General features: G+C 62.9%; 44 protein-coding genes and 1 tRNA gene (1 of these 45 only partly in view). 30 read left to right on the plus strand and 15 right to left on the minus strand.

What is annotated here, in order from left to right:
* Together CLV78_RS09025 and murJ are read left to right on the plus strand one after the other, a co-directional pair.
* Positions 1-1,168, plus strand: the end of a protein-coding gene (locus tag CLV78_RS09025; protein WP_106204437.1) for a [protein-PII] uridylyltransferase. 1,649 nt of this gene lie to the left of the window's left edge; 1,168 of the gene's 2,817 nt are visible here — the last part of the coding sequence; its start codon lies off the left edge, out of view; it ends in the stop codon at positions 1,166-1,168.
* Positions 1,165-2,718 carry a murein biosynthesis integral membrane protein MurJ gene (murJ, locus tag CLV78_RS09030; protein WP_106204438.1) on the plus strand — a complete coding sequence of 518 codons (1,554 nt, stop codon included), beginning with the start codon at positions 1,165-1,167 and terminating at the stop codon, positions 2,716-2,718. Before CLV78_RS09025 ends, murJ begins: the two co-directional genes overlap by 4 nt.
* 94 nt (positions 2,719-2,812) lie before the next feature.
* On the opposite strand, the gene CLV78_RS09035 is transcribed toward murJ, so the two are convergent.
* Entirely contained in the window at positions 2,813-3,502 is a 690-nt protein-coding gene (locus CLV78_RS09035; RefSeq protein ID WP_106204439.1) for a rhomboid family intramembrane serine protease, read from the minus strand.
* Positions 3,503-3,575: 73 nt separating this feature from the next.
* On the opposite strand from CLV78_RS09035, the gene trpS reads away from it, so the two are divergent.
* The 13 genes from trpS to CLV78_RS09100 all read left to right on the plus strand — a co-directional run bounded on the left by trpS (position 3,576) and on the right by CLV78_RS09100 (position 16,028).
* Positions 3,576-4,598 carry a tryptophan--tRNA ligase gene (gene trpS, locus CLV78_RS09040; RefSeq protein ID WP_106204440.1) on the plus strand — a complete coding sequence of 341 codons (1,023 nt, stop codon included), beginning with the start codon at positions 3,576-3,578 and terminating at the stop codon, positions 4,596-4,598.
* A gap of 510 nt (positions 4,599-5,108) precedes the next feature.
* A complete protein-coding gene (locus CLV78_RS09045; protein WP_106204441.1) occupies positions 5,109-5,972 on the plus strand; it encodes a branched-chain amino acid aminotransferase in 864 nt (287 codons plus the stop codon).
* A 3-nt stretch (positions 5,973-5,975) separates the two neighbouring features.
* Entirely contained in the window at positions 5,976-6,971 is a 996-nt protein-coding gene (locus CLV78_RS09050) for a hypothetical protein (protein ID WP_106204442.1), read from the plus strand.
* A 41-nt stretch (positions 6,972-7,012) separates the two neighbouring features.
* Positions 7,013-7,468 carry a universal stress protein gene (locus CLV78_RS09055; RefSeq protein WP_106204443.1) on the plus strand — a complete coding sequence of 152 codons (456 nt, stop codon included), beginning with the start codon at positions 7,013-7,015 and terminating at the stop codon, positions 7,466-7,468.
* Between the two features lie 81 nt (positions 7,469-7,549).
* Positions 7,550-8,113: a NifU family protein gene (locus CLV78_RS09060; RefSeq protein WP_106204444.1), complete on the plus strand. Its 564-nt coding sequence runs from the start codon at positions 7,550-7,552 to the stop codon at positions 8,111-8,113.
* A gap of 26 nt (positions 8,114-8,139) precedes the next feature.
* Positions 8,140-8,826, plus strand: coding sequence for a tRNA (adenosine(37)-N6)-threonylcarbamoyltransferase complex dimerization subunit type 1 TsaB (tsaB, locus tag CLV78_RS09065; protein ID WP_245924884.1), 687 nt, complete (start codon positions 8,140-8,142; stop codon positions 8,824-8,826).
* Positions 8,823-9,236 carry a GNAT family N-acetyltransferase gene (locus tag CLV78_RS09070; protein WP_106204445.1) on the plus strand — a complete coding sequence of 138 codons (414 nt, stop codon included), beginning with the start codon at positions 8,823-8,825 and terminating at the stop codon, positions 9,234-9,236. The genes tsaB and CLV78_RS09070 overlap by 4 nt, the downstream gene beginning before the upstream one ends.
* Positions 9,237-9,398: 162 nt before the next feature.
* A complete protein-coding gene (locus tag CLV78_RS09075) occupies positions 9,399-10,403 on the plus strand; it encodes a BMP family lipoprotein (RefSeq protein WP_106204446.1) in 1,005 nt (334 codons plus the stop codon).
* A 77-nt stretch (positions 10,404-10,480) separates the two neighbouring features.
* On the plus strand, positions 10,481-12,061 hold the full coding sequence (locus tag CLV78_RS09080; RefSeq protein WP_106204528.1) for an ABC transporter ATP-binding protein: 1,581 nt from the start codon (positions 10,481-10,483) through the stop codon (positions 12,059-12,061).
* Positions 12,061-13,164, plus strand: a complete 1,104-nt coding sequence (locus CLV78_RS09085; RefSeq protein ID WP_106204447.1) for an ABC transporter permease — start codon at positions 12,061-12,063, stop codon at positions 13,162-13,164. The genes CLV78_RS09080 and CLV78_RS09085 overlap by 1 nt, the downstream gene beginning before the upstream one ends.
* Before the next feature lie 3 nt (positions 13,165-13,167).
* On the plus strand, positions 13,168-14,178 hold the full coding sequence (locus tag CLV78_RS09090; protein ID WP_106204448.1) for an ABC transporter permease: 1,011 nt from the start codon (positions 13,168-13,170) through the stop codon (positions 14,176-14,178).
* 135 nt (positions 14,179-14,313) lie between these two features.
* Positions 14,314-15,240 (plus strand): sulfite exporter TauE/SafE family protein, encoded by a 927-nt coding sequence (locus CLV78_RS09095; protein ID WP_106204449.1) that lies wholly within the window; start codon positions 14,314-14,316, stop codon positions 15,238-15,240.
* The gene (locus tag CLV78_RS09100) at positions 15,237-16,028 is read left to right on the plus strand and encodes a TIGR02186 family protein (RefSeq protein WP_106204450.1); all 792 of its coding nucleotides are present in this window, start codon (positions 15,237-15,239) and stop codon (positions 16,026-16,028) included. Before CLV78_RS09095 ends, CLV78_RS09100 begins: the two co-directional genes overlap by 4 nt.
* A 61-nt stretch (positions 16,029-16,089) precedes the next feature.
* On the opposite strand, the gene CLV78_RS09105 is transcribed toward CLV78_RS09100, so the two are convergent.
* Positions 16,090-16,590, minus strand: a complete 501-nt coding sequence (locus CLV78_RS09105) for an Lrp/AsnC family transcriptional regulator (RefSeq protein WP_106204451.1) — start codon at positions 16,588-16,590, stop codon at positions 16,090-16,092.
* Between the two features lie 207 nt (positions 16,591-16,797).
* Between CLV78_RS09105 and trxB the strand changes: the two genes are divergently transcribed.
* Positions 16,798-17,739, plus strand: coding sequence for a thioredoxin-disulfide reductase (gene trxB / locus CLV78_RS09110; protein ID WP_106204452.1), 942 nt, complete (start codon positions 16,798-16,800; stop codon positions 17,737-17,739).
* A 200-nt stretch (positions 17,740-17,939) separates the two neighbouring features.
* Positions 17,940-20,018: a bifunctional sulfate adenylyltransferase/adenylylsulfate kinase gene (locus CLV78_RS09115; protein WP_106204453.1), complete on the plus strand. Its 2,079-nt coding sequence runs from the start codon at positions 17,940-17,942 to the stop codon at positions 20,016-20,018.
* Between the two features lie 260 nt (positions 20,019-20,278).
* Here CLV78_RS09115 and CLV78_RS09120 read toward each other — a convergent pair whose 3' ends face one another.
* From CLV78_RS09120 to CLV78_RS09130, 3 genes are all read right to left on the minus strand, one after another.
* Complete coding sequence (locus CLV78_RS09120; protein ID WP_106204454.1) at positions 20,279-21,313, minus strand: fatty acid desaturase; 1,035 nt, start codon at positions 21,311-21,313, stop codon at positions 20,279-20,281.
* A gap of 412 nt (positions 21,314-21,725) precedes the next feature.
* Entirely contained in the window at positions 21,726-21,962 is a 237-nt protein-coding gene (locus tag CLV78_RS09125; protein ID WP_106204455.1) for a DUF1150 family protein, read from the minus strand.
* A 10-nt stretch (positions 21,963-21,972) separates the two neighbouring features.
* Positions 21,973-22,386: an Hsp20 family protein gene (locus CLV78_RS09130; RefSeq protein WP_106204456.1), complete on the minus strand. Its 414-nt coding sequence runs from the start codon at positions 22,384-22,386 to the stop codon at positions 21,973-21,975.
* Positions 22,387-22,555: 169 nt separating this feature from the next.
* Here CLV78_RS09130 and CLV78_RS09135 point away from each other — a divergent pair, with 169 nt between their 5' ends.
* The 3 genes from CLV78_RS09135 (at position 22,556) to CLV78_RS09145 (ending at position 24,410) form a co-directional block, all read left to right on the plus strand.
* Complete coding sequence (locus tag CLV78_RS09135; protein ID WP_106204457.1) at positions 22,556-22,774, plus strand: YdcH family protein; 219 nt, start codon at positions 22,556-22,558, stop codon at positions 22,772-22,774.
* 81 nt (positions 22,775-22,855) lie between these two features.
* The gene (purE, locus tag CLV78_RS09140) at positions 22,856-23,344 is read left to right on the plus strand and encodes a 5-(carboxyamino)imidazole ribonucleotide mutase (RefSeq protein WP_106204458.1); all 489 of its coding nucleotides are present in this window, start codon (positions 22,856-22,858) and stop codon (positions 23,342-23,344) included.
* Entirely contained in the window at positions 23,337-24,410 is a 1,074-nt protein-coding gene (locus tag CLV78_RS09145) for a 5-(carboxyamino)imidazole ribonucleotide synthase (protein ID WP_106204459.1), read from the plus strand. Before purE ends, CLV78_RS09145 begins: the two co-directional genes overlap by 8 nt.
* Before the next feature lie 32 nt (positions 24,411-24,442).
* Here the strand turns inward: CLV78_RS09145 and CLV78_RS09150 are convergent, their stop codons facing one another.
* The gene (locus CLV78_RS09150; protein ID WP_106204460.1) at positions 24,443-24,700 is read right to left on the minus strand and encodes a DUF167 domain-containing protein; all 258 of its coding nucleotides are present in this window, start codon (positions 24,698-24,700) and stop codon (positions 24,443-24,445) included.
* A 62-nt stretch (positions 24,701-24,762) separates the two neighbouring features.
* Here CLV78_RS09150 and CLV78_RS09155 point away from each other — a divergent pair, with 62 nt between their 5' ends.
* The 3 genes from CLV78_RS09155 to CLV78_RS09165 are packed head-to-tail and all read left to right on the plus strand — an operon-like array spanning position 24,763 to position 27,196.
* The gene (locus tag CLV78_RS09155) at positions 24,763-25,869 is read left to right on the plus strand and encodes a class II histone deacetylase (RefSeq protein ID WP_106204461.1); all 1,107 of its coding nucleotides are present in this window, start codon (positions 24,763-24,765) and stop codon (positions 25,867-25,869) included.
* A gap of 29 nt (positions 25,870-25,898) precedes the next feature.
* Entirely contained in the window at positions 25,899-26,477 is a 579-nt protein-coding gene (locus CLV78_RS09160; protein ID WP_106204462.1) for a nitroreductase family protein, read from the plus strand.
* The gene (locus CLV78_RS09165) at positions 26,474-27,196 is read left to right on the plus strand and encodes an EI24 domain-containing protein (protein WP_106204529.1); all 723 of its coding nucleotides are present in this window, start codon (positions 26,474-26,476) and stop codon (positions 27,194-27,196) included. Before CLV78_RS09160 ends, CLV78_RS09165 begins: the two co-directional genes overlap by 4 nt.
* 74 nt (positions 27,197-27,270) lie before the next feature.
* Here the strand turns inward: CLV78_RS09165 and CLV78_RS09170 are convergent, their stop codons facing one another.
* Genes CLV78_RS09170 through mce form a run of 3 tightly spaced genes read right to left on the minus strand, consistent with a single transcriptional unit; the run spans position 27,271 to position 28,227 of the window.
* Positions 27,271-27,510, minus strand: a complete 240-nt coding sequence (locus CLV78_RS09170) for a putative hemolysin (RefSeq protein WP_106204463.1) — start codon at positions 27,508-27,510, stop codon at positions 27,271-27,273.
* Positions 27,511-27,513: 3 nt separating this feature from the next.
* On the minus strand, positions 27,514-27,819 hold the full coding sequence (locus CLV78_RS09175; RefSeq protein WP_106204464.1) for a DUF1467 family protein: 306 nt from the start codon (positions 27,817-27,819) through the stop codon (positions 27,514-27,516).
* The gene (gene mce, locus CLV78_RS09180) at positions 27,820-28,227 is read right to left on the minus strand and encodes a methylmalonyl-CoA epimerase (protein WP_106204465.1); all 408 of its coding nucleotides are present in this window, start codon (positions 28,225-28,227) and stop codon (positions 27,820-27,822) included. It lies immediately after the preceding gene.
* 145 nt (positions 28,228-28,372) lie between these two features.
* On the opposite strand from mce, the gene CLV78_RS09185 reads away from it, so the two are divergent.
* Complete coding sequence (locus tag CLV78_RS09185; protein ID WP_106204466.1) at positions 28,373-29,092, plus strand: response regulator; 720 nt, start codon at positions 28,373-28,375, stop codon at positions 29,090-29,092.
* A gap of 116 nt (positions 29,093-29,208) precedes the next feature.
* Here CLV78_RS09185 and CLV78_RS09190 read toward each other — a convergent pair whose 3' ends face one another.
* The 5 genes from CLV78_RS09190 to CLV78_RS09210 all read right to left on the minus strand — a co-directional run bounded on the left by CLV78_RS09190 (position 29,209) and on the right by CLV78_RS09210 (position 35,660).
* The gene (locus CLV78_RS09190) at positions 29,209-30,432 is read right to left on the minus strand and encodes a DUF1501 domain-containing protein (protein WP_106204467.1); all 1,224 of its coding nucleotides are present in this window, start codon (positions 30,430-30,432) and stop codon (positions 29,209-29,211) included.
* Between the two features lie 9 nt (positions 30,433-30,441).
* Positions 30,442-31,818 carry a DUF1800 domain-containing protein gene (locus CLV78_RS09195; RefSeq protein WP_106204468.1) on the minus strand — a complete coding sequence of 459 codons (1,377 nt, stop codon included), beginning with the start codon at positions 31,816-31,818 and terminating at the stop codon, positions 30,442-30,444.
* Between the two features lie 165 nt (positions 31,819-31,983).
* Positions 31,984-33,765 (minus strand): aspartate--tRNA ligase, encoded by a 1,782-nt coding sequence (aspS, locus tag CLV78_RS09200; RefSeq protein ID WP_106204469.1) that lies wholly within the window; start codon positions 33,763-33,765, stop codon positions 31,984-31,986.
* A 516-nt stretch (positions 33,766-34,281) separates the two neighbouring features.
* On the minus strand, positions 34,282-35,076 hold the full coding sequence (locus tag CLV78_RS09205; protein ID WP_106204470.1) for an SseB family protein: 795 nt from the start codon (positions 35,074-35,076) through the stop codon (positions 34,282-34,284).
* The gene (locus tag CLV78_RS09210; RefSeq protein WP_106204471.1) at positions 35,073-35,660 is read right to left on the minus strand and encodes a uracil-DNA glycosylase family protein; all 588 of its coding nucleotides are present in this window, start codon (positions 35,658-35,660) and stop codon (positions 35,073-35,075) included. Before CLV78_RS09210 ends, CLV78_RS09205 begins: the two co-directional genes overlap by 4 nt.
* Positions 35,661-35,740: 80 nt before the next feature.
* Here CLV78_RS09210 and CLV78_RS09215 point away from each other — a divergent pair, with 80 nt between their 5' ends.
* From CLV78_RS09215 to CLV78_RS09240, 6 genes are all read left to right on the plus strand, one after another.
* Positions 35,741-36,085 (plus strand): ArsR/SmtB family transcription factor, encoded by a 345-nt coding sequence (locus tag CLV78_RS09215; RefSeq protein ID WP_106204472.1) that lies wholly within the window; start codon positions 35,741-35,743, stop codon positions 36,083-36,085.
* Complete coding sequence (locus CLV78_RS09220) at positions 36,078-37,112, plus strand: permease (protein ID WP_106204473.1); 1,035 nt, start codon at positions 36,078-36,080, stop codon at positions 37,110-37,112. The genes CLV78_RS09215 and CLV78_RS09220 overlap by 8 nt, the downstream gene beginning before the upstream one ends.
* Positions 37,113-37,288: 176 nt before the next feature.
* Positions 37,289-37,942 (plus strand): ABC transporter ATP-binding protein, encoded by a 654-nt coding sequence (locus CLV78_RS09225; protein ID WP_106204474.1) that lies wholly within the window; start codon positions 37,289-37,291, stop codon positions 37,940-37,942.
* A complete protein-coding gene (locus CLV78_RS09230) occupies positions 37,926-39,572 on the plus strand; it encodes a KpsE/RkpR family capsule polysaccharide export protein (protein ID WP_106204475.1) in 1,647 nt (548 codons plus the stop codon). Before CLV78_RS09225 ends, CLV78_RS09230 begins: the two co-directional genes overlap by 17 nt.
* Before the next feature lie 10 nt (positions 39,573-39,582).
* A complete protein-coding gene (gene kdsA, locus CLV78_RS09235; RefSeq protein ID WP_106204476.1) occupies positions 39,583-40,416 on the plus strand; it encodes a 3-deoxy-8-phosphooctulonate synthase in 834 nt (277 codons plus the stop codon).
* A gap of 80 nt (positions 40,417-40,496) precedes the next feature.
* Positions 40,497-40,571 (plus strand) — tRNA-Gln (locus tag CLV78_RS09240).
* Positions 40,572-40,796: 225 nt separating this feature from the next.
* Here CLV78_RS09240 and CLV78_RS09245 read toward each other — a convergent pair.
* Positions 40,797-41,960, minus strand: a complete 1,164-nt coding sequence (locus CLV78_RS09245; protein WP_106204477.1) for a hypothetical protein — start codon at positions 41,958-41,960, stop codon at positions 40,797-40,799.
* Positions 41,961-42,341: the final 381 nt, after the last annotated feature.

The following is a 42,341-nucleotide window of genomic DNA, read 5'->3' on the forward strand; positions in this document are numbered from 1 at the left end:
CTACCTTGCCGTTTTCCTGCACGATATCGGCAAGGGCCGCGTGGAGGATCACTCGGTTCTGGGCGCCCGTATCGCCCGCCCGGTGTGCAAGCGCCTCGGGTTGACGAGCGAGGAGGCCGATACCGTCGAATGGCTGGTACGGGCGCATCTGGTCATGTCCGACATGGCTCAGAAACGGGATATCGCCGACCCACGCACTGTCAGCGACTTCGCAAAGATCGTGAAAACCCGCAAGCGGCTCGACCTGTTGACGGTTCTGACGGTCTGCGACATCCGCGGCGTGGGCCCCAATGTCTGGAACAACTGGAAGGCGCAGCTTTTGCGCACACTCCACCGCCAGACCGCCGACGCGCTGGATGGCGGGATGGAGGACCTCAACCGCGAGAACATAGGCGAGGAAGCCCAGACCGCGTTGCGCGCCGCCCTGTCCGACTGGAGCGAGCAGGAGATCGAAACCGAGATCGAGCGCCACTATTCACCCTATTGGCAAGGCCTGCCCGAAGCTGCCTATGTCACCTTTGCCAAGCAGCTCAGGGGCCTGAGCGATGACGAGATCCGCATCGACCTGACGCCGGAAGCGGACCGCGACGCCACCCGCGCCTGCTTCGCGCTGGTCGACCATCCGGGTGTTTTTTCCCGATTGGCCGGGTCCCTTGCGCTGGTTGGTGCGAACGTCGTCGACGCGCGGACCTATACGTCGAAGGACGGCTATGCCACGGCGATCTTCTGGATCCAGGATGGCGATGGCGCGCCTTACGAGGCGAGCCGCCTGCCCCGCCTGACGCAAATGATCGAGAAGTGCCTGAAAGGCGAGATCATCACTGGCGAAGCCCTGCGCAAGCGCGACAAGCAGAAGAAACGGGAGCGCGATTTCCGTTTCCCGACCTCGGTGCATTTCGACAACAACGGTTCGGAGATCTACACGTTGATCGAGGTCGACACACGCGACCGTCCCGGCCTGTTGTTCGATCTCACACGGACGCTGGCCAACTCGCATATCTACATCGCTTCCGCCGTGATCGCGACCTACGGTGCCCAGGCGGTGGACACCTTCTATGTCAAGGACATGTTCGGCCTGAAGATCCACAGCAAATCCAAACAGAAAGCGCTTGAAAAGAAACTGGTCAAGGCCATCGAGCGTGGCGCCGAAAGGGCCAGAAGCGAATGAAACCGATCCGCCTTGTGGCGGGCTTCCTGACAGTGGGCTTCTGGACGCTCATGTCACGGATCCTCGGCTTTGTGCGTGACATCGTCTTCGCGGCCAAACTCGGTGACGGGCCGGTAGCGGAGGCATTCCTGATCGCCTTCTCCCTGCCCAACATGTTCCGCCGTTTCTTCGCCGAGGGCGCCTTCAACATGGCCTTCGTGCCGATGTTTTCCAAGAAGCTGGAGACAGGCGAGGATCCGAAGACATTTGCCAACGACGCCTTCAGTGGCCTTGCTGGCGTGCTCATCATTCTGACCCTGTTGGCTCAGGCGGCGATGCCGTGGCTGGTGATGGCGATGGCCTCGGGCTTTCGTGGCGACGAACGTTTCGACCTCGCCGTGGATTTCGGCCGCATCGCCTTTCCCTACATCCTGTTCATCTCGCTGGCTGCACTGCTGTCTGGCGTGCTCAATGCCACGGGACGCTTCGTGGCTGCTGCCGCCGCGCCGGTCTTGCTGAACATCATTCTCGTTTCGGCCATGGTCATGGCAGAGATCACCGGTGGCGATTTTGGCACCTGGTTGATCTGGGGCGTGCCCATCGCGGGCATTGCCCAGATGATGCTGGTCTGGACTGCTGCCTTCCGGGCCGGGTTCCGGCTGGTGCCGCGCCGCCCCAGGCTCACACCCGAACTCAAACGGTTGGCGAAGATCGCGGCCCCGGCAATGCTGGCGGGCGGCGTCGTGCAGATCAACCTGCTCGTCGGGCGCCAGGTTGCATCGTATTTCGAGGGCGCAATCCAGTACCTGAACCTCGCAGACCGGCTGTATCAACTGCCCCTCGGCGTGGTCGCGATTGCCATTGGCGTGGTGCTGCTGCCGGATCTCTCCCGCAGGCTCGCGGCCGGGGACACCACCGGCGGTCAGGACGCGCTCAACCGCGCGGCCGAATTTGCGCTTCTGTTGACCCTGCCGGCATCCGTGGCACTCGTCCTGATCCCCGAGCCCATCGTCTCCGTGCTCTACCAGCGTGGCGCTTTCGGGGAACAGGCCGCCGCCCGCACAGCAATCGTCACCGCGATCTACGGCGCCGGCCTGCCGGCCTTCGTTCTGCAAAAGGTGTTCCAGCCACTGTACTTCGCCCGCCATGACACCAAAACGCCGTTCTACTACGCCCTTGTCGCCATGGTGCTGAACGCGGCGATCGCCATCGGCGGCGCGATCTACTTCGGCTTCTACGCCGCCGCATGGGCCACCACGCTGGCAGGTTGGGCAATGGTCGCGCTGCTTTGGGCGGGATCGCGGTCGATGGGCGAGGCCGCCGTTCTGGACGCCCGCCTCAAGCGCCGTGCCGTGCGTATCCTTGCGGCCTGCGCCGTGATGGGGGCCTGTCTTTTGGGAACAGAGGCGATACTCGGCGACGTTCTTTACCAGGACGGCATTCGGTATGTCGCGCTGCTCTTGCTCGTGGGGGTCGGCATCGTCAGCTACTTCGCCGCCGCGCAGGTGCTGGGCGCAACAAACCTGGGCGAGATGCACCGGTCAATGCGCCGGGCACGGAAAGTGGAGTAGTCAGCCCGCCCATGAGGTTCGGATGCATGTCCGGTCGAGATCGCCGATGCAGGGCTATCCGTATTGGGCGGACTTGGTAGGATGCGCCCTCTGCCTACCGCTGGCGCATCGTCCGCAGCAACGCAGCCCAACCACCCGGCTGCACAACACTGGACAGCACAAAGCCCGTGGCAAACCCGGCCAACTCGGCGACCCAGTCCTTGTTGGCACCGAAGATCAGCCCGAACAGCAACTGGATCCCCATCAGGAAACCGATCAACCGAAAGGCCTGCAACTGGTTCTCGCCCGCACGGCCGTAGCCGACCCAGAGGATGAAGGTGAACGCTCCAATCAACCCGTAGGCACCGGTGTACCCACCATAAAGCGGCTGCGTCGCGCCCGAAAGCAGACCGTAGGCCAACGCCCCGACCACGCCGGACCCAAGGAAAATCGCCGCCACGGTCCATTGCCGGAACGTCTCTCCTACCATCTTGCCAAGCGCCAGCACGAAGACGCAGACCATCACCATGTGGGTGAAGGAGCCATGCACGAAGAGATAGGTCACAAAGCGCTTCACATGCTCCAGCGGCCAGCGGGAGGTCTCCATCATCCAGTGCAGGATCTCGGAGGAAAAGGCATAGTTCTGGATCGCGAAGATTCGCCAGTCGTCACCGCCCCGCGTCCCCGCGATCAGCCCCGAGCGCGACAGGCCAAAGAGCAGCTCGACCCCGAAGATCACCGCCACCAGCACCACCACGACTGGTGGCAGTGCGTTGAACGGGCTCTGTGAGTTCGGGTCCTGCATGGCTGCCTCCGGTTGACGCGATATGCCGGCATGGGTAAGCGGTCGCAGCCTGAATTTCCAGCCGGAGACTCCGATGTCTGACGAATCCAAGTTCACCCCGCGCGTCTTTTCCGGGATCAAGCCCTCGGGCGGCCTGACGCTCGGCAACTACCTCGGTGCGATCAAGCGGTTCGTGGACTGGCAGGATGCCGGCACCCACGAGACGATCTACTGCGTCGTCGACCTGCACGCGATCACCGTCTGGCAGGACCCCAAGGAACTGCATGCCGCCACCCGCGAAGTGGCCGCGGGCTTCATCGCTTCTGGCATCGATCCAACGAAATCGATCCTGTTCAACCAGTCCCAGGTTTCGGCCCACGCCGAGCTGGGCTGGATCTTCAGCTGCGTGGCGCGTGTGGGCTGGATGAACCGCATGACCCAGTTCAAGGACAAGGCCGGCGCAAACGCCGAGAAGGTCAGCCTCGGGCTCTATGCCTACCCGGCGCTCATGGCAGCCGACATCCTGATCTACCACGCCACCCACGTCCCGGTGGGCGAGGATCAGAAACAGCATGTCGAGTTGACCCGCGACATCGCGCAGAAGTTCAATCATGACTACAAGGTCGATTTCTTCCCCGAGACGGAACCCGTCATCGAGGGGCCCGCGACGCGCGTGATGAACCTGCGCGATGGCACGAAGAAGATGTCGAAGTCCGGCGAGTCGGATATGGAGCGGATCAACATGACCGACACCGCCGACACGATCGCCAAGAAATTCAAGAAGGCCCGAACAGATCCCGAGCCCCTTCCCGAAACGCTTGACGGGTTGAAGGGACGCCCGGAGGCACGGAACCTCGTCGATATCTATGCCGGTCTCTCCGGGCTGACGGACGAACAGGTGATCGCGGAATATGCCGGCGCCGGCTGGGGCAGGTTCAAGCCTGCGCTGGCAGATCTTGCAGTCGAGAAACTCGCGCCGATCTCGACGGAGATGGCCCGCCTGATGAACGATCCGGCAGAGATTGACCGCATTCTTGGTCATGGTGCGGAGCAGGCCCGGGCACTCGCCGAGCCCATCCTGAAAGAAGCATACGAGATCGTCGGCCTCGTCCGCTGATCGCAGCGATTCCGGACGCGAGATCACTCGACCTGTGGTAGTGCGCCAGTGTCGGGTTCACCCGGCGGGCATCGGTGGCTGCCCGCAGGCTGGGCCGCGGCCGGACAGGTCGAGTGGCAGCGGCCGACTTCCGCTCCCCACGCGGCGGAGGCCGAAATTGCGGCCATTTGCAGGACCGGGCTTCACAAAAGCGTTTCAGGTCCGACACGTCGGTAGGACAGGCCGTTGTCAGGTTTCATATGCGTGACCATTGCGCGCTTTGCTATGTGCTTCCGACGTGTGGAAATCTGTCTGCCCGGATTTGTCCGCAAGGATGCGCAGGCTTCGCCCGCCAGCCCCGCCTATCGCCCCACTCAGCCCGTGCGGATCGGGGGGTGCCGGAGCCCGACCCTTCCCCGGCTTCCAGTTTCCGACAGCCATTCCCGACGCCTCAAGGCCACGCGCGACAGCCACTGGACGCGTCCTTCGGACAGGCATAGTGTCGCGCGGCGCGCTCAACCGGAGGAAGCCATGGCAGTCGGCACCAACATCCGCACCTATTTCGAAGGCACCTGGCACGATGGTAATGTGCCGATCATGCGGGCGGCCGACCACGGGTCCTGGTTGGGTTCGACTGTTTTTGATGGCGCCCGGTTCTTCGAAGGGGTGAGCCCTGACCTCGACAAGCACTGCGCCCGCGTCAATCGCTCCGCTGAGGCTCTGATGGTCGACCCGACCGTGTCCACCGAGGAGATGATGGAGATCACCCGGGAAGGGCTGGCGCAATATGACGCCGGTGCCGCGGTCTACATTCGGCCGATGTACTGGGCGATCGACAGTGACAAGAGCGGTGTGCTTCCCAAGAAGGGTGCCACCGGCTTCGCGGTCTGCCTTGAGGAAATCCCGATGTCGCCCGCCGGCACCTCCACGACGCTGACGCGCACACGCTTTCGCCGCCCGGTCCTGGAATCCTCGGTCTGCAACGCCAAGGCCGGCTGCCTCTATCCCAACAACGGACGTATGTTGGCGGAGGCCTATGCCAAGGGCTTTGGCAATGCACTCGTGGCGGATGCGCTCGGCAATGTCGCCGAAACCGCAACCGCGAACGTGTTCATGGTGAAGGATGGGGTCGCCTTCACACCCGTTGCCAATGGCACCTTCCTGTCCGGCATCACACGGGCCCGGCATATCACGAACCTGCGCGCCGATGGCGTCGAGGTGGTGGAGACCGTGCTGTCCTTCGAAGACTTCGAAGTCGCCGACGAAGTCTTCCTGACCGGGAACATGACCAAGGTCACGCCGGTGACAGCCTTTGACGACGTCACCTACCAGGTTGGTCCCATCGCCCGCCGCGCCCGCGATCTCTACTGGGACTGGGCGCTCTCGGGCCGCTGACCCGTGCGTCGGCGGCTGAGGCAGCTGCTGACCCTCGGCACGCTCGTCTCCGGAGCGCTGTCGCTTTGGTTGCTGTCGCAGTCTCCGTTCGCCTCCCCCTTCGTGCTGCGAAGCGAGGCGGCGGCGCAACGTGCGCTGGACCGAATGCTTGCCCGCGAGATCGACACCGCCTGGTTGCAACCAAGGATCGATGACGCACTGGCGCGTGAGGATCTCCTCGCGCTCGGCGACTATGTCGCGCTGGCCGAGAAAACCGGCACCGAAATTCCCCGCCACCAATCGGAACAGATTGACGCGCTGACAGCCCGGTCCGAGAGCTTGATCGGTCAGACAGAGGCGTGCCTTCAATGTGCCTGGGACATCACCTCCTGCGAAAGCCTCACCCTCATGGCCGGTTGCGCCATCCCTATCGAGCTGACGCCGGTCGGTGACGCCAATGCCCTGAGGCGCGCGGCCGTGGCATGGGGCACCGGAAAGGAAGTGGATCAACTGGAGGTCGGGCTGGCCTCCCTCGGGCTTGGCGCAAGCGCGGCGGTGCTGGTCACGGCGGGCGGTTCCGGGCTTGCCAAGCTCGGCGCAACCAGTCTGCGGCTGTCCCGTCGGCTCGGCACGATGACGCCAGGATTCACCCGCACCCTGCGTGCCGCGACGCCGCCGATTGGCGTCATGGTGCGTGGTGAGGGATTGCAGCCGCTTGCCCGGATTGCCGGCGATCTCGGGACGGTGCAACGCAATACATCGCTGCCGGACACGTTGCTGATGATGCGGCATGTCGACTCGGCCGAGGACGCGGCACGCCTTGCCCGGCTTTCCAGCGTCGCCGGAGACGGAACCCGCCCGGCCCTGCGAGCCATGGGCAAAAGCCGCACCTTCAGAGCCCTGGTACGGCTCAGCGACATGGCCCGCGCAACCATTGCCGCGCTCATCGCCTTTGCCCTTCAACTCTGCGGGTTTGCGGTTTCGCTTGTCCTGCGCGCCTTGCGACGTCAGATTGCCTGAGGCGGCACGGATTTCGGATTGTGCCTTTGGGGAGACGACAGATGCGCAAGTTCCTTGTGGTGCTGGACGACAGCCGCGAATGCCTGAACGCGATGCGGTACGCCGCAATGCGGGCCGCCAACACAGGCGGTGGTGTCGAGATCCTGTCCATCATCCCACCGGAGGAATTCCAGCACTGGATCGGCATTGGCGACATCATGCGCGCCGAGGCCCGAGAGCGGATCGAAGTTCATTTCGAGGTCTTTGCCAAGTGGATGCGTGACCGACAGGGCGTCGACCCGCACCTTGTCATTCGCGAGGGCGAACCTGTGCCCGAACTCATGGCCCAGATCCGGGATGATGGCGATATCGGCGTGCTGGTTCTTGGTGCGGGTACCGGCAAGGGGGGGCCCGGACCGCTTGTCACCCAACTGACCAAGACCTCCGGAACCCTGCCAATCCCCATCACGATCGTTCCCGGCGGCCTCAGCAAGGAGCAGTTGGAGGCGATTACCTGACCAACTTAGAATCGTTCCAGATGGATTGACTTCGCGGCCTTGCAGGCGCATATACGAAGCCGACCCAGAAAGGCTTCCGACATGTTCATCCAGACTGAATCGACCCCGAACCCGGCCACCCTGAAATTCCTGCCCGGTCAGACCGTGCTCGATGCCGGCACCGCGGATTTTCCCAGCTCCGATGCAGCGGATCGGTCGCCTCTTGCCAGCCGCATCTTCTCCGTGGCGGGTGTGACCGGCGTGTTCTTCGGCAACGATTTCGTCACGGTCACCAAGTCCGACGAGGTGGAGTGGGATCACGTGAAACCCTCGATCCTGGGGGCGATCATGGAGCATTTCCAATCGGGCCAGCCGGTGATTGCCGAAGACGGCGCCGGGGCTGGCGGTCATGCCGAACACAGCGGCGAGGATGCCGAGATAGTCGGCCAGATCAAGGATCTGCTGGACACTCGCGTCCGCCCGGCAGTGGCACAGGATGGCGGTGACATCACCTTCCACGGGTTCGATCGCGGCGTCGTCTACCTTCACATGCAGGGCGCCTGTGCTGGCTGCCCCTCCTCCACGCTCACGCTGAAGATGGGGATCGAGAACCTGCTGCGCCACTACATTCCCGAAGTTGTCGAGGTGCGCCCCGTCGCCGTCTGAAGACGGACAGGGCAGGAACTGACGTCGTGACCGAAACCACCCCGCCTCCTGCCACGACCGGCCATTCCCACATCACCCTGGCCTTCGACACATCCGCCGCGCATTGCACGGCGGCTGTCCTGGCCGGGGGTGACATCCTGGCGCATCGCCATGAGGAGATGGCGCGCGGACAGGCGGAGCGACTGGCGCCACTGATCGAGGAGCTTCTGGCCGAGGCAGGTATTGCGCCATCGGATCTTGACGCCATTGGCACGGGCATCGGTCCGGGCAATTTCACTGGCGTCCGGATCTCCGTCGCGCTTGCGCGCGGCCTGTCGCTCTCTGTCGGGATCCCCGCGGTTGGGGTTTCCAGCCTCGAAGCCCTTGCGCTCGACCTGCCCCGACCGGTGCTCTCCAGCCTGGATGCGCGCCGTGCCGGTGTTTACCTGCAACTGGCCGATCCAGAGCCAGAGCCGCCCCAACTCTGCCCGCTCGATGCGCTTCCCGCGACGCTGTTCCGCGACGGGCTCGTCTGCGTGGGCGATCATGCCGAGACCCTCGCGGGGAACCTGTCGGCGGAGGTCGCGAAACCGGTGCACCCGCTCGCAGTCGCCATCGCCCGGATCGCGGCGAGTCGCCGCCATCTGACGGACCTGCCACGTCCCGCACCGCTCTACCTTCGGGCAGCCGATGCCGCACCGCCGGCCGACCCTCCGCCAGAGATACTCCCGTGACCCCCGCCGCCATGGCCGCATTGCACACGGCCTGTTTCACCACGCCACGCCCGTGGTCGGCCTGCGAACTGACCGGGATCATGGGCACGCCCGGCGTATTCCTGAGCGAGTCGGCCTTCGGCTTTGCCCTTGGCCGCGTCGTGGTCGACGAGGCGGAATTGCTCACGCTCGCGGTCTCTCCCGCTCACCGCAGACATGGCACCGGGCGCGCCCTGCTGGCCGCCTTCGAGGCGGAAGCACGCGCAGAAGGTGCCCGGACCGCCTTTCTGGAGGTCAGCGCCGACAATGCCGCTGCCTTGGCGCTCTACGAATCGAGCGACTATCGACAGACGGGACAGCGGCCAGGCTACTACACCGGACCCGACGGCACCCGGATCGACGCATTGATCTACGCCAAGTCATTGGACTGAATCGGCAAAAGCTGCGGCCTTGATCCGTGCGGAAGTGTTAAAACCGGTTGACCCCCCTCGCACGCTGCGGCCTTATTCTTCCGTGATCCGGAAAGAGATCCAGTCGCTTTCACGGTTCGGGCCATCCGGCCCGGCGAGACAAACCCAACCGGGAGACAACTTATGACATTCATGCGGAGCATTCTCGGCGCAGCAGCCACGATGGCGCTGGCCGCTGGCGCAGCGCTGGCCGAGCCGGCGTTGATTTACGACCTTGGCGGCAAGTTCGACAAATCCTTCAACGAGGCGGCCTTCAACGGCGCCGAAAGATGGGCGAAGGACACCGGCGGTTCCTACCGCGAGATCGAGATCCAGTCCGAAGCCCAGCGGGAACAGGCGTTGCGCCGCTTCGCCGAGGCGGGATTCAATCCGGTCGTCACAACCGGCTTCGCCATTGCGGAAATCATGGGCGAGGTTGCCAAGGACTACCCCGACACCAAGTTCGTGAATGTCGACGGCTTCCTGCCGGAGATTCCCGACAACGTACTGCTGATCAGCTTCCAGGAGCACCAGGGCTCCTACCTCGTGGGCATGCTGGCCGCGATGGCCTCCGAAAGCGACACGGTCGGCTTCATCGGCGGAATGGACATTCCGCTGATCCGGCATTTCGGCTGCGGCTACGCGCAGGGCGTCAAGTCCGTGAAGCCCGACGCCAAGATCATTGCCAACATGACGGGGACAACGCCTGCGGCATGGAATGATCCGGTCAAGGGCTCCGAGCTTGCCAAGGCCCAGATTTCCCAGGGCGCGGACGTGATTTACGCGGCCGCAGGCGGCACCGGTGTCGGCGTGCTGCAGACCGCCGCAGACGAGAACATCCTCTCGATCGGTGTCGACAGCAACCAGAACCACCTGCATCCGGGCAAGGTCCTGACCTCGATGCTGAAGCGCGTCGACGTCGCCGTCTATGACGCGATGACAGCTGGTCCCGACATCGAAACCGGAAAGAGCATGACTCTCGGACTCGCCGAAGATGGCGTCGGCTACGCCGTGGACGAGAACAACGCCGAACTGCTCAGCGACGACATGAAGGCAGCTGTCGAAGACGCCAAGGCAAAGATCATTGCCGGCGAGATTTCAGTCGTCAGTTACTACGAAAACAGCTCCTGCCCGGCCTACGATTTCTGATCCCCGCCGGATCCAAGACAACCACCGGGGCCGCGCGACACGTTGCGGCCCCGATGGCCAGAAATGAGGGGATGGACATGAAGGATCTCGCCGACAATTCCGCAGGAGCAGCGGGTGCCGCTCCGGGATCCCCGCCCGCGATCGAGCTGCGCGGCATATCCAAGGCGTTTGGCCCGGTACAGGCCAACAAGGATATTTCGCTCTCTGTTGCCAAGGGTGCAATTCACGGCATCATCGGCGAGAACGGCGCCGGGAAGTCTACCCTGATGTCGATCCTCTATGGCTTCTACAAGGCAGATCGGGGCGAGATCCTGATCAACGGCCAGCCGACGGAAATACCCGACAGCCAGGCCGCGATTGCCGCGGGCATTGGCATGGTGTTCCAGCATTTCAAGCTGGTGGAGAACTTCACGGTCCTGGAAAACGTGGTTCTTGGCGCCGAGGAGGGCGCCCTTCTGGCGACCACGATGTCCAATGCACGCAAGCACCTTACGGAAATTGCAGAAGAATACGAGATGAACGTCGACCCCGACGCAGTTATCGAGGAGATCGGCGTCGGACAGCAACAGCGTGTGGAGATCCTTAAGTCGCTCTACCGCAATGCCGAGATCCTGATCCTCGATGAGCCGACGGGCGTGCTGACCCCGGCCGAGGCCGACCACCTGTTCCGCATTCTTCGTGGTCTGCGCGACGAGGGGAAGACGATCATCCTGATCACCCACAAGCTGCGCGAGATCATGGATGTCACGGACACGGTATCTGTCATGCGACGCGGCGAGATGACCGCGACCGTCAAGACGGCCGAGACCTCTCCTGAAGAACTCGCGGAGCTTATGGTCGGACGAAAGGTCCTGCTGCGAGTGGACAAGAAGCCCGCCCAACCTGGTGCCACGATTGTCAAAGTCGAGAACCTGAGAGTGGTGGACGAGGACAAGGTCGAGCGCCTGAAGGGCGTCTCCTTCGAGGTCCGCGCTGGGGAGATTCTCGGCATCGCCGGCGTCGCCGGCAATGGCCAGTCGGAACTGCTCAACGTGCTTGGCGGGATCACCGCTGCCACGGGATCGATCCAGATCAACGGAAACGAGATCGACCTCACCGGAAAGCACTCCGACGGCCGCTCTCGCCGTGAACGGTCCATTGCTCACGTCCCGGAAGATCGCCAGCGCGCCGGGCTGATCATGGATTTCACGGCCTGGGAGAACATCGTCTTCGGCTACCAGTGGGATCCTGCGTACAGTTCCGGCTGGTTGATGGACAATGCAGGCATTCGCGCAGAGACCGAAGGCAAGATGGAGCGCTTCGACGTCCGTCCGCCACATCCGCAACTGGCCGCCAAGAACTTCTCGGGTGGCAACCAGCAGAAGATCGTCCTGGCGCGCGAGATCGAGCGCAACCCGGACCTGTTGCTTGTCGGCCAACCGACACGCGGCGTCGATATCGGCGCCATCGAGTTCATTCATCAGCGGATCATCGAGTTGCGTGACGCGGGCAAGGCGATCCTTCTGGTGTCCGTGGAGCTTGACGAGATCATGGGCTTGTCGGATCGCATCGCGGTGATGTTCGACGGCCGCATCATGGGCGAGCGCCTGCCCGCCGAAACAAATGAAGGCGAGCTTGGCCTGCTGATGGCCGGCGTGACCAACGGGGAGAACTCCTGATGGAAGTGATGCCGAAATGGGCCGACGTGGTCCTCGTGCCTCTGATCTCGCTGGTGCTGGCGATGATCATCTCCGCACTGGTCATTCTCGGGATCGGTGAAGATCCCTGGGCCGCGCTCAAGCTGATGGTACAGGGTGCGCTCGGCTCGCCCTATGGTTGGGGCTACACCCTCTACTACGCCACCAACTTCATATTCACCGGACTGGCGGTCTCGGTCGCGTTCCACGCCGCGATGTTCAACATCGGTGGCGAGGGGCAGGCGACGCTCGGCGGCCTTGGCGTGGCGCTGGTCTGCCTTGCGCTGCCATGGCCACACTGGGCCCTCGCCCTGCCGGCTGCCACGTTGGGCGCGGCGCTCTTTGGCGCAGCCTGGGCGGCGATTCCGGCCTACCTCGCGGCCAAGCGTGGCAGCCATATCGTGATCACAACGATCATGTTCAACTTCATCGGCGCGGCCGTGCTGAACTACATGCTGGTAAACGTACTGCGCCCGCCCTCTTCCATGGATCCGGCCTCGGCGAAGTTCCCCGACGGAACAGCCCTTCCGAGCTTCCATGACATGTTCAGCCCGATCATCGCCTTTCCCAAGTCGGTGCCGGCCAATATCAGCTTCCTCATCGCGCTGGTCGCCTGCCTGGTGGTCTGGCTGCTGATCTGGAGGACCCGTTTCGGGTTCGAGTTGCGGGCTTTCGGCAAATCCGAGAGCGCGGCAGTCTATGCGGGGATCTCGCCCACCAAGATCATCATGGGGTCCATGCTGATTTCGGGGGCGCTGGCGGGAATGATGGCGATCAACACCGTGCAGGGCGAAGCCGGCCGTCTGGTGCTGAACTCGGTCGAAGGTGCGGGCTTCATCGGCATTGCCGTGGCACTGATGGGGCGTTCGCATCCGGCGGGTGTGCTGATCGCGGCGATCCTGTTCGGGTTCCTGTACCAGGGGGGCGCGGAACTGGCGCTCTGGATGTCGATCCCGAGGGAGCTGGTGGTCGTTATCCAGGGCCTCGTGATCCTCTTCACCGGCGCTCTGGACAACATGGTCCGCATGCCCATCGAAAGGGTCTTCCTGTGGCGTCGTCGCAGCAGGCAGGCGGCGGGAGAATAAGACATGGATTTTTCGACCCTCATCCAGATTCTTGACTCCACCCTCCGGCTGGCCACACCGCTGTTGCTGGCATGTCTCGCTGGCCTTTTCTCAGAGCGTTCCGGGATCTTCGACATCGGTCTCGAAGCAAAAATGCTCATTGCGGCCTTTTTCTCGGCTGCATTCGCCTATTCCACGGGCTCGGTGTGGCTCGGGCTGCTAGCCGGTATCGCTGCGTCGATGGTCTTCGCGGCGATCCACGGGCTTGCCTCGATCACCTTTCGCGGCAATCAGCTTATCTCCGGCGTGGCGCTGAACTTCCTCGCGTCCGGTATGACGGTGCTCATCGCGCAGAACTGGTTCCAACAGGGCGGCCGAACACCGTCGCTCATCGGCGGGGCGCGCTTCGAAGGTATCGAGCTGCCCTTCGCCATCGGTCCCAACGAGGCGGCCGAAACCGGGCGCCCACTCAGCGAGTTGCTGTCAGAAGCCGGCCCGTTGCAACTTCTCTATTCCGAACTGATCTCGGGGCACTCGATCCTTGTCTACGTCGCACTGGCGGCGGTGCCGGCCACCTGGTGGATCCTCTATCGCACCCGGTTCGGACTGCGCCTGCGCGCGGTCGGCGAGAACCCGGCAGCGGTCGACACGGCCGGGGTCTCCGTCATTGGGCTGCGATATGCGGCCGTCGTGATTGCCGGACTTCTCTGCGGTATCGCGGGCGCCTACCTGGCGACCGGCCTTCAGGCCGGTTTCGTGAAGGATATGACTGCTGGCCGGGGCTATATCGCGCTGGCGGCGTTGATCTTTGCCAAATGGCGGCCATGGTACGCGCTTGGTGCCTGTCTCCTGTTCGGCGCCCTTCAGGCGTTGGCCTTGCGGACTGACGTGGCAGAGGCGATCTTCCCCTTCAAGATGCCGGTGCAATTGCTCGACAGCCTGCCCTACATCCTGACCGTCGTGATCCTCGCCGGATTCGTGGGCAAGGCGATCCCGCCGCGCGCGGGTGGACAGCCTTATGTGAAGGAACGCTAAAACAGCTTCATCTGTATGCAAGCTGGACATCAGGCACGCCCGGTTGTGCGGCAACCGGGCGCATGTGCGTGGGAATAATGACGCGATTGATGCTTCGGCGTTGCCGCGATAGCGCTCGCGGACTATCAGTCACCCATGCAGATCTACCTCCCTATTGCAGAAGTCTCGGTAAACGCATTTTTGCTCCTCGGGCTCGGCGGGCTCGTGGGAATCCTGTCGGGAATGTTCGGTGTCGGTGGCGGGTTCCTGATGACCCCGTTGCTGTTCTTCATCGGCATTCCTCCGGCTGTCGCAGTGGCGACCGAGGCCAACCAGATCGTCGCCTCCTCCTTTTCCGGCATGTTGGCGCACTGGCGCCGAAAGACCGTCGATATCCGAATGGGCGCGGTGTTGCAGATCGGCGGTCTGATCGGGGCTGCCTTCGGCGTGGTCCTGTTCAACTTCCTGAAGTCGCTCGGACAGGTCGATCTGCTCATCAAGCTCAGCTACGTGATCTTCCTTGGCATCGTCGGCGGTCTGATGTTCGTGGAATCCCTCGGCGCCCTGCGTCGCGCCAACTCCAAGGAACCGGTCAAGCCCCCGGTCCGACGGCAGCGCAACTGGGTGCACACCTGGCCCCTCAAGATGCGGTTCCGCACGTCGGGCCTCTATATCTCCGTGATCCCGCCGATCCTTGTCGGCATGGCTGTTGGCGTGCTTGCCGCGATCATGGGCGTTGGCGGTGGCTTCATCATGGTGCCGGCAATGATCTACATCCTCGGGATGCCGACCAAGGTGGTCGTGGGCACCTCGCTCTTCCAGATCATCCTCGTCACCGCGTTCACGACTCTTCTGCACGCCACCACCAACCATACAGTCGATATGGCCCTGGCGGTGCTCCTGCTGATTGGCGGCGTCGTCGGTGCCCAGATCGGAACCCAGATCGGTACCAAACTGAAGGCCGAGCAACTTCGCGTCCTGCTTGCCGGCCTCGTATTGCTGGTGTGTGGCAAGCTCGCGGCCGACCTGTTGATCCAGCCGGCCGAACTCTACTCGCTGGGAACAGAGGGAGGTCACTCGTGATCCGCCTCGTCGCCCTCGTCACGCTTTTCTGGAACCTCGCCCTGCCGGGCAGCGCACAGCATATCGTCGCCGACTTGAGCCAGAGCCGCGTCGCAATCACGGCCAGCTTCTCGGGATCTGACATCGTGGTCTTCGGCGCTGTCCGTCCCGAGCCCGGCAGCATCGTGGAGGACCCGACGATGCCCGTGGCCGCCCCGCTCGACGTGATTGTCGCGGTGTCCGGCCCGAGGGAGCGTGTGACCGTGCGCAAGAAGGACCGCCGTGCGGGGATCTGGGTGAACGCGGAGGCGCTCGACGTCGATGCGGCACCGACCTTCTACAAGGTCGCGACTTCAGGCCCGCTCGACAAGATCCTCAACGAGAGCGACGATTCGCGCCACCGGATCTCCATTGATCATGCGATCCGCTCTGTCGGCGGCGCCGAACAGGTTGGCGACACCACACCCTTCATCGACGCTCTGGTCCGGATCAGGATGGAAGACGGTCTCTACGGGATCGAAGAGAACGGTGTCTACCTGACAGAACAGACGCTTTTCCGGAGCGATATTGCGTTGCCTGCCAACCTGGTGGAGGGCGAATACACCACCCGTATTTTCCTGACGCGGGAAGGGAAGGTCGTTGCCGAATACGCCCGCGCACTGGACGTCCGGAAGGTCGGCATTGAACGCTGGATCTATACCCTGGCGCAGGAACAGGCACTGCTCTACGGCCTTCTGTCGCTCGCAATCGCGATCATCGCCGGTTGGGGCGCTTCCGCCGCGTTCAAATACGCTCGCGGCCAAAGCTGAGGCCCGCTGCCAGACCTCCGAAGCGACAACCGCCGCTCATGTCCACGAGCCCTGCAAGGCCTCAGGCGTCGCGCGATAGCCGTTCTTCCAGTACCTCGAAGGGCACCGAAGGTTCATCCTTGGCACCGCGGATCACCAGCGACGTCTTCACGCTCGCCACATTGTCCGCAGCGGTCAGTTGCTCGGTCAGGAATGTCTGAAAAGTCGACAGATCCGGGGCGACACATTTCAGAATGAAATCGATCTCACCGTTGAGCATGTGGCACTCGCGCACCAACGGCCACTCCCGGCACTTGCCCTCGAAGGCCGACAGGTCCACCTCCGCCTGGCTGCTCAGCCCGACCATGGCAAAGACCTGCACCTCGAAACCGAGTTCGCGCGGGTCGACGTCAGCGTGATAGCCGCGAATAAACCCCGATTCCTCCAGCGTGCGAACCCGCCGCAAACAGGGCGGGGCCGAGATTCCGACGCGCCGGGCAAGTTCGACATTGGTCATCCTGCCGTCCGCCTGTAGCTCCGCAAGGATGTGACGGTCGATCGGATCTAATTTGGAACCCGGCATACAGCTCTCCTGAATTTCGCAAACAGTAGCCAGCCCCCGTGGTGAGCGCAACATTATTTCACGTTAGCGCAACATTTGTCCGCTTTGTTCCCTGTGCATAGCTCGTTTTGCACACGGCAACGAGAAGGGGTTCCGGTTCCCGTCCACCCCACATATATCGGGCGGAACGCCGGAACCGGCGACGCTTTTGCCCCAGGGGAGACACACATGTCCAGCACCCGCCACACCAAGGTCCTGATCATCGGCTCCGGGCCGGCAGGATACACCGCCGCCGTCTACGCCAGTCGCGCAATGCTGGATCCGATCCTTGTGCAGGGGATCCAACCGGGTGGCCAGTTGACCATAACCACCGAAGTCGAGAACTGGCCGGGAATGACCGAGGTGCAGGGTCCCGACCTGATGGTCCAGATGGAAGAACACGCCCGCGCCGTGGGTACGGAAATCATCGGCGATCATATCTCGGCCATCGATCTGTCGAAGCGCCCGTTCACGGCGCAGGGCGACAGCGGCACGACATATACTGCGGATGCAGTCATCCTCGCCACCGGGGCGCAGGCAAAGTGGATCGGCATGCCGGGCGAGGAAAAGTTCAAGGGCTTTGGCGTCTCCGCCTGCGCCACCTGCGATGGCTTCTTCTATCGCGGCAAGGACGTCGTCGTGATCGGCGGCGGCAACACCGCAGTCGAGGAGGCGCTGTTTCTGACCAACTTCGCCAACAAGGTGACGCTGGTGCATCGTCGTGACAGCCTCCGCGCCGAAAAAATCCTCCAGGACCGCCTGTTCAAGAACGAGAAGGTGGAAGTTCTCTGGGATCATACGCCGGAAGAGATCTTTGGCTCCGATGCACCGACCAGCGTCGAGGGGCTGCGAGCCAAGAGCGTAAAGACCGGTGAAACCACGGAGATCCCCGCCGCGGGCGTCTTTGTCGCCATCGGTCATGCCCCGGCCTCGGAACTGGTCAGGGACCAACTCGACACCCACATGGGCGGCTACGTGGTCACGAAACCCGACTCGACTGCGACGTCGATCCCCGGTGTTTTTGCCGCGGGCGATCTGACCGACCACATGTACCGGCAGGCCGTCACGTCGGCAGGAATGGGCTGCATGGCGGCACTCGAAGCCGAGCGTTTTCTCGCCGAGCAGGACTAAACGCGCGCGTTTTCGGACGCTTGGTCAAGCCTCTCTCTTCCTCAGAAGCACCTGTGCGCGCACGTCGCGCGCAGGGCGAGTCCGTGGATTGTTGCAGTCAGGCAGCATTCCGCCATTTCTCAAGAAACACCCGAATCCGCTCTTTGCCCTCGGCGCTGTTCATGCAATGTGTTCACGCGTGAACACTTATTGAGTCGCCGATGAACACCGCCCGCGAAAAACCAGCATCCCCGGAAGAAGAAGACCTTCTCTTCCGGATGCTGCGCCAGCTCGACATAGCGCCGGACGCGTCGCAACGAACCACGGCCACGGCGCTGGACGTGTCGCTCGGACGGCTGAACGCGCAGCTTCGAGCGGCGGCAGAGGCCGGGCTGGTCAGGATCTCCGATCGCGCCGGACCGGACAAGCGTCAGCGTTTTGCCTATTCCATTACCCCGCGCGGCGCCGCCGAACTGCAGCGCCTCCGGGACACATTCCTGTCCCGGAAATTTGCGGAATACGACGCCCTTCATGCAGAACTGACCGGCACCTCCACCGGTCTCAACCCCTTTCAACACAGGACCAAACCGATGCAAAATCAACATGCTCCGATCCCGGAGCTCTATGTCTCGCACGAAAGCGCGCAGAAGCTGAAAGTTGAAGCTGCCGACCTGCCGAGCTGGGATCTCACTCCGCGCCAGATCTGCGACCTCGAGTTGCTGATGAACGGCGGCTTCAACCCGCTGAAGGGCTTCCTGACCGAGGAAGACTACAACGGCGTCGTGGAGAACATGCGCCTTGCCGATGGGTCGCTCTGGCCGATGCCGATCACGCTGGACGTCTCGGAAGACTTTGCGGCCTCCATCGAACCCGGCCAGGACATCGCCCTGCGCGATCAGGAAGGCGTTATCCTCGCGATCCTGTCGGTGTCCGACCGTTTCACCCCGGACAAGGCACGGGAAGCCGAAAAGGTATTCGGCGCCAATGACGACGCGCACCCGGCCGTCAACTACCTGCACAACCATGCCGGCCCGGTCTACCTCGGCGGCCCGATCACCGGGATCCAGCAGCCGATTCACTACGATTTCCGTGCTCGCCGCGACACGCCGAACGAGTTGCGCGCCTATTTCCGCAAGCTCGGCTGGCGCAAGGTCGTGGCATTCCAGACCCGGAACCCGCTGCACCGCGCCCACCAGGAACTGACCTTCCGCGCCGCGAAGGAAAGCCAGGCCAACCTGCTGATCCACCCGATCGTCGGCATGACCAAGCCGGGCGACATCGACCACTTCACCCGTGTCCGCTGCTACGAGGCTGTCCTCGACCAGTACCCGGCCGCAACGACCACCATGTCGCTGCTGAACCTTGCCATGCGCATGGCCGGCCCGCGTGAAGCTGTCTGGCACGGGCTCATCCGCAAGAACCACGGCGTGACCCACTTCATCGTCGGCCGCGACCATGCCGGCCCCGGCAAGAACTCCGCTGGCGAGGATTTCTACGGCCCCTACGACGCGCAGGAGCTCTTCAAGCAGTACGAAGAGGAAATGGGCATCGAAATGGTGCCGTTCAAGCACATGGTCTATGTGCAGGATCGCGCCCAGTACGAGCCCGCCGACGAGATCGAAGAAGGCGTGACCGTCCTCAACATCTCCGGCACCGAACTGCGCCGCCGTCTGGCCGAGGGCCTGGAAATCCCCGAGTGGTTCTCCTTCCCCGACGTGGTCAAGGAGTTGCGCCGCACCAAGCCGCCGCGTGCCAAGCAGGGCTTCACAGTGTTCTTCACCGGTTTCTCCGGCTCCGGCAAGTCCACCATCGCCAACGCGCTGATGGTCAAACTGATGGAGATGGGCGGTCGTCCGACGACGCTGCTCGACGGTGACATCGTGCGGAAAAACCTGTCCAGCGAGCTGGGCTTCTCCAAGGAGCACCGCGACCTGAACATCCGCCGTATCGGTTACGTGGCATCGGAGATTACCAAGAATGGCGGTATCGCGATCTGCGCGCCGATCGCGCCCTACGCCACCACGCGCCGGGCCGTGCGCGAAGAGATCGAGCAATACGGCGCCTTTGTCGAAGTGCATGTCGCAACCTCCATCGAGGAATGCGAGAAGCGCGACCGCAAGGGGCTCTACAAGCTTGCGCGGGAAGGCAAGATCAAGGAGTTCACGGGTATTTCCGACCCCTACGACGCGCCGGAGAACCCGGAGCTGCGCCTCGACACCGAGGCCGTGGACGTCGACTACTGCGCTCAGCAGGTCCTTCTGAAGCTGGAAAGCATGGGCCTGATCGGCGCTGGATCCTGATCTGGGTCGACGCGGGGGCCATCCCCCGCGCCCCCTTCTGAAACGACGACGCCCCGCCGGACCTCCAGCGGGGCGTTTTCAGTTCAATTGCATCGGCGCCTGCCATCGACGCTCTGCATGCGCGCACGTCACAAATCGGCTTTTGCTGCAGTGACGGCATACACCCAATATCGGCATTGGAACCAGACACAGCCCTTGCGCGCGACCACCCAAGGCCGTTCTGAACGGAAGTCTAACCTCGTCGGCGCGACAGCCTTGGCTCAGCCCTGAAGCGCCCGGGCTTCCGAGAACGTCACCAGCCGCTTGGACTCTGTATCCCACAGTTTCAGCTTCACCGTGGACAGGCTCTGCCGAATGGTCATCCGGTTGCTTTCCGCCAGTATTGCGTGATCCTTCAGGACCTCCGGCAGACGATAGAACGGGATTCGACTGTAGAGGTGATGCACATGGTGGATCCCGATATTGGCCGAAACCCATTGGAGAACCGGCGGCAGGACGTAGTGTGAGCTTCCATGCAGCGCGGATTCGTGCACCTGCCAGTCGGGCTCAGATTCCCATTGCGTGTGCTCGAACTGGTGTTGCACGTAGAACAGCCAGACACCGGCCGTGGCCGCGATCAGGGTCGACGGCAGGAAGATCAGCAGCAACGGCATCGCGCCGCCAAGATACCAGATCAGCGCCGCGGCCACGAGGATGGCCAGGTTCGTGCCCATCGAACTGATCCAGTACTTCGCACCGTCCATGAACCCCAGAGGAAGGCGGTTTTCCAGCAGGAAGACGTAGCTCGGACCAATGCCGAACAATGTGATTGGGTGCCTGTAGAGGCGATATTTCAGGCGGCCAACAGGCGACAGCGCCGCGTATTCTTCTGTCGTGAGGGTCAGGATATCCCCCATGCCACGCCGGTTCAGGTTGCCTGCGGCGCTGTGGTGAATCGCATGCGCCCGACGCCAGACGTCGTAGGGTGTCAGGGTCAGCACCCCGAGGCACCTGCCAACCCAATCGCTGACAACCCGGTTCCGGAAGAAAGACCCATGTCCGCAATCATGCTGAATCGCGAAGAGGCGCAACAGGAATGGGGCGATCAAAAGGGAAATAGCGAGCGCCAACCAGTGGCTGATCGACAATGCGTACCAGGCGAGTCCCCAGAAAACTGCGAACGGGATCGCTGTTACGGCCAGCTCGAAGGTGCTTCGACGGTCATTCGGCTCACGGTAGTTGGCAAGAACCCTGATCCAGTCGCTTGCCTTTGCAGGGCTGGGCTGCGACCCGTTACAGCCCGTAGATTCTGTCATGCGCCTACTTCGTCATTGTTCAGGATCGCTGATAAACTATCGAGAGTCGGTGACAAGGGAATTCGGTCCGAGCCGCCGTTGAGGATTAGGAGGCCACTGCGGATCCGCATGCAGCGTGCCAGGCCCTCGGGTGGATGCAACGCCTTTGGAGCGGCAAATCACTCCATAAAACGAACCAGCCATGTCACGGCCCGCTGTGGGATACTTCCTGCCTAGGGAAGTCCTTAAAATGTAGAGTTCTACTTCTCCCGGCCGTTGGCATACCTGCACGATACAGCCGACCTCTCGTGCCCGCAGAGCGGGCGCTCAGGAAGTCATGGGCTTGGGGCGGCTTCAGCCACTGAAAGGGATCGTCTTTCGCCAAATGGGCAACGCCTGCAACGGGGCACAGACCGCGGTTGCGGCGCCGGTATCAGTGAACGTTCACCGGCTCCATGTCGTTTTCGCGCGCAAGGACGAAGGCCAGTTCACGCCCCTGCACGAGGGCAATACGCTCGCCCTCCTCGGTGTGAACGGCATAAAGCTCGTCGACGCCCTCGGCCTGGTCGCGAATATCTTCGGGGAGATCGGTCACATCGACCGGGCGCACGTAGACAATGGGCCGGATCTCGATGCCCTGCTCCTCGCCGATGGGATGCTTGTAGTCCATGTCGCTCTCCTCAATCCCGGTTGATCTGGATCGTCTGCACGACCTTGTCGGGCACGGAGCGCTCCAGATCGACGTGCAGAAGCCCGTTCTCCATCGTCGCGCCGGAGACTTCAACCCCGTCGGCCAACACGAAACTGCGCTGGAACTGCCGTGCAGCGATGCCGCGATAGAGGAAGATGCGTTCGTCCTCATCCTCGGATTGCCGACCCCGGATCACCAGTTGCCGATCCTCGACAGTGATCGACAGATCCGCTTCCGCGAACCCGGCCACGGCCAGAGTGATGCGATAGCTCTGCTCGCCGGACTGCTCGATGTTGTAGGGGGGATAGCCGTCATTCCCGGACTTGGCTGTCCGTTCAACGAGGCGTTCAAGCTGTTCAAATCCCAACAGGAACGGATGGGATCCAAGTGCGGTCTTGGTCATCGGGCACGTCCTTTCACGAAGCGACCATGCATTGCACGGGCCCCGGATCCGGGCACCCGTCCCGAAAATATGGGCGCTGGGGTCGACATCTGCAAGGTTGGGCCTTTGCGAAACCGCCTTCATGGTCCTATGCTCGGGAAACCACTCGAAGAGTCGATCTCAGGCAGGCATGAACGCACCCAGTGAAATGGACCCGGTGGAGGTCAAGCGCGTGAAGCTCAATGTTCTCATGCGGGAACACAGGGATCTCGACGATGCCATTCGCGCGCTCGAGGAGACCGGCACCGCCGATACCTTCACCATTCGCCGGCTGAAGAAGCAGAAACTGGCCCTGAAGGACCAGATTTCTGTCCTCGAAGACCAGATAACCCCCGACATCATCGCCTGACCCGCCCCTGAGGCCACGCATCCGATTGCACCGCTTCGCGCCGTGGCTATAGTGCCCGCTCTGATCCAGCAGGAGGGTGAGATGTCGGAGCCGAAAGTGGGAATCATCATGGGCAGCCAGTCGGACTGGCCCACCATGAAGGAAGCGGCCAAGATCCTCGATGAACTCGGTGTCGCCTACGAGGCCCGCATCGTCTCGGCGCACCGCACGCCCGACCGCTTGTGGGAGTACGGCAAGGGGGCCGCCGGTCGCGGGCTGAAGGCGATCGTCGCAGGTGCCGGCGGCGCGGCCCACCTGCCCGGGATGGTCGCCTCGAAAACCCGCGTTCCCGTGATCGGTGTCCCGGTGCAGACCCGCGCGCTTTCCGGTGTCGACTCGCTCTACTCCATTGTCCAGATGCCCAAAGGGTTCCCGGTGGCCACGATGGCCATCGGCACGGCTGGCGCCGCGAATGCCGGTCTCATGGCCGCCGCGATCCTTGCCAACGAGGATCCGGATCTCGCCGACCGCCTCGATGCGTGGCGCGCGGCGTTGTCCGCCTCCATCCCGGAGGTGCCGGTCGATGAGTGAACCCCTCGCCCCCGGCGCCACCATTGGTATCCTCGGCGGCGGCCAGCTCGGCCGCATGCTGTCCGTTGCGGCAGCGCGTCTGGGCTATCGCTGTTACATATACGAACCCGGCGCCGCCCCCGCTGCCGATGTTGCGGCCGCCCGCACGCAGGCGCCCTACGAGGACCCCGCTGCGCTCGAGGCGTTCGCCCGCTCCGTCGACGTCGTGACCTTCGAGTTCGAGAATGTCCCGGCCGAGGCTCTCGACAGGATCGAGGCGATCGTGCCCTTACGGCCCAATCGCAAGGCGCTTTCCGTCAGCCAGGACCGGCTGACGGAAAAGGAGTTCCTCAGCGGACTGGGGCTGGCAACGGCCCCCTATGCCAATGTGGAAAGCCTCGCCGACCTTGAAGGCGCCCTTAAGACCCTTGGTTGCCCGTCGATCCTAAAGACCCGACGCCTCGGATACGACGGCAAGGGACAGGTCCGCCTGACCGATCCCGATCAGGCCGCCGATGCCATTGCTGCCACGAACGGCGCACCCGCCGTGCTCGAAGGATTTGTCTCCTTCACCAGCGAAATCTCTGTCATTGCCGCACGTGGCCTCAGCGGTGAGATTTCCTGCTTCGATCCGGGCGAGAACGTCCATGAGGGCGGCATCCTGCGCACCACGACCGTGCCCGCCCCGATCCCCTCCCGTTTGCGCACCGATGCCGTGCTGCTCGCCGGGGCAATCCTGAATGCGCTCGACTATGTTGGCGTTCTGGGCGTGGAGCTTTTCGTCACGCCAACAGGGCTGATCGTCAACGAAATCGCCCCCCGCGTGCACAACTCCGGCCATTGGACGCAAAACGGCTGCGCGGTCGACCAGTTCGAGCAGCATATCCGCGCGATCACAGGCTGGCCCCTTGGCGACGGCAGCCGCCACACGGATGTGACGATGGAGAACCTGATCGGCGACGACATGGATCGGGTACCCGACCTCGCCCGCGATCCGGCCTGCGCACTGCACCTCTATGGCAAGTCCGAAACCCGTCCGGGCCGCAAGATGGGCCACGCGAACCGCATCACCCCGCGGAGCGCCTGACACGCGCTCCATCGGTGGCCGTCCGCGGTGCGCTACCCGGCAAGTCTGAACACCTTGTCCCGGCTGGTCGCGCCCCGGACCAGTTCAAGCCGCGACTTCGGGACGCCGAGTGCCTTCGCCAGAAGCTTTTGCACCGCTGCGTTGGCTTTACCGCCTTCCGGTACGGCCGTGACATAGACCCGAAGCTCCTCGCCCGAGGCCTCTACCGCGTTGCGCGAAGCCTTCGGGGTCACCCGTACCGCAAGCTCGCCCCCCTCCACGACCAGATGCGCGAGGCCACCCTTTTCCATTCCGCCCTTCCCGTCCGGATTTCCGCTGCCTAGGGTAGCCCGCGACAAGACGGAGAACCATCATGGCCACGGGATTTTTCTGGGACGAGCGCTGCTTCTGGCATGGAGGGGGCAACTACGCCATGACCTTGCCCGTTGGCGGACTGGTACAGCCGCTTGCAGGCGGTTTGCCGGAGAACCCGGAAACCAAGCGGCGCCTGCTCAACCTGATCCGCGTGACGGGCCTCGATGCACACCTTGTCATGCGGGGCGGTGCACCGGCATCGGCGGAGGACCTTGCGCGGGTGCACCCGGAAAGCTACCTCGCAGATTTTCGCGCTCTCTCCGGGGCCGGAGGCGGCGAACTTGGCTTGAGGACCCCTTTCGGCCAGGGGGGCTACGAGATCGCCGCGCTATCCGCCGGCCTTGCCCGCGAAGCCGTGTTCGCGGTGCTGCGGGGTGAGATGGACAATGCCTACGCCCTCTCCCGCCCCCCGGGGCACCATTGCCTGCCAGAGTTCCCCAACGGTTTCTGCCTGCTTGCGAATATCGCCATCGCGGTTGAAGCCGCCTTTGCCGAAGGTATGGTCGAGCGCGTGGCAATCCTCGACTGGGATGTGCACCACGGCAACGGCAGCGAGGCAATCTTCTACGACCGGCCCGACGTGCTCACCATTTCAATGCACCAGGAGCGCAATTACCCACTGGACACCGGGGATGCCGAGGATCGTGGCGCGGGACTGGGTGATGGTGCCAATATGAACATCCCGCTGCCCCCGGGAACCGGCCACACGGGCTACCTCGCCGCCTTTGACCGCCTTGTCCTGCCCGCGCTGGACTCCTTCCGTCCCGATATTGTCGTCGTTGCCTGCGGCTTCGACGCAGCCGCAATCGACCCGTTGTCGCGAATGCTGGCAACCGCCCAGACGTTCCAGGACCTGACTGCACGCACCCGTGCCGCCGCCGAGACGCTCTGCGATGGCAAACTCGTGCTTGTGCACGAAGGGGGGTATTCGGAGGTCTACGTCCCCTTCTGCGGCCATGCCACGTTGGAGGCCCTGTCCGACGCCCCGGTTGTCGCGGAGGACCCGCTGGCCAGCACCTTCGCCACCCGCCAGCCGGGTCCCCGGCACGACGCGATGGTGAATAGCCTGATCTCGGATCTGGAGGATTTCTTCTTTCGCACTTAACTAGGGCGCAACAGATCTACGGAGTTTTCATGCCTCAACCGAACCAGGCCGCCCTCGATTTCCTGCTGACCCGCCGGTCGCGCCCGGCAAAGACACTGACGACGCCGGTGCCCGACGCGGATGCGCTGCGGACGCTTCTGACCGTGGCGGCCCGCACCCCGGACCACAAGAAGCTGGAGCCCTGGCGGTTCATCGTGCTCCAGAAGGCAGCCCTTGAACGCCTCGCCGAATTGGTGAAGGCCCGCGCCGAGGCTCTCGCGCTGGACCCGGACAAGTCGGAGAAAATGGTGCGGCAGTTCGCGGATGCCGACCTCGTGGTCGCGGTCATTGGCGTGCCGAAGCCCAACGACGCGGTCCCGGAGGTCGAACAGACCCTCTCCATCGGTGCTGCCTGCTACGGACTTCTCGCGGCAAGTCTCGCCGCGGGCTGGGGAGCCAACTGGCTCACCGGCTGGGCCAGCTTTGATCGGCCCTTTGTCGAGCAGGGCCTAGGCCTGGCGTCGGAGGAATTCGTCGCCGGTTTCATCCACATTGGCACCGAAACCGCCAAACCGCCTGAACGCCCCCGCCCCGACCTCGACGCGATCACGCAATGGGTGCGGTCATGAGGATCCTGTCCGACTTCGCGAAAGCGTTGTCGCAGATGATGGACCGGCGGTTTCTGCGTGTGCTCTTCCTCGGTCTCGGCCTGACAATCGGCCTGCTCGCCGGAGCGACGTGGCTTCTGGCCTGGGTCGTCGGCGGTCTCGTGCCGACGGATTCGACACTCTTCGGTATCTCCCTCGACTTTGCAAATGGGCTGGCATCCGGCGCTGCCATCGTGCTAATGCTCGGCGCTTCCGTGTTCCTGATGGTGCCGGTTGCCTCGGCCTTCACAGGCTTCTTCCTCGACGATGTCGCCGAAGCCGTGGAGTCCCGTCACTACCCGCACCTGCCCCCGGTCGATCCTGTCCACTGGGGGGATGCGATGAAGGATTCCATCAATTTCCTCGGCGTGATCGTCTTCGTGAACGTGATCGCGCTGATCCTCTACTTCATGGTCGGTCCCTTCGCACCGATCATGTTCTGGATCGTGAACGGGTTTCTGCTCGGTCGCGAGTACTTCCAACTCGTAGCCATGCGGCGTGTCGGTCGCGAAGGCGCAAAGGTCGCGCGCCGCCGGCACATGCCGAAGATCTGGCTTGCTGGCACGCTCATGGCAGCACCGCTTTCAATTCCGATCGTGAACCTGTTTGTTCCGATCCTCGGTGCCGCGACCTTCACGCACCTCTATCACCGGTTGGAAACTCCGGGCGCGCAGAGTCTGGCGAGAGCGCAAGACCTCTAGCCCGAAAGAAAAAGCGCCGCCGGGTTGCCCGGCGACGTTTTCGATCCCTTCGGTTCACATGACGTGCAGCGAGTTTATCCGCTCGCGGCCCGAAACAGCTCCCAGGCATCCGCCTCCGTGCCGTCGGGCAGACGGCAAATGCCGCGTTCGCCGTCGGGTGTGGTCTCGGTGAAGTACTCCCAGCCGCTCTTGACGCAGAAGGCCGCCGCCGGGTTTTCGGCTCCGGCGACAGATTGCGCCACCGGATTGGCCGGAGGTGCGGAATTGCATCCCGCCAACGCCAGCCCGGCCGCCAGACACATCAGTCTTTTCATCGTCTACTCTCCATCCTTGGTCGTTTGTGCCGCCCCACCTTCGGGACCAAACCTGTGGAACAGATCAAAGTCGTCCACGGTGATCGTCCCGGTCATGATGATGGCGCAAGTAATGCCCCAAAGCGGCAATGTCACAAGGGTCACGATCCTGGCTTTGCGTTTCAGAGCAGGGTTCGTCGGGGCAGAGCGTGGCGTACCGGGCACGACGTCCCCCGAATCATCCTGCGTGGTCAGCCGGATCGGCAGCACGATGAACAACACCATGAACCAGATCACGGCGAACAGGACGAGCGCGGAGGTGATCGCCATTCAGCCGACCTGCTCGAGTTCGATCAGGCAACCGTTGAAATCCTTGGGATGCAGGAAAAGCACCGGATTCTTGTGGGCGCCGATCTTCGGCTCACCGTTGCCAAGCACACGCGCGCCCTGCTCCGTCAGCTTGTCACGGGCGGCGAGGATATCCTCAACCTCGTAGCACATGTGGTGGATGCCACCGGCGGGGTTCTTCTCCAGGAAACCGGCGATCGGGGATTTCTCGCCCAGCGGGTAAAGCAGCTCTACCTTGGTGTTCGGCAACTCGATGAACACGACCGTGACCCCGTGATCGGGCTCGTCCTGTGGCTCGCCCACCTTGGCGCCCAGTGTATTGCGGTACTGCTCGGACGCCGCTTCGAGGTCCGGCACGGCAATGGCAACGTGGTTCAGACGACCAATCATGATCTTCTCCTGGCTTGAGTTTCGGCGCCCTTATCGCGCCGGGCGGGCGGGTGCTGCAACCCCTGGCGCCTGCGGCTCAGCGTCCATTTACCGCTCGTTAGGCAGAATCGCCGTTTACTCATTGCAAAGGATGAAAGGACGGACAATGTCGGACGATTTCGCCACGCTCGTGAATGCCCGGAAGCCCACCGCCGAACGGCCGCTCCTGGGCCTGACTGTTCTGGTTGTGGAAGACAGTCGTTTCGCCTGCGAGGCGATGCGGCTCCTTTGCCTGCGAAGCGGTGCCCGGATCCGCAGGGCGGATTGTTTGGCCTCCGCACATCGCCACCTTTCGGTCTACCGGCCGTCGACGGTTGTGGTCGACATGGGGCTGCCGGACGGATCCGGCGCGGAACTGATCCACGACCTGGCATCCTCCGCCCCGCGCGTTCCCGTGCTCCTCGGCATAAGCGGCGATGCCGGGGAGGAGCAAAAGGCCATGACAGCAGGTGCCGATGGGTTCCTGTTGAAGCCGATTACGAGCCTCGCGGCGTTTCAGCAGGCCATTCTCGACCGAATGCCAGTTGCGGAACGCCCTGTAGGACCTCGCAAGCTCAGCTCCGCTTCGATCAGCCCGGACCCGATCGCCCTGCGTGATGATCTCAGCCATGTGGCGGAAATTCTGTCCACGCCGCTCGATACCCAAACCCTTGGATACATCGCGCAATTCCTGTCCTCGCTTGCGCAATGCGCCAGCGACACCACGCTCGAACGCGCTGCCGCGCACTTGAAAGAAGGGTTGGGCAACGACCTGCCGGTGCAGGCCGCTCTGGGCGAGATCAATGACTACGTCGAGACCCGCCTGACCGGCACAGGCCCGCTCTGAAGGGGCGCGCGCCGGCATGTCTGGCATTGGCAGCGCGGGCCCAGACAGGGTGTGGGGCGTCCCGTTGGAATAGATCGGAACGCATTGGGTCGCCAATTTCCGCTCCCACCATGGGTTCAGAGGATCACGCCGGGAGCCTGCGCCATGTCGAGCCCGGGAAAGACGGCGCTCTCGAGCACCGAAACCGGCAGACCATACAGCCCGCGTATGGCCGAGGCAGCATAGGCACGAACATCCTCGGTCGGCAACAGGTCGCGTCCCGCGTAGAGATCACCCTCTGACAGCCCGGGCCATTTTCCGTGAACGATGCCCCCCCGGATTGCCCCACCTGCCAGAAGCATGGCGCCGCCGGTTCCGTGATCCGTGCCGGCGGTTCCATTCTGACGCACGGTCCGGCCGAACTCCGTCAAGGCCAAGACCGTGGTCCCGGCCCAAAGTGGCCCCAGACCGATTTTCAGCGCTAGGATTGTGTCGGCCAGTCGGCCCAGCGCCCGCGAAAGTACATAGCGCTGATTGTTGTGCGTATCCCAGCCGTTGATCGAGAATGCAGCAATCCGTGTCTCCTCCCGAAGGCGTTCGACGGCGAACTCGGCCACTTCCAGGTGTCCCCTTCCGCCTTTGGCCTGCTTCATCATCTCCTGCATCGCCATCATGTCATCGTCGGGCGCGGCCTCCACCGTCGCGGCCATCGTCCGGGTCAGTTCAAGCGCCTCGGTCACGGCATCCCGGAAAAGCGGATCCTCATGGTAGGTCATCTCCAGCAGCAGTTCCGCCTGTGGCGAGATCCGCATTTCCGTCCCCGGCGCCCAGTTCGAAACTGGCGCAGCCCCCTTCAACAGTAGCAGATCCTCCCGCCCGATTGCGTAGGCTGTGCGCGCTTCGACGCCCGGGACGGATTGAAGCATCCGGTTAAGCCAGCCATCGCGGGCCACCCGCTCGCCCGGGCCAAAACCGCCACCGGCTTCAAGCAGATCCTGTCCGTCAAAATGGCTGCGCTTGTCCCGATACGGGGTCGACACCGCATGCGCGAAAGAAAGCTCTCCCGCCGCCCACAGAGGTATGAGCGGCGACATGGCCGGATGCAGAGCGAAAAAACCGTCGAGATCGGCGGCCCCAGCACTCTCCCCGAACTTCAATTCGCGTCCCCGCAGCGCCGCGAGATCCCGATCTCCGTAGGGTTGCACAACGTCCAACCCGTCCATCCCCCCGCGCAGGATGATAACGACCAGTCGCGCATCCCACGGCGCGGCCGCAAGGGTAACCGGCGTCAGCAGGGGGCTTGCCGCAGCGGAGCAACCAAGTGCGGCAGAGGCGCGAAGGAAGTCCCGTCTTGAAACCATGTCGTACTCCTAGCGCCGTTGGAATTCGGGAGAGGACAGGACGAGGCCGATCCCGTCGCCGCGAGTTTCCGCAGCCCCTGCGGCGAACAGGGTCCGCTCGGATGCCAGTGAACCAAGCGCCACATCGACGAAATCGCGCGGGTCGGACAACTCCAACTCCGACGCCCCCTGCACACCCATCGCCCAATCGATCCGCGCAGCCAGACCTTGTGGGGTGATCCAGTGCCCGGTGTCCTCCGGCCAGCCATCGGGGCCGGTCGGCGTCTGCCAGGTCTGACCCATCAACTGGGCAGGCGTGGTCACAAGTTGCCGAAACCGCTTCGGGGTGAGGTTGGTCAGTGTCTTGCCTCTCATCCCCAAGGCCCGCAGTCCTGCGACGATGAACTCGACCGGACGGCGGACCTTGCGCATGGGCCGGGAAAAAGCTGTCGGGTGCTCAAGCAGCGCTGCATAGACGCTTGTCAGATCGCCCCCCGTCTCCAGGAAGCGTGTCTCCAGCGCAGCCACCAGGTCGGGATCAGGGGTATCCGAAAAGAAGTGCACCGCCAGTTTGCGCGCGACATGCGCGGCGGTGTCAGGATGCGTAGCGAGCGTGTCGAGAACCTCGTGGACATCCTCGATCTTCGGCTTGCGCCGCCCGAAAGCGCGCCCCAGCACGTATTCCGGCCCCGGTTCGCCCCTTCGCTCGAAATACTTGAACCCATCCGGAACGTTGCCACCCAGCCCTGCAAAAAGCTCCGCCAACTGGCGCACATCATCCTGACCGTAGGCACCGTCCACACCGAGCGAGTGAAGCTCAAGCACTTCGCGGGCGAGGTTCTCGTTCAGGCCCCTGTTCGGCTTTCCCTTCGCGAACGGCGAGTTCGGCCCGACCGACCGGGTCTGGTCGAGGTAGAACAGCATCATGGGATGCAGCGTGGCCGCCCGGAGCAAATCCGCGAAACGGCCCGCCACATGCGGACGAATGGCCTCGTCGATGAACATCGAGACCGCAGGCCGCGTGACGAAGCTCTTGCTGACCACCGTGAAATGGTCCGCCCAGAATGCGACGAGACGCTCCCGAAAACCATCCTCCGTTTCCAAACCGCGTGCAAGTTGCCGCGCCGCATACCGCCACTTTCGAGCACTGAACCGGCTGCGCAGCTTCTTGAACTCTTCCTTTTGCGACTCCACATCGCCTTCGTTCCGGCGGATCGCCCTTTGCAAGGACTGGTGGCGCCGTGCGTCTTCGGCAATGGACGAAAACGGCGGGACAGGAAAAACCCTCACCATGGAGTCCGCGCGCGTCAGCGCCGAGAGCATCGCGTCAACAGAGGCTGGTGCCTCTAAACGGGGAGAGCGACCGGTGCCGAAGCGAAACTCGGCAAGTGTCGGATCGAAGGCCAAAAGCGCCTCTCCTGAAGTTGAACCAGATCAGACCGATTGCGCGCGATCCGCGCTCGATATTCAATAGCACATCCACGAAGCCAGTTGGCCATCGGCAAAGACCCGCTCCGCGACAAAAAAAGGGCCGGGACAGAGCCCGGCCCGATCATCGGTTCGACGCGTGGATCACTCCGCCTCGATCACCCGCAGCGACAGTTCGCGAAGCTGCTCGTTGGCAGGCTCGGACGGGGCCCCCATCATCAGGTCCTCCGCGCGCTGGTTCATCGGGAAGAGCATGACTTCGCGAATGTTGGCTTCGTCCGCCAGCAACATGACAATCCGGTCGATGCCGGCCGCGCAGCCACCGTGCGGCGGAGCGCCGTATTTGAAGGCGTTGACCATGCCGCCAAAGCGTTTGATGACTTCCTCGTTCGGATAGCCGGCCAATTCGAACGCCTTGAACATGATCTCCGGCTTGTGGTTCCGGATAGCGCCGGAGACGATTTCGTAGCCGTTGCAGGCAAGGTCGTATTGGTAGCCGAGCACGTCGAGCGGGTTGCCTTCCAATGCCTCCAGACCGCCCTGCGGCATGGAGAAGGGGTTGTGCTCGAAATCGATCCGGCCGGTTTCCTCGTCCTGCTCATAAATCGGGAAATCCACGATCCAGGCAAAGGCGAAACGGTCCTTGTCCGTGAGGTTCAGCTCCTCGCCGATCACGTCGCGCGCTTTGCCGGCGACCTTCTCGAAGACAGCAGGCTTGCCACCGAGGAAGAAGGCCGCGTCGCCCACGCTCAGGCCAAGCTGCTCGCGGATAGCCTCGGTCCGTTCCGGGCCGATGTTCTTGGCCAGCGGGCCGGCCGCTTCCATACCGTCCGCGCCCTCGCGCCAGAAGATGTAGCCCATTCCCGGCAGACCCTCGGCCTGCGCGAACTTGTTCATACGGTCGCAGAACTTGCGCGAGCCACCTGTCGGTGCAGGGATGGCGCGGATCTGGGTGCCGTCCTGTTCCAGCAGCTTGGCGAAGATCGCAAAGCCCGAACCGCGGAAATGCTCGGACACATCCTGCATCTTGATCGGGTTGCGCAGGTCCGGCTTGTCGGTGCCGTACCAGAGGGCAGAATCGCGATAGGAGATCTGCGGCCAGTCACCCGGAGCATCGACCTTTCGCCCGCCGCCGAATTCCTCGAAGACGCCGGCAAGCACCGGTGCGATCGTGTCGAAGATCTCCTGCTGCTCGACGAAGCTCATTTCCATGTCGAGCTGGTAGAAGTCGGTTGGCGACCGGTCGGCGCGCGGATCTTCGTCACGGAAACAGGGTGCGATCTGGAAGTACTTGTCGAAACCGGCAACCATCATCAGCTGCTTGAACTGCTGAGGCGCCTGCGGGAGCGCGTAGAACCTGCCAGGATGCAGGCGGGAAGGCACGAGAAAATCGCGTGCGCCTTCGGGCGAGGAGGCTGTGATGATGGGCGTCTGATATTCCCGGAAATCCAAGTTCCACATACGCTTGCGCATGGAGGCCACGACGTCCGACCGGAGTGTCATGTTCGCCTGCATCGCCTCGCGACGCAGATCAAGGTATCGGTAGCGCAGGCGCGTCTCTTCCGGGTATTCCTGATCGCCGAAGACCATGAGCGGCAACTCGTCGGAGGCACCGAGCACCTCCATGTCGCGCACGAACACCTCGACCTCGCCGGTCGGAATCTTGGGGTTGATCAGCGACTCGTCGCGCGCCTTCACATTGCCGTCGATGCGAATGCACCACTCGGAGCGGACCTTTTCAACCTCGTTGAAGACCGGGCTGTCAGGGTCGCAAAGCACCTGCGTCATGCCGTAGTGGTCACGCAGGTCGATGAAGAGCACCCCGCCGTGGTCACGGATCCGATGGACCCAGCCGGAGAGACGGACGGTCTCGCCCACGTTTTCGCGGGTGAGTTCGGCGCAGGTCATGCTGCGGTAGGCGTGCATAGCGGGGCCCTTTCGGCGGGAAACTGAATTCGCGCCGATACAGCGCGCGCGGGCGCCGATGTCAAGGTGATGGGGGGATTTCCCGCATTTCCTGAAGGGCATTCCCCTCGGAGCGTTGCCTCTGCGGCGGATGATCCGCGTGCCGCCGTGCCACGCATCGGTCCGGGGACGACCTGCGGTCCGCATGCGCTTCGCAACGCTGCGTCGGGATGAAGCCCGTCCGAACCGTCCTGAATAACCACGGGCGTGGCCATCGAGCAAAGCTCGAACGGCTAAGGCGCCGCTTCGCGGCGCGGGCGACACGCTCAGATCATGACGGCTCAGATCCCTGCGAGTAGCTGTGTTAGTTCAAGCGACAGATCCGCTTGGCGGACCGCCGCGCCCGAAGGGCGCCCGACCCAACGGGAGGTGCACATCCCTGATGTGCGACCGACGGGCGGGAGCCGTTCGCCCCATGCCGTTCGTCATTCCATCTGGCCTGGCGGGCGGCCGCACGATTGCCTTTGCACGCCGGCCCTATTTCAGGATCGGCGGTTGATCCGGATCCATACCCGGGGGGGCAATCTCCGTGATCTCCGGCTTCGGCGCATCCGGCAGGTCGAACCGCAGCCCCACCCGCGCCAGCCGCGCCGCCATCGGATCGCTGGCGGCGAAGAAGGCCACGTCCAGCTCCCCGGCCTCGACGCCGGAAAAGGTGAGCACCTCGCCCACGGCCGTGGCCAATGCCCCTTCGGCGCCGTCCACGGCGTCGACGAAGGCAAGAAGATGCGTCTTGCGGCCGCTTTCGTAGGTGACCGCGGCGAGATAGACCATGGGCGCCAGGCCCGCCGCAGCGGCAAGCTTCGTGTCCAAGCCGACCAGCAGGGCTTCGGGCACGTTTCCGGGGGCCTCCAATTCGGCCGGGCGTTCCTCTGTCTCCTGGGGGCGGTGTTCGAGAGTTTCGGCCAGCCAGTCGACGGCCGTTGCCGGCAGGAGAACTTCGGAGGCCGGGGTGCCGAGATTGACCCCGAGTCCGACCCCCTGCCCTCGCAGCATCTGCACGACGAGCCGCCCCGACATTGCAGCATAGGCCGATGGCTTGCCCACGAAATCCGCCAGCCGCGCCTCCCGGTCGAAGACCAGCACCACCGGCCCATCGTCCTGTGGCAACATCAGCGGCTCGACGCTGTCGCCGTCGGACTCGCGCTCCAACAGCAGGAACATCTCCGTATCTGCAAGGCGCTCATAGAAACGCAGCCGCGCGGCAGCATTGTCTGGCGTGGCGGCCATCGCCAGTCCAGCCTCATCCAGAACCGTGTGTTGATTGCTCATGCCATCACCTCGCTCACCCGTTGGCGGAGTTCGGGCAGCAGCTCTGCCTCGAACCAGGGATTTCGTTTCAGCCACGCCGTATTGCGCCACGACGGATGGGGCAAGGGAAAGAGCCCCGGCGCATGGTCGCGCCACATCGCAACGGTCCCCGTTACTCCGACGCGCGCCGCCGCGCCGAGGTGGGATTTCTGAGCGTATCCGCCAACGAGGATTGTAAGCGGACATGGTCCGATCCACTCCAGCGTTTCCGCACGCCAGGTGGTCTCGCAAATCCGCGGTGGCGGCAGATCGGCGCCCTTCCTGTACCCCGGAAAACAAAAGGCCATCGGCAGGATTGCGACCCTGTCCCGGTCATAGAATGCGGCGCGATCCAATCCCAACCAGTCACGTAGCCTGTCACCCGAGGGATCGTCGAACGGTATGCCTGACGCGTGCACCCGCGCACCGGGGGCTTGCCCGGCAATGAGCAGCCGGGCACCGGGCCGAAACCAGGCGACCGGACGCGGCGCATGGGCCGTTTCCGTTGCAGCGAACCGGTCCGCACAGAGTCGGCAGTCCGCGATGCGCTCCAACAATTCGTTCATGATCAGAAAGATAGGGGTCCCGACGCCGGTCGCAACATTTTAGACATTGCGAAATTTCTAGAAATGTCGAAACTAAAAGCATGAGTGATCAAACCCCCACCCCGATTCCCGTCGAGATTGCGGCCTCCAGCTTCGCCGCGCTCGGCTCCGAGCAGAGGCTTGGCGTGCTGAGAACACTCGTTCGCGCCGGTCCCGAAGGTCTCAGCATCGGCGAGATCGGGACCCGCAGTGGCGTGACCGGCTCCACGCTGACCCACCACCTGAAGATCCTCGCACAGGCGGGATTGGTGGAGCAGGCACGCAAGGGGCGCAGCATCATCTGCGCCGCCGTCGCCTATGACGAGGTTCTCGCCCTCAGCCGATTCCTCCTCTCCGAATGCTGCGCCGACACCGAGGCGCCCTGCGAAAGACATCCCCATGAGTGACACGACCCAACGGGCCCATGCCCTCCCCGACCTCTGGCAGCGTGCCGAGAAGGTCTGGCTGCTGATTCTCGCGATCCCGCTGCTGCTCCTGGTGTTCGACCCACCGCAGGCTCTGCCGACAGTGACATTCGCCGCCGGGGCCATTCTGCACACGGCGCCCTTCATCCTGTTCGCGGTCCTCGCGGTGGCATACCTGAAGGCAACCGGCGCAGAGGCGCTGCTGGCCCGCGCCTTCGAAGGGCGCGAAACGCGCATGATCTTCCTTGCAGCGCTGGCCGGTGGCCTGTCCCCCTTCTGCTCCTGCGAGGTCATTCCATTCATCGCCGCAATGCTGGCGGTTGGCGCGCCACTGTCCGCCGTCATGGCCTTCTGGCTGGCCTCGCCGCTCATGGATCCCGCCATGTTCCTGATAACCTCTGGAACACTCGGCTGGGATTTCGCCATTGCCAAGACCTTCGCCGCGATCGGACTCGGCCTTCTCGGGGGCTACGGCGTAAAGGTCTTTGCAAACTCACCCGTCTTCGCCGACCCACTGCGCCAAAGCCCACAGGTCGGCGGATGCTGTAGCGCGAAGAAACCTTTCTCGGGCCAACCTGTCTGGAACTTCTGGACCGAGGCGCCGCGACGGAACACCTTTGCCACCACGGCGCGCGGAAATGCCGTGTTCCTCTTCAAATGGCTGCTGCTGGCCTACCTGCTGGAATCGCTGATGCTCACCTACGTGCCAGCCGATGCGATCGCACAGGTGCTGGGCGGCACGGGAGTGCAACCCATCCTGCTCGGCGCGCTGGTGGGCGCCCCGGCCTATCTCAATGGCTATGCCGCCGTGCCGCTTGTCGATGCGCTGCTCGCGCAGGGCATGTCCAACGGAGCCGCCATGTCCTTCGTGATTGCGGGCGGGGTCAGCTGTATCCCGGCTGCCGTTGCCGTCTGGGCGCTGGTGAAGCCGCGCGTCTTTGCCGGCTACGTCGGATTTGCCCTCGTTGGCGCGGTACTGGCGGGCGTTGCGTGGAACCTGATCGCCTGACCGCGCACCACCTGCGGCCCCGCAAAAAAAGGGGCCGCAGCTGTCCGTGTCTGTTACCAATCGTTGAACTCTGCCCGAGTTGGCGGACATAATGCCGCCTAAATGCGGTGTGATAGTTAACCGCAAGGCAAGGTGGTCCCGGCAAGGTGGCCAAATCGGCAGGCCGAGAACGGTGCATGATCGAGTTCGACAATGTCAGCAAGTCCTTCTGGACCGGGACGCAGCGCAAGGTGATCCTTGATCGTGCCAGCCTCCGCGTGGACATCGGCACCTCTGTTGGCATCCTGGCCCCTAACGGCACCGGCAAGACCACGATCATCAACATGATGGCCGGGCTGGAAAAGCCCGACGAAGGACAGGTCCGCCGGACCAGCCGTGTCTCCTTTCCACTGGGCTTCATGGGGGGCGTGGTTCACCGGCACACCGGAACCGAGAACGCCCGCTACATCGCCCGGCTCTACGGGCTCGACCCCGACTACGTTGAGGCCTTCGCCCGCTGGCTCTGCGGCTTGGACGAGTATTTCGACATGCCCGTCGGCACCTACAGCGCGGGGATGCGGTCCCGGTTCAGCTTTGCCCTGATGCTGGCACTCGACTTTGACATATACCTGATCGACGAAGGCATGCCGAACACGACGGATGTGGAGTTCAACAAGAAGGCCGGGGCCGTCCTGCGTGAGCGGCTTAAAACAACGACGGTCGTGATTGTCTCCCACCAGCCCGAAGTGCTGGAGAAGTTCGCCCGCCGTGCGGCCGTGCTGAGAGCCGGCAAGATTTATATGTTCGACACTTTGGAAGAAGCGAAACAGCTCTATGACTACGAAGGCTAAGGCGAAGAACTACCGGCTGAAGCGTGACGATGCGCTTGCCGAGGGCGTGGCGCCGGCCAGCGTCCGTCCAAAGCTGTCCGCCGTTGCCGAAGCGGCCGCGCCACCGTCTCCGCCTCAACCCAGCGCCGAAGACACCCCCACGCAAAGCCAGACGGCGCATATCGGCGAGGTATCAACCCCGCAGGACGTGGCCTCCGAAACTGACATCGCAACCATCCGGCGAGAAGGTTTGACGGGGCGCCAGCTGCGCCTTGCGCGCCGGACAGCGCAGAAACACGGGCTCGCCCCAACTTCCGACTTCGACGCCGTTCGACTGCTGCGCGCAAAAGGTATCGATCCCTTCCAGCGCTCCAACATGCTCGAACTCGTGCCGGGCAGCGGAGAGGCCGCGCCGAAAACCCAACCCGTGCAGCTTCCGCAGACAATCGTTCGGTCTCGCCCTCCCAGCTTGCCGGAGATCCCGCTCCAGATCCCGGAGGACCGCGCGGGCGAGATACTCCAGATCCAGCAGGACATCGCCCGCCGTCGGCGCCGCAAGATGCTGCTTCTGCTGGCCCGGTTGAGTATCTTCGTGTTCCTGCCGACCCTGATTGCCGGCTGGTACTTTGCAGTCATCGCGACACCGATGTACGCCACGAAGTCGGAGTTCGTGATCCAGCAGGCCGATTCCAGCGCCGCAGCTTCGGGGATTGGCGGGCTGTTCCAGGGAACGGGCCTCGCGGTCCAGCAGGACAGCACGACCGTCCAATCCTACCTCCAGTCGCGCGATGCCATGATGCGGCTCGACCAGGACATGGGCTTCAAGGCGCATTTCAGCCAGGACCGGATCGACCCGATCCAACGTCTTGAACATGATGCGTCCAACGAAGATGCCTACAAGATCTACTCGAAGAAAGTTCAGGTGGGCTTCGACCCGACAGAGGGAATCCTGAAAATGGAAGTCGTCGCCGCCGATCCGCAGACCAGCCAGGGTTTCTCGGAAGCCCTGATTGGCTATGCGGAGGAACTCGTCGACAATCTCACCCGTCGATTGCGCGAGGACCAGATGGCCGGCGCTCAGGAAAGCTACCTTTCAGCCGAGCAAAAGGTCCGGGACGCGCAACAGGATGTGCTGGCGCTCCAGGAGGAGTTGGGTGTGCTGGACCCGGTCTCTGAAACCGGTGCACTCATGCAGCAGATCACGACGTTCGAAGTGCAGCTCTACGAGAAGAAGCTGCAACTGGAGCAGTTGCAGGCAAACGCTCGCCCCAACCAGGCCCGGGTTCGTGGCGTTCAGGGCGACATCGCAAGGCTGGAAGCCCTCATCGACGACCTGCGTGGCTCCATGACGGCGAACAACACCGGCGAAGCCTCGCTGGCGCGGGTCTCCGGTCAGCTCAGAATCGCCGAGGCCGAACTGACAACGCGACAATTGCTGCTGCAACAGGCGGCAACGCAACTCGAGCTTGCGCGGATCGAGGCCAACCGGCAGGTGCGGTACATGGCAATGGGTGTGAAACCCGTTGCACCCGATGAGCCCACGTACCCCCGCGCATTCGAGAATACGCTTCTGGCATTCGCCATCTTTGCGGGTATCTTCCTGATGGTGTCGCTCACCGCGTCGGTGCTGCGCGAACAGATCTCTGCCTGAGGAGGCCTTCATGATCGACGTTCCCATCGGCCAACTGACGGTCGGAAACGATCGACCGCTGACCGTGATCTCGGGACCATGCCAGTTGGAAACCCTGGACCACGCCCTGATGATCGCCGAAACGCTGAAAGAAGCCTGCTCAGCCGTCGGTGCAAACTTCGTCTTCAAGGCATCCTACGACAAGGCCAACCGCACATCGCTCACAGGGCGCCGCGGGCCGGGTATGGCCGCCGGTCTGGACATCCTTTCGGAGGTCAGAAACCGCGTTGGCTGTCCGGTCCTGACGGACGTGCACACAGCCGATCAGTGCACGCTCGTCGCACAAGCCGTGGATGTTCTGCAGATCCCGGCCTTTCTGTGCCGCCAGACGGACCTCCTCCTGGCTGCCGGTGAATCTGACTCAGTCGTGAACATCAAGAAAGGCCAGTTTCTCGCCCCATGGGACATGGCGAATGTTGCCGCGAAGGTCGAATCGACCGGCAATCGGAAGATCCTCCTGACTGAGCGCGGCAACAGCTTCGGATACAATACGCTCGTAGCCGACATGCGAAGCCTCCCCCAAATGGCGAAAACCGGCTACCCGGTGGTCATGGACGCCACGCATGCTGTTCAACAGCCCGGGGGGCTGGGCGGCGCGAGCGGCGGGCAACGCGAGTTCGCGCCAGTCATGGCCAGAGCCGCGGTAAGCTTGGGGATTTCCTCGGTTTTCATCGAGACACACGAGGCTCCGGACACAGCGCCGTCGGACGGCCCGAACATGATTCCGCTGTCGGAAATGCCCCAGCTTCTGTCAACGTTGATGGCGTTGGACGCGATTGCGAAGGCCACGCCCGTCCGCCTTTGACCCATTGTCGGAATGATGTGTTTTTTTGGAGAGAGGGGCTTGCGGACCCCGCCACCTGACAGTATCAAGCGCTCCGCTGCTGGGGTGTAGCCAAGTGGTAAGGCAGCGGTTTTTGGTACCGTGTATCGTAGGTTCGAATCCTACCACCCCAGCCATGAAATCCCTTCCTGCCAATTGAGCATAAGAGTGCGAAAAGCCGCCTGTTCGTGCGAATCAGTGTCAAGAAGTTTTCCCTTGAACGGCGAGCGGCATAGGGCGATGCCTTGGTGCAAATTCGCACATAAAATTTCCCTGCTTGAATCGCACCCCAAAGAACATTGACTGACTGGCAAACTCAGATGACCGGCGGGAGTGGAGCCTATCTGGTGGTCGCTTGAAGGCTACTTGAGGAACGCTTCAACATCTTCACGCAGATAGAGCGGGCCATAGTCCTCCCCGTTTGGCGCAAATCTCTCCAATGCCGCTAGCAGCCGTTTTCTTGAGGTCAGTCCGAACTCACCCTTCATCATCGGCGAAGTCACAAAGCGTTTTCGAAACTCTTCGATATCGCTCTCCGAGACATAAACCCGCTCGCGCCCCCTTTTCGGATGCAGTCTGCGTGTTGCGGGCGTGTGCCCGGAACCTGCAAGTTTTTCGAACCAGCCCTGAGTACGTATGCCAACCAGTCGACCAAAGGCTGCCGCCGTGATCAAGGGACCGCCCTCAGCCTTTAATTTATCCGCTTTCACTCGGTCGACTTCGTCCTTCACCACACAAAACGCTGCATAGCCTTCAAAGTCCGGGCGCCGACCCAGTCGAAGGTTGCCTGACCGCAACCCTGCGATAATCATACCAACACCCAAATCGGACCGATGTTTGGCGTCCTGAATGCTTTCCCAGCTTTCGTCAGCGGGCTCTATTGGAACTGCTATTTCTTGAAGTTCGGCGACCAGTGCCACACCGTCCGACGCCCGCCAAGGCGACTTGACCATGGGATTGTCGATCCGAGGCGTCAAAACCCCATCTTCAACCAACGAAGCCAGTTGACCTTTCGTTGCCCCCATCGCTCGTTGCATTCCGATTGGTCCCACCAGCGTCGGGATCTCCGCCAACAGGTCGGCATAAGCCATGGCGTCAAAGGTTTTCCGTGCGATTGGCCGGTCGTCGTCAGCGTCAATCGCTCCAGCATCAACCAGGAACCTCTCAAGTAGCGAAGGCCCAATACCTGTCTCTTCCGAAGCGGAACGAATCGAGTGCCGTTGCCTTTCAGCCTGCACAAACCCAAGAACAGTTTCTCCGGCAGCAACCGGCCAGTTGCGGACGATACAATCTCTCAGAATCTTACGAAACGGGGTGAAGTCATCCTTATGCAGATGCTCTTGGCTGAAATCTACGAACAAACGACCGAGAGCTTTCTTTGGCTTGGCATTGGCGGCGTCTGAAAGCACAGCAAGCTTGTCTAACGCATCCTGGATCTCGTCCTCACCTTGGCTGGCGGCACCAAAGCCCAATGCTCGAGCGCGACGCAACTGCGCACTTTGGTCCAGATCGGAAACATCTTCCAAGCGTAGAAGCTCTGTTCCCAGGAGGGTGCAAAACGTCGTTGCCGAATAAAGGGTATAATCAGCGAGCCATGTATCGTCGGTTCCATCTCGCAGACGATTGCCGAGCCAACGATCATATGGTGAAGGATCAACTCGCGGCCTTTCACGCTTACCTTCTCTGATGTCATTCAATATGGCTGAGAAACGAGATGAAAGATCGTACCTTCCGACCAAGGGGGTCCTATGCCAAAGCGGGACCAAAGGGTGAGAATGCTTGAAGCAGAGATCGGTTTCTCGTAGCTGCCAGTGGAGTAGCCCCCTGAGAGTGGTCCACCAACTGGGATAGATTGTCCTGCAAATTGGAGGATCAGCGATGGCTGGGAAACGAGAGAAGCCCGAAGA

The organism is Aliiruegeria haliotis, assembly GCF_003003255.1.
Lineage (GTDB): Bacteria > Pseudomonadota > Alphaproteobacteria > Rhodobacterales > Rhodobacteraceae > Tropicimonas > Tropicimonas haliotis.

Excerpts from the sequence above, each read along its gene's own strand:
- CLV78_RS09135 (WP_106204457.1), top strand. The coding sequence starts at position 22,556 with ATGAACGCACCCAGTGAAATGGACCCGGTGGAGGTCAAGCGCGTGAAG.
- CLV78_RS09090 (WP_106204448.1), top strand. The coding sequence starts at position 13,168 with ATGGATTTTTCGACCCTCATCCAGATTCTTGACTCCACCCTCCGGCTG.
- CLV78_RS09145 (WP_106204459.1), top strand. The coding sequence starts at position 23,337 with ATGAGTGAACCCCTCGCCCCCGGCGCCACCATTGGTATCCTCGGCGGC.
- CLV78_RS09155 (WP_106204461.1), top strand. The coding sequence starts at position 24,763 with ATGGCCACGGGATTTTTCTGGGACGAGCGCTGCTTCTGGCATGGAGGG.
- CLV78_RS09220 (WP_106204473.1), top strand. The coding sequence starts at position 36,078 with ATGAGTGACACGACCCAACGGGCCCATGCCCTCCCCGACCTCTGGCAG.
- CLV78_RS09230 (WP_106204475.1), top strand. The coding sequence starts at position 37,926 with ATGACTACGAAGGCTAAGGCGAAGAACTACCGGCTGAAGCGTGACGAT.
- CLV78_RS09160 (WP_106204462.1), top strand. The coding sequence starts at position 25,899 with ATGCCTCAACCGAACCAGGCCGCCCTCGATTTCCTGCTGACCCGCCGG.
- CLV78_RS09055 (WP_106204443.1), top strand. The coding sequence starts at position 7,013 with ATGCGCAAGTTCCTTGTGGTGCTGGACGACAGCCGCGAATGCCTGAAC.
- CLV78_RS09210 (WP_106204471.1), bottom strand. The coding sequence starts at position 35,660 with ATGAACGAATTGTTGGAGCGCATCGCGGACTGCCGACTCTGTGCGGAC.
- CLV78_RS09190 (WP_106204467.1), bottom strand. The coding sequence starts at position 30,432 with ATGGTTTCAAGACGGGACTTCCTTCGCGCCTCTGCCGCACTTGGTTGC.
- CLV78_RS09170 (WP_106204463.1), bottom strand. The coding sequence starts at position 27,510 with ATGAAAAGACTGATGTGTCTGGCGGCCGGGCTGGCGTTGGCGGGATGC.
- mce (WP_106204465.1), bottom strand. The coding sequence starts at position 28,227 with ATGATTGGTCGTCTGAACCACGTTGCCATTGCCGTGCCGGACCTCGAA.
- CLV78_RS09130 (WP_106204456.1), bottom strand. The coding sequence starts at position 22,386 with ATGACCAAGACCGCACTTGGATCCCATCCGTTCCTGTTGGGATTTGAA.
- trpS (WP_106204440.1), top strand. The coding sequence starts at position 3,576 with ATGTCTGACGAATCCAAGTTCACCCCGCGCGTCTTTTCCGGGATCAAG.
- purE (WP_106204458.1), top strand. The coding sequence starts at position 22,856 with ATGTCGGAGCCGAAAGTGGGAATCATCATGGGCAGCCAGTCGGACTGG.
- CLV78_RS09035 (WP_106204439.1), bottom strand. The coding sequence starts at position 3,502 with ATGCAGGACCCGAACTCACAGAGCCCGTTCAACGCACTGCCACCAGTC.
- CLV78_RS09080 (WP_106204528.1), top strand. The coding sequence starts at position 10,481 with ATGAAGGATCTCGCCGACAATTCCGCAGGAGCAGCGGGTGCCGCTCCG.
- CLV78_RS09045 (WP_106204441.1), top strand. The coding sequence starts at position 5,109 with ATGGCAGTCGGCACCAACATCCGCACCTATTTCGAAGGCACCTGGCAC.
- CLV78_RS09205 (WP_106204470.1), bottom strand. The coding sequence starts at position 35,076 with ATGAGCAATCAACACACGGTTCTGGATGAGGCTGGACTGGCGATGGCC.
- CLV78_RS09185 (WP_106204466.1), top strand. The coding sequence starts at position 28,373 with ATGTCGGACGATTTCGCCACGCTCGTGAATGCCCGGAAGCCCACCGCC.
- CLV78_RS09175 (WP_106204464.1), bottom strand. The coding sequence starts at position 27,819 with ATGGCGATCACCTCCGCGCTCGTCCTGTTCGCCGTGATCTGGTTCATG.
- CLV78_RS09060 (WP_106204444.1), top strand. The coding sequence starts at position 7,550 with ATGTTCATCCAGACTGAATCGACCCCGAACCCGGCCACCCTGAAATTC.
- kdsA (WP_106204476.1), top strand. The coding sequence starts at position 39,583 with ATGATCGACGTTCCCATCGGCCAACTGACGGTCGGAAACGATCGACCG.
- CLV78_RS09150 (WP_106204460.1), bottom strand. The coding sequence starts at position 24,700 with ATGGAAAAGGGTGGCCTCGCGCATCTGGTCGTGGAGGGGGGCGAGCTT.
- CLV78_RS09075 (WP_106204446.1), top strand. The coding sequence starts at position 9,399 with ATGACATTCATGCGGAGCATTCTCGGCGCAGCAGCCACGATGGCGCTG.
- trxB (WP_106204452.1), top strand. The coding sequence starts at position 16,798 with ATGTCCAGCACCCGCCACACCAAGGTCCTGATCATCGGCTCCGGGCCG.
- CLV78_RS09085 (WP_106204447.1), top strand. The coding sequence starts at position 12,061 with ATGGAAGTGATGCCGAAATGGGCCGACGTGGTCCTCGTGCCTCTGATC.
- CLV78_RS09225 (WP_106204474.1), top strand. The coding sequence starts at position 37,289 with ATGATCGAGTTCGACAATGTCAGCAAGTCCTTCTGGACCGGGACGCAG.
- CLV78_RS09215 (WP_106204472.1), top strand. The coding sequence starts at position 35,741 with ATGAGTGATCAAACCCCCACCCCGATTCCCGTCGAGATTGCGGCCTCC.
- aspS (WP_106204469.1), bottom strand. The coding sequence starts at position 33,765 with ATGCACGCCTACCGCAGCATGACCTGCGCCGAACTCACCCGCGAAAAC.
- CLV78_RS09095 (WP_106204449.1), top strand. The coding sequence starts at position 14,314 with ATGCAGATCTACCTCCCTATTGCAGAAGTCTCGGTAAACGCATTTTTG.
- CLV78_RS09165 (WP_106204529.1), top strand. The coding sequence starts at position 26,474 with ATGAGGATCCTGTCCGACTTCGCGAAAGCGTTGTCGCAGATGATGGAC.
- CLV78_RS09120 (WP_106204454.1), bottom strand. The coding sequence starts at position 21,313 with ATGACAGAATCTACGGGCTGTAACGGGTCGCAGCCCAGCCCTGCAAAG.
- CLV78_RS09125 (WP_106204455.1), bottom strand. The coding sequence starts at position 21,962 with ATGGACTACAAGCATCCCATCGGCGAGGAGCAGGGCATCGAGATCCGG.
- CLV78_RS09105 (WP_106204451.1), bottom strand. The coding sequence starts at position 16,590 with ATGCCGGGTTCCAAATTAGATCCGATCGACCGTCACATCCTTGCGGAG.
- murJ (WP_106204438.1), top strand. The coding sequence starts at position 1,165 with ATGAAACCGATCCGCCTTGTGGCGGGCTTCCTGACAGTGGGCTTCTGG.
- CLV78_RS09115 (WP_106204453.1), top strand. The coding sequence starts at position 17,940 with ATGAACACCGCCCGCGAAAAACCAGCATCCCCGGAAGAAGAAGACCTT.